This is a genomic window from Gordonia sp. NPDC003422, from assembly GCF_053588675.1.
Window position 1 is genome coordinate 1 of the sequence record NZ_JBSFQL010000033.1, and the last position, 56,967, is coordinate 56,967.

General features: G+C 66.0%; 56 protein-coding genes (1 of these 56 only partly in view). 20 read left to right on the plus strand and 36 right to left on the minus strand.

Going from position 1 to position 56,967, the window contains the following annotated elements; genetic code table 11:
* Positions 1 to 429: HNH endonuclease (locus ACWDTF_RS21905; RefSeq protein ID WP_449755073.1), on the plus strand; the 429-nt coding region annotated here is incomplete at its 5' end.
* Positions 430 to 706: 277 nt separating this feature from the next.
* Positions 707 to 2,212 carry an IS1634 family transposase gene (locus ACWDTF_RS21910; protein WP_355274791.1) on the plus strand — a complete coding sequence of 502 codons (1,506 nt, stop codon included), beginning with the start codon at positions 707 to 709 and terminating at the stop codon, positions 2,210 to 2,212.
* Positions 2,213 to 2,376: 164 nt separating this feature from the next.
* On the opposite strand, the gene ACWDTF_RS21915 is transcribed toward ACWDTF_RS21910, so the two are convergent.
* On the minus strand, positions 2,377 to 3,408 hold the full coding sequence (locus ACWDTF_RS21915; protein ID WP_449755074.1) for a GlxA family transcriptional regulator: 1,032 nt from the start codon (positions 3,406 to 3,408) through the stop codon (positions 2,377 to 2,379).
* 113 nt (positions 3,409 to 3,521) lie between these two features.
* Here ACWDTF_RS21915 and ACWDTF_RS21920 point away from each other — a divergent pair, with 113 nt between their 5' ends.
* Positions 3,522 to 4,838, plus strand: a complete 1,317-nt coding sequence (locus tag ACWDTF_RS21920; protein ID WP_240857606.1) for an MFS transporter — start codon at positions 3,522 to 3,524, stop codon at positions 4,836 to 4,838.
* Here the strand turns inward: ACWDTF_RS21920 and ACWDTF_RS21925 are convergent.
* The 4 genes from ACWDTF_RS21925 to ACWDTF_RS21940 are packed head-to-tail and all read right to left on the minus strand — an operon-like array spanning position 4,758 to position 8,110.
* A complete protein-coding gene (locus tag ACWDTF_RS21925; protein ID WP_355274786.1) occupies positions 4,758 to 5,957 on the minus strand; it encodes a class I SAM-dependent methyltransferase in 1,200 nt (399 codons plus the stop codon). The two genes, ACWDTF_RS21920 and ACWDTF_RS21925, sit on opposite strands and share 81 nt — an antisense overlap.
* A 5-nt stretch (positions 5,958 to 5,962) precedes the next feature.
* Positions 5,963 to 6,274: a hypothetical protein gene (locus ACWDTF_RS21930; RefSeq protein ID WP_240857496.1), complete on the minus strand. Its 312-nt coding sequence runs from the start codon at positions 6,272 to 6,274 to the stop codon at positions 5,963 to 5,965.
* A gap of 52 nt (positions 6,275 to 6,326) precedes the next feature.
* The gene (locus ACWDTF_RS21935) at positions 6,327 to 7,298 is read right to left on the minus strand and encodes a methyltransferase domain-containing protein (protein ID WP_355274782.1); all 972 of its coding nucleotides are present in this window, start codon (positions 7,296 to 7,298) and stop codon (positions 6,327 to 6,329) included.
* Positions 7,299 to 7,321: 23 nt separating this feature from the next.
* Complete coding sequence (locus ACWDTF_RS21940; protein WP_240857494.1) at positions 7,322 to 8,110, minus strand: enoyl-CoA hydratase/isomerase family protein; 789 nt, start codon at positions 8,108 to 8,110, stop codon at positions 7,322 to 7,324.
* 87 nt (positions 8,111 to 8,197) lie between these two features.
* Between ACWDTF_RS21940 and ligD the strand changes: the two genes are divergently transcribed.
* Positions 8,198 to 9,151: a non-homologous end-joining DNA ligase gene (ligD, locus tag ACWDTF_RS21945; protein WP_240857493.1), complete on the plus strand. Its 954-nt coding sequence runs from the start codon at positions 8,198 to 8,200 to the stop codon at positions 9,149 to 9,151.
* A 19-nt stretch (positions 9,152 to 9,170) separates the two neighbouring features.
* Here ligD and ACWDTF_RS21950 read toward each other — a convergent pair whose 3' ends face one another.
* Both ACWDTF_RS21950 and ACWDTF_RS21955 read right to left on the minus strand, forming a co-directional pair.
* Positions 9,171 to 9,992 (minus strand): NUDIX hydrolase, encoded by an 822-nt coding sequence (locus ACWDTF_RS21950; RefSeq protein WP_355274778.1) that lies wholly within the window; start codon positions 9,990 to 9,992, stop codon positions 9,171 to 9,173.
* A gap of 96 nt (positions 9,993 to 10,088) precedes the next feature.
* Positions 10,089 to 10,925, minus strand: coding sequence for an ABC transporter ATP-binding protein (locus ACWDTF_RS21955; protein WP_240857491.1), 837 nt, complete (start codon positions 10,923 to 10,925; stop codon positions 10,089 to 10,091).
* A 79-nt stretch (positions 10,926 to 11,004) separates the two neighbouring features.
* Between ACWDTF_RS21955 and ACWDTF_RS21960 the strand changes: the two genes are divergently transcribed.
* A complete protein-coding gene (locus ACWDTF_RS21960) occupies positions 11,005 to 12,012 on the plus strand; it encodes an LLM class flavin-dependent oxidoreductase (protein WP_355274774.1) in 1,008 nt (335 codons plus the stop codon).
* 245 nt (positions 12,013 to 12,257) lie between these two features.
* Here ACWDTF_RS21960 and ACWDTF_RS21965 read toward each other — a convergent pair whose 3' ends face one another.
* From ACWDTF_RS21965 to ctaD, 4 genes are read right to left on the minus strand one after another with little or no spacing between them, the layout of a single operon-like run.
* A complete protein-coding gene (locus ACWDTF_RS21965) occupies positions 12,258 to 12,701 on the minus strand; it encodes a cupin domain-containing protein (protein ID WP_355274771.1) in 444 nt (147 codons plus the stop codon).
* A complete protein-coding gene (locus ACWDTF_RS21970) occupies positions 12,698 to 13,441 on the minus strand; it encodes a peptidyl-tRNA hydrolase (RefSeq protein ID WP_355274768.1) in 744 nt (247 codons plus the stop codon). Before ACWDTF_RS21970 ends, ACWDTF_RS21965 begins: the two co-directional genes overlap by 4 nt.
* Positions 13,438 to 14,691 carry a phosphoserine phosphatase SerB gene (gene serB, locus ACWDTF_RS21975; protein ID WP_355274765.1) on the minus strand — a complete coding sequence of 418 codons (1,254 nt, stop codon included), beginning with the start codon at positions 14,689 to 14,691 and terminating at the stop codon, positions 13,438 to 13,440. The genes ACWDTF_RS21970 and serB overlap by 4 nt, the downstream gene beginning before the upstream one ends.
* A 4-nt stretch (positions 14,692 to 14,695) precedes the next feature.
* Positions 14,696 to 16,477 carry an aa3-type cytochrome oxidase subunit I gene (gene ctaD, locus ACWDTF_RS21980; RefSeq protein ID WP_240857486.1) on the minus strand — a complete coding sequence of 594 codons (1,782 nt, stop codon included), beginning with the start codon at positions 16,475 to 16,477 and terminating at the stop codon, positions 14,696 to 14,698.
* A 329-nt stretch (positions 16,478 to 16,806) separates the two neighbouring features.
* Here ctaD and ACWDTF_RS21985 point away from each other — a divergent pair, with 329 nt between their 5' ends.
* A complete protein-coding gene (locus tag ACWDTF_RS21985; RefSeq protein ID WP_355274761.1) occupies positions 16,807 to 17,817 on the plus strand; it encodes an ABC transporter substrate-binding protein in 1,011 nt (336 codons plus the stop codon).
* 65 nt (positions 17,818 to 17,882) lie between these two features.
* The gene (locus ACWDTF_RS21990; protein WP_240857484.1) at positions 17,883 to 18,374 is read left to right on the plus strand and encodes a beta-class carbonic anhydrase; all 492 of its coding nucleotides are present in this window, start codon (positions 17,883 to 17,885) and stop codon (positions 18,372 to 18,374) included.
* Between the two features lie 14 nt (positions 18,375 to 18,388).
* On the opposite strand, the gene ACWDTF_RS21995 is transcribed toward ACWDTF_RS21990, so the two are convergent.
* Positions 18,389 to 19,741 (minus strand): DUF2252 domain-containing protein, encoded by a 1,353-nt coding sequence (locus tag ACWDTF_RS21995; protein WP_355274758.1) that lies wholly within the window; start codon positions 19,739 to 19,741, stop codon positions 18,389 to 18,391.
* 102 nt (positions 19,742 to 19,843) lie between these two features.
* Here ACWDTF_RS21995 and ACWDTF_RS22000 point away from each other — a divergent pair, with 102 nt between their 5' ends.
* The 3 genes from ACWDTF_RS22000 to ACWDTF_RS22010 all read left to right on the plus strand — a co-directional run bounded on the left by ACWDTF_RS22000 (position 19,844) and on the right by ACWDTF_RS22010 (position 23,974).
* The gene (locus tag ACWDTF_RS22000; protein WP_240857483.1) at positions 19,844 to 20,236 is read left to right on the plus strand and encodes a PPOX class F420-dependent oxidoreductase; all 393 of its coding nucleotides are present in this window, start codon (positions 19,844 to 19,846) and stop codon (positions 20,234 to 20,236) included.
* A gap of 67 nt (positions 20,237 to 20,303) precedes the next feature.
* On the plus strand, positions 20,304 to 23,198 hold the full coding sequence (locus ACWDTF_RS22005) for a DEAD/DEAH box helicase (protein WP_355274755.1): 2,895 nt from the start codon (positions 20,304 to 20,306) through the stop codon (positions 23,196 to 23,198).
* Entirely contained in the window at positions 23,195 to 23,974 is a 780-nt protein-coding gene (locus ACWDTF_RS22010) for an SWIM zinc finger family protein (protein WP_355274752.1), read from the plus strand. Before ACWDTF_RS22005 ends, ACWDTF_RS22010 begins: the two co-directional genes overlap by 4 nt.
* A 13-nt stretch (positions 23,975 to 23,987) precedes the next feature.
* Here ACWDTF_RS22010 and ACWDTF_RS22015 read toward each other — a convergent pair whose 3' ends face one another.
* The 7 genes from ACWDTF_RS22015 to ACWDTF_RS22045 form a co-directional block, all read right to left on the minus strand.
* Positions 23,988 to 24,683: a TrmH family RNA methyltransferase gene (locus tag ACWDTF_RS22015; protein ID WP_433255503.1), complete on the minus strand. Its 696-nt coding sequence runs from the start codon at positions 24,681 to 24,683 to the stop codon at positions 23,988 to 23,990.
* Positions 24,634 to 25,635, minus strand: a complete 1,002-nt coding sequence (gene nrdF / locus ACWDTF_RS22020) for a class 1b ribonucleoside-diphosphate reductase subunit beta (RefSeq protein ID WP_240859210.1) — start codon at positions 25,633 to 25,635, stop codon at positions 24,634 to 24,636. The genes ACWDTF_RS22015 and nrdF overlap by 50 nt, the downstream gene beginning before the upstream one ends.
* A 48-nt stretch (positions 25,636 to 25,683) precedes the next feature.
* Entirely contained in the window at positions 25,684 to 26,427 is a 744-nt protein-coding gene (locus tag ACWDTF_RS22025; RefSeq protein WP_240859206.1) for a maleylpyruvate isomerase family mycothiol-dependent enzyme, read from the minus strand.
* Positions 26,428 to 26,440: 13 nt separating this feature from the next.
* Complete coding sequence (nrdE, locus tag ACWDTF_RS22030; protein WP_276614993.1) at positions 26,441 to 28,591, minus strand: class 1b ribonucleoside-diphosphate reductase subunit alpha; 2,151 nt, start codon at positions 28,589 to 28,591, stop codon at positions 26,441 to 26,443.
* Between the two features lie 101 nt (positions 28,592 to 28,692).
* Positions 28,693 to 29,166, minus strand: a complete 474-nt coding sequence (nrdI, locus tag ACWDTF_RS22035; protein WP_240859241.1) for a class Ib ribonucleoside-diphosphate reductase assembly flavoprotein NrdI — start codon at positions 29,164 to 29,166, stop codon at positions 28,693 to 28,695.
* A 157-nt stretch (positions 29,167 to 29,323) separates the two neighbouring features.
* The gene (locus ACWDTF_RS22040) at positions 29,324 to 29,557 is read right to left on the minus strand and encodes a redoxin NrdH (protein WP_240859200.1); all 234 of its coding nucleotides are present in this window, start codon (positions 29,555 to 29,557) and stop codon (positions 29,324 to 29,326) included.
* 420 nt (positions 29,558 to 29,977) lie between these two features.
* On the minus strand, positions 29,978 to 30,547 hold the full coding sequence (locus ACWDTF_RS22045; RefSeq protein WP_240859198.1) for an NAD(P)H-dependent oxidoreductase: 570 nt from the start codon (positions 30,545 to 30,547) through the stop codon (positions 29,978 to 29,980).
* Between the two features lie 106 nt (positions 30,548 to 30,653).
* Here ACWDTF_RS22045 and ACWDTF_RS22050 point away from each other — a divergent pair, with 106 nt between their 5' ends.
* Together ACWDTF_RS22050 and hpxO are read left to right on the plus strand one after the other, a co-directional pair.
* Complete coding sequence (locus tag ACWDTF_RS22050) at positions 30,654 to 31,259, plus strand: TetR/AcrR family transcriptional regulator (RefSeq protein WP_276614992.1); 606 nt, start codon at positions 30,654 to 30,656, stop codon at positions 31,257 to 31,259.
* Between the two features lie 87 nt (positions 31,260 to 31,346).
* A complete protein-coding gene (gene hpxO / locus ACWDTF_RS22055) occupies positions 31,347 to 32,507 on the plus strand; it encodes an FAD-dependent urate hydroxylase HpxO (protein WP_240859194.1) in 1,161 nt (386 codons plus the stop codon).
* 45 nt (positions 32,508 to 32,552) lie between these two features.
* Here hpxO and eccB read toward each other — a convergent pair whose 3' ends face one another.
* The gene (gene eccB, locus ACWDTF_RS22060; RefSeq protein ID WP_240859233.1) at positions 32,553 to 34,043 is read right to left on the minus strand and encodes a type VII secretion protein EccB; all 1,491 of its coding nucleotides are present in this window, start codon (positions 34,041 to 34,043) and stop codon (positions 32,553 to 32,555) included.
* 171 nt (positions 34,044 to 34,214) lie between these two features.
* Here eccB and eccE point away from each other — a divergent pair, with 171 nt between their 5' ends.
* Positions 34,215 to 35,972: a type VII secretion protein EccE gene (gene eccE, locus ACWDTF_RS22065; RefSeq protein ID WP_355274739.1), complete on the plus strand. Its 1,758-nt coding sequence runs from the start codon at positions 34,215 to 34,217 to the stop codon at positions 35,970 to 35,972.
* Positions 35,973 to 35,988: 16 nt separating this feature from the next.
* Here eccE and manA read toward each other — a convergent pair whose 3' ends face one another.
* From manA to ACWDTF_RS22080, 3 genes are all read right to left on the minus strand, one after another.
* Positions 35,989 to 37,269: a mannose-6-phosphate isomerase, class I gene (gene manA / locus ACWDTF_RS22070; protein WP_240859182.1), complete on the minus strand. Its 1,281-nt coding sequence runs from the start codon at positions 37,267 to 37,269 to the stop codon at positions 35,989 to 35,991.
* Positions 37,266 to 38,423: a hypothetical protein gene (locus ACWDTF_RS22075; protein WP_355274736.1), complete on the minus strand. Its 1,158-nt coding sequence runs from the start codon at positions 38,421 to 38,423 to the stop codon at positions 37,266 to 37,268. Before ACWDTF_RS22075 ends, manA begins: the two co-directional genes overlap by 4 nt.
* Before the next feature lie 93 nt (positions 38,424 to 38,516).
* Entirely contained in the window at positions 38,517 to 39,029 is a 513-nt protein-coding gene (locus tag ACWDTF_RS22080) for a DUF3499 domain-containing protein (RefSeq protein ID WP_355274733.1), read from the minus strand.
* Between the two features lie 71 nt (positions 39,030 to 39,100).
* On the opposite strand from ACWDTF_RS22080, the gene ACWDTF_RS22085 reads away from it, so the two are divergent.
* Complete coding sequence (locus tag ACWDTF_RS22085; RefSeq protein WP_355274730.1) at positions 39,101 to 39,610, plus strand: metallopeptidase family protein; 510 nt, start codon at positions 39,101 to 39,103, stop codon at positions 39,608 to 39,610.
* A 300-nt stretch (positions 39,611 to 39,910) separates the two neighbouring features.
* Here the strand turns inward: ACWDTF_RS22085 and ACWDTF_RS22090 are convergent, their stop codons facing one another.
* A complete protein-coding gene (locus ACWDTF_RS22090) occupies positions 39,911 to 40,168 on the minus strand; it encodes a WhiB family transcriptional regulator (RefSeq protein ID WP_240859231.1) in 258 nt (85 codons plus the stop codon).
* A 598-nt stretch (positions 40,169 to 40,766) separates the two neighbouring features.
* Here ACWDTF_RS22090 and cofD point away from each other — a divergent pair.
* The 3 genes from cofD to ACWDTF_RS22105 are packed head-to-tail and all read left to right on the plus strand — an operon-like array spanning position 40,767 to position 43,734.
* Positions 40,767 to 41,798: a 2-phospho-L-lactate transferase gene (gene cofD / locus ACWDTF_RS22095; RefSeq protein WP_240859175.1), complete on the plus strand. Its 1,032-nt coding sequence runs from the start codon at positions 40,767 to 40,769 to the stop codon at positions 41,796 to 41,798.
* Positions 41,795 to 43,165, plus strand: a complete 1,371-nt coding sequence (locus ACWDTF_RS22100; RefSeq protein ID WP_355274726.1) for a coenzyme F420-0:L-glutamate ligase — start codon at positions 41,795 to 41,797, stop codon at positions 43,163 to 43,165. Before cofD ends, ACWDTF_RS22100 begins: the two co-directional genes overlap by 4 nt.
* A complete protein-coding gene (locus tag ACWDTF_RS22105; RefSeq protein ID WP_355274723.1) occupies positions 43,162 to 43,734 on the plus strand; it encodes an NUDIX hydrolase in 573 nt (190 codons plus the stop codon). The genes ACWDTF_RS22100 and ACWDTF_RS22105 overlap by 4 nt, the downstream gene beginning before the upstream one ends.
* Positions 43,735 to 43,819: 85 nt before the next feature.
* Here the strand turns inward: ACWDTF_RS22105 and glgC are convergent, their stop codons facing one another.
* The gene (glgC, locus tag ACWDTF_RS22110; RefSeq protein WP_240859169.1) at positions 43,820 to 45,034 is read right to left on the minus strand and encodes a glucose-1-phosphate adenylyltransferase; all 1,215 of its coding nucleotides are present in this window, start codon (positions 45,032 to 45,034) and stop codon (positions 43,820 to 43,822) included.
* 120 nt (positions 45,035 to 45,154) lie between these two features.
* On the opposite strand from glgC, the gene glgA reads away from it, so the two are divergent.
* Entirely contained in the window at positions 45,155 to 46,321 is a 1,167-nt protein-coding gene (glgA, locus tag ACWDTF_RS22115) for a glycogen synthase (RefSeq protein ID WP_240859167.1), read from the plus strand.
* Positions 46,322 to 46,348: 27 nt separating this feature from the next.
* Here the strand turns inward: glgA and ACWDTF_RS22120 are convergent, their stop codons facing one another.
* From ACWDTF_RS22120 to ACWDTF_RS22165, 10 genes are all read right to left on the minus strand, one after another.
* Complete coding sequence (locus ACWDTF_RS22120; RefSeq protein ID WP_240859165.1) at positions 46,349 to 47,260, minus strand: putative RNA methyltransferase; 912 nt, start codon at positions 47,258 to 47,260, stop codon at positions 46,349 to 46,351.
* A 40-nt stretch (positions 47,261 to 47,300) separates the two neighbouring features.
* Positions 47,301 to 47,468, minus strand: a complete 168-nt coding sequence (locus ACWDTF_RS22125; protein WP_004019232.1) for a DUF3117 domain-containing protein — start codon at positions 47,466 to 47,468, stop codon at positions 47,301 to 47,303.
* Positions 47,469 to 47,554: 86 nt separating this feature from the next.
* On the minus strand, positions 47,555 to 48,022 hold the full coding sequence (locus ACWDTF_RS22130; protein ID WP_240859163.1) for a DivIVA domain-containing protein: 468 nt from the start codon (positions 48,020 to 48,022) through the stop codon (positions 47,555 to 47,557).
* A 106-nt stretch (positions 48,023 to 48,128) separates the two neighbouring features.
* Complete coding sequence (locus tag ACWDTF_RS22135; RefSeq protein ID WP_240859161.1) at positions 48,129 to 49,160, minus strand: glucosyl-3-phosphoglycerate synthase; 1,032 nt, start codon at positions 49,158 to 49,160, stop codon at positions 48,129 to 48,131.
* A complete protein-coding gene (folP, locus tag ACWDTF_RS22140; RefSeq protein WP_355274715.1) occupies positions 49,157 to 50,038 on the minus strand; it encodes a dihydropteroate synthase in 882 nt (293 codons plus the stop codon). Before folP ends, ACWDTF_RS22135 begins: the two co-directional genes overlap by 4 nt.
* 194 nt (positions 50,039 to 50,232) lie before the next feature.
* Positions 50,233 to 52,011 carry a long-chain-acyl-CoA synthetase gene (locus ACWDTF_RS22145; protein WP_240859157.1) on the minus strand — a complete coding sequence of 593 codons (1,779 nt, stop codon included), beginning with the start codon at positions 52,009 to 52,011 and terminating at the stop codon, positions 50,233 to 50,235.
* A 74-nt stretch (positions 52,012 to 52,085) separates the two neighbouring features.
* Entirely contained in the window at positions 52,086 to 52,658 is a 573-nt protein-coding gene (locus ACWDTF_RS22150; protein WP_240859155.1) for an LOG family protein, read from the minus strand.
* Positions 52,655 to 53,479 carry an LOG family protein gene (locus ACWDTF_RS22155; protein ID WP_240859153.1) on the minus strand — a complete coding sequence of 275 codons (825 nt, stop codon included), beginning with the start codon at positions 53,477 to 53,479 and terminating at the stop codon, positions 52,655 to 52,657. The genes ACWDTF_RS22150 and ACWDTF_RS22155 overlap by 4 nt, the downstream gene beginning before the upstream one ends.
* Positions 53,480 to 53,514: 35 nt before the next feature.
* The gene (gene dapE / locus ACWDTF_RS22160; protein ID WP_240859152.1) at positions 53,515 to 54,615 is read right to left on the minus strand and encodes a succinyl-diaminopimelate desuccinylase; all 1,101 of its coding nucleotides are present in this window, start codon (positions 54,613 to 54,615) and stop codon (positions 53,515 to 53,517) included.
* 93 nt (positions 54,616 to 54,708) lie between these two features.
* Positions 54,709 to 55,278: a DM13 domain-containing protein gene (locus ACWDTF_RS22165; protein WP_355274709.1), complete on the minus strand. Its 570-nt coding sequence runs from the start codon at positions 55,276 to 55,278 to the stop codon at positions 54,709 to 54,711.
* A 137-nt stretch (positions 55,279 to 55,415) separates the two neighbouring features.
* Between ACWDTF_RS22165 and ACWDTF_RS22170 the strand changes: the two genes are divergently transcribed.
* Positions 55,416 to 55,823 carry a VOC family protein gene (locus ACWDTF_RS22170; protein ID WP_240859148.1) on the plus strand — a complete coding sequence of 136 codons (408 nt, stop codon included), beginning with the start codon at positions 55,416 to 55,418 and terminating at the stop codon, positions 55,821 to 55,823.
* 158 nt (positions 55,824 to 55,981) lie between these two features.
* On the opposite strand, the gene ACWDTF_RS22175 is transcribed toward ACWDTF_RS22170, so the two are convergent.
* Positions 55,982 to 56,704, minus strand: coding sequence for a helix-turn-helix domain-containing protein (locus ACWDTF_RS22175; RefSeq protein ID WP_355274707.1), 723 nt, complete (start codon positions 56,702 to 56,704; stop codon positions 55,982 to 55,984).
* Between the two features lie 36 nt (positions 56,705 to 56,740).
* Between ACWDTF_RS22175 and dapD the strand changes: the two genes are divergently transcribed.
* On the plus strand, positions 56,741 to 56,967 hold the beginning of the coding sequence (gene dapD / locus ACWDTF_RS22180; protein ID WP_240859144.1) for a 2,3,4,5-tetrahydropyridine-2,6-dicarboxylate N-succinyltransferase. The gene runs 742 nt beyond the window's last position; the window shows 227 of its 969 coding nt (coding positions 1-227); its start codon is at positions 56,741 to 56,743; its stop codon lies beyond the right edge, outside the window.

The following is a 56,967-nucleotide window of genomic DNA, read 5'->3' on the forward strand; positions in this document are numbered from 1 at the left end:
CAATGTCTGGGCCCCATCAGCCCCACCACCGCATCACTGCTCACGTGCGACTCCACCGTCACCGACGTCGTCATCGACGGAGAAACCGTCCCCCTGCAGATGGGCACCAGCAAACGACTGTTCCCCGCACACCTACGGCGAGCCATCATCATCCGCGACCACTGCTGCATCAAATGCGGCGCCCCCGCTGGGCGCACCCACGTCCACCACATCACGTTCTGGAGCCACGGCGGCCCCACCGACCTCGACAACGGATGCCTACTCTGCCCGTCCTGCCACGCCTACATCCATGCCAGCGACTGGGACATCATCATGGGCGCCGACCGCCACCCCTGGCTCGTACCACCCGCCACTATCGACCCCCGACGAACCCCACTGCCCGCCTACAACCGACGCACCATGACCCTCGACGACCGCATCGCCGCCTGAGCCGAGATCCGTCGTAGGTTCCCTACGCCCGCTGCCTGAGGTGCGAGCCTGCGAGCCTCGAAGGCCACCGCCTAGCAATTTGACCGCCTGACACTTTGACCGCGCAGCACCTTCCGCGCACCCGACCCGTCGGGACCGCGCACGCCCTTTGAGAACTCCATAGACCTGACTTTTATCACCGAATCGGACATTGGTGGTCGGGATTGCGCTGACCTGCGGCGACGGCTTGGCGTGGGCTGGGATTTGCGCACTAATTCGGCGTTCGTAGGCTACGGGTGTGGCGTATGTGCGGACAGTGAAGACGGCGTCGGGAGCGACGGCGGTCCAGATCGTGCATTCCTCGCGACGCGGGTCACGCTCGATTGAGCATCTGGGGTCGGCGCACGACAAGGCTGCGATCGAGGCGTTGAAAGCTGTTGCGGCTCAGCGCATCCTCGGTGATCAGGGCGAGCTGGATCTGGGATTCGGGGCGGCCGGGGTGTCGGGTGGGCCGCTGCCGATCACGTCGTCGAACATGGCGCACCTGTGCGAGGCGCTGTCGGGGGTGTATCGCGAACTCGGTTTCGCCCGCGCTACCGGCGCTGACCAGGTGTTTGAGGAGTTGGTGATCGCCCGCATCCTGGAGCCGACCAGCAAACTCGACTCGCTAAGTGTGCTTGCCGAGGCCGGACTGACGCCGATGTCGTATCCCACGCTCAACCGGCGCCTGCCGATGTTTGCTGAGCCGGTGTGGCGGCAGAAACTGGCTGCGGCGTGCGCGGCGTATGCCGGCCTCGACTCGGCCACCCTGGTGCTCTACGACGTGACCACGCTCTACTTCGAAACCGACAAAGCCGACGGCTTCCGCGAGCCCGGATTCTCCAAAGAACGCCGCCTTGAACCACAGATCACTGTCGGGTTGTTGACCGATGCGTCCGGGTTTCCGCTGATGGTGGAGGCTTTCGAGGGCAACAAAGCAGAAACGCTGACGCTGATGCCGACGTTGCGGGCGTTCATGACCGCCCACCAGCTCACCAACGTGACTGTCGTCGCGGATGCCGGCATGATCTCCGCGGACAACAAGGCAGCGATCGAAGAAGCAGGCTTGTCGTTCATTCTTGGTGAGAAGATCCCGACCGTGCCCTACGTAATCAGTAAGTGGCACAACGACAATCCCGGTCGTGAGATACCCGACGGGCTGATCTTGACCCAGCCGTGGCCGGCAACCTCCAAGACCCGCCACCGCCGTAACCAGGTGGTCTACTACCAGTACAAGGCCGATCGGGCGCGGCGGTCACTGCGCGGTATCGACGAGCAGATCGCCAAGGCGCAGAAGGCAGTCGAGGGCAAGATTCCGGTCAAACGCAACCGATTCGTCACGCTCAAAGGGGCGGCCAAGAGCGTGAACCGCGAGTTGGAAACCAAAGCCCGCACTCTGGCCGGGTGGACGGCGTATGCCACCAATATCGACTCGCCCACAAGCGATTTCGTGATCGGCACCTACCATGAGCTGTGGCGGATCGAAAAGAGCTTCCGGATGTCGAAATCCGACCTTGCAGCACGCCCGATCTTCCACCGCAAAGAAGACTCCATCCGCGCACACCTCGCAGTCGTGTTCGCCGCCCTCGCCATCACCCGCATCATCGAAGCCCGCACCGGCTGGTCGATCAAGAAGTTCGTCACCACAGCCCGCCGCTACCGCACCATCACCGTCCAAGCCGGCAAGCACACCATCACCGCCGCCGACCCCATCCCCGACGACCTCAACGAAGCACTCCAGGCCATCCGCGAACCTACGCACTAATTGATAGAAGTCAGGAGCCTGCGAGCCTCGAAGGCCACCGCCTAGCAATTTGACCGCCTGACACTTTGACCGCGCAGCACCTTCCGCGCACCCGACCCGTCGGGACCGCGCACGCCCTTTGAGAACTCCATAGAGAACCCAGCCACGCCGCGGGTGAAAAGCGTTCAGCCCCACCGCCCGAGGTGGGAGGTGGGGCTGAACGCGACATCCGGCCCGCCGCCACCGGCGAAGGTCCGCCGGTACGCCGACGGTGACATGCCCAATTCACGTCGCAGGTGATGTCGGAGAGTGTCAGCCGTGCCCAGCCCCGACAATTCCGCCACCGCATCGACCGACAGGTCGCCGGATTCGAGGAGTTCACGGGCGTGGTCGACGCGCCGCTCCAATACCCATGCGCCAGGCGATTTTCCGGTCTCTGCACGGAATCGCCTGCTAAACGTCCGAGGACTCATCTGGGCGACCGCCGCAAGCGCCGGCACCGACAGGTTCGCGGTGAGATTCGACATGGCCCAACCGCGGACCGCGGCGGTACTGTCGTCGGTCTCGGGGACATGGCGATCGATGAACTGCGCCTGGCCGCCCTCCCGCCAGGGCGGCACTACGCAGTGCCGGGCAACCCGGTTGGCCACTGCGACACCGTGGTCACGCCGGATCATGTGTAGACAAAGGTCGATTCCCGCCGCGAGTCCGGCCGAGGACAACACGTCGCCGTCATCGATGAACAGCACAGACTCGTCGAGGTCGACGCGCGGGAACAACCGACGGAAGTCGTCCGCGTAGCGCCAGTGGGTGGTTGCGCGCCGACCGTCGAACAGTCCGGCGGCCGCGAGGACAAAAGCTCCGGTACAGATCGACACGATGCGTGCGCCCGGCCGTACGCTACGAAGAGCGTCCGCGAGGTCGTCGGGCAACCGCCCGTTGTGACGAGCGGTCGACAGACGAGTACCGGGGACGATCAGGGTGTCAGCCGACGAGACCGCCCCGACGCCCGCGTCTGCCACGAGCCCGTATCCCGATGTCGTCGGGAGCGGCTCGCTGCCCAGCGAAGCCAGGGTCACGTCGTAGAGGCGCCGACCCGCATCGTCCGTGGCCTGCCCGAAGATGAGTGGCGGAATCGTTGCGTCGAAGCCGACCACTGGTGGAACAAGCAATACAACCACCGAGTGCCGACGAGAGTTGGCATGATCTTCCGACATATTGGCGATTATGCCACTGGTATTGCGCCTCGGTCATGGCCGATTCTGATCAGGTGAAACCAACCGTGCCCTCGCCTTCATCCGGTCGGTCTGCCTCCGCGCCCGAATCGGCGATACGAGCCGGCGGCCGGCAGTGGGCGTGGATTGTTGCTGCGGTCAGTTTTGTCGCCATCCTCGGAGCAGCCGGATTTCGCGCGGTCCCCAGCGTGATGATGGATCCGCTACACAGCGAATTCGGCTGGTCACACGCCACCATCGGCGCAGCGATGTCGGTCAACATGGTGTTGTTCGGCGTCACGGCGCCGTTTGCGGCTGCGCTGATGGATCGTTTTGGCGTACGCCCAGTGCTGGTATCGGCCCTCCTGCTGATCGCGGCCGGAACCGGCCTCGGCGTATTCATGACCGCGAGTTGGCAACTGCTACTGCTGTGGGGAGTCTTGGTCGGCCTGGGCACAGGTTCGATCTCGATGGGCTTTGTTGCAACCGTCTCGACGAGATGGTTTGTGCGGCACCGTGGACTTGTCACCGGACTGCTGACCGCGGCGGGTGCGACCGGTCAGCTGATCTTTCTGCCAGTGGTCGCGCACATCACTGACGCATTGGGTTGGCGCTGGGCGTCGATCGTCGTGGCGCTCACCGCGCTTGCCGTGGTGCCCCTGGTGGCACTGCTCATCCGCGATCACCCGCGCGATGTCGGCACCACCGCCTATGGCGCGCCACCGGACGCGCCCGACGATCAGGTACCCAACGGAAGCTTCGGTGCGGCGGTGCAGGGTCTGCGCCAGGGCATGCGCGTACCGGCATTCTGGCTGCTGGCAGCAAGCTTCGCGATTTGCGGGATGACGACCAATGGGTTGATCGGCACGCACTTCATCCCCGCAGCTCACGATCACGGCATGCCGCCCACGGTTGCCGCGTCGCTACTCGCGACCATCGGCATCTTCGACGTCGCCGGCACGGTCCTTTCCGGATGGCTCACCGACCGTGTGGACCCGCGCATCCTGCTCGTGGTGTATTACGTCGGACGCGGGATGGCGCTGTTCACGCTGCCCTCACTCCTGTCCCCGCACGCCGAGCCGAGTACCTGGGTGTTCATCATCTTCTACGGATTGGACTGGGTCGCAACGGTTCCGCCGACGATCGCGATCTGCCGGCAGTACTTCGGCGCCAACACCCCGGTCGTATTCGGTTGGGTGTTCGCCTCTCACCAGATCGGCGCCGCGATCGCTGCGGTGGGTGCCGGCTACATTCGGGACACCAACGGCAACTACAACGCAGCCTTTCAGATCGCAGCGGGCCTATGCCTCTTGGCGGCAGTGCTCTGCGGAACGATCGCACGCGGACCAGCGTCAGAATCGGACACCGGCTTCGCACAGGAATCCGACGCCCTTGCGCCCGATCCGGGTCACCACCAGCGACAGCGGTCGTGAGCCCTTGAGCTTCAGCCGTTTCCGTAGTCGATCAGGGTCGACGTCGAGGCCGCGGACGAGGATCTCGAGCGTCCCGCAATCGTGGGCGGCGAGCGCCTTACGTAGTGCCTTCTCAGCGATGCCGACCTGCTCGACGATCCGAAACCCCCGCTCCCCCGCCGGTACGGAATCACCGGTGAGATAGGCGATCTGCGGGTCGAGTAGCCCAAGTCCGTGGCGGTATGCGTAGTGGCGGACCAGTCCCGCGCGGACGATCGCGCCATCCGGATCGACGATCCACTCGCCGATGTCGCCGACCGGAACATCGTCGGGCTCGCGATCGGTGACCTCGTCGGAGGTGACCAGGCCCTCGGCTTCGGTGCGCAAGACGGTTGCACGTCTGATGGGTTCCATTCCCGGACCCGACCACAACACCGCCTCGCGCACCCCGCCGTCGAGCGAGGTGACCTGCACCTCGCCGTCGAAGCCGAATCGATTGCGCAGCATCGAATAGTCCAGGCCGGGAGCACATTTCACGATGAGCGTGCGCCCTGAGTAGTTGGTCAGCAGGTCGAGTAGCGGCGGAGCCAATTGGTCGAGACGGAACACACGACCACTGCCGGAGCGACGCGCGGGGTCGGCGAGCACCACGTCGGCCGTCGACGTCGGGGTGAGTGCGTCGGCGACGAGGAGGGTCGCACCGGGAGCGTTGTGCTGCGCCATGGCAAGACGGATCCGATCAAGATCGCTGCCGATCACCCCGCGGATGCCGGCGCAGCGTTCCAACTCGATGAGTTCGGCTCCGATCGAACACGTGATGTCGTGTACCACCGCATCCGGGAAGCGGGCCGCGATCTCGGCCGCGCGATGCTCGGCAACCACGCTGTTGGTGGCCTGTTGCAACGCCTCGTCCGATAGCAGGAGGTCATCCGCGCCACGTAGTTTCCCGCGCGCCCGCCGGCGACACGTCACCGTCTCGATCAGGGCAGCATCATGGCCGGCGTAACGAGCCCGAAGTTCGGCGATGTCGGCGAGCATCGACGCCGCCGACAAATCCAGCGACGACGCCACCTCGAGCGCCTTCTCCCCGTGCCTCGACCGCAGAAACTTCACGTCGTCGAGGCTGAACGAATATGCCATCTCGCTCAGTCCTCTCCGGCTTCGGTCCGGCCCAGGTCCCAACTGCCGACCGGCTCTGCACCGACCGGCCACAGCCTCAGTTCGATGAAATGACCGGGCAGTTCGTCGGCCAAGCGGGACAACAGTTCCCGACCTCGGCGCTCGTACTCGTGTGCCCACGCCGGGTCGTCCCACCTCTCGCGATAGTGGAAGTGCTGTTCGAACAGTTCCTGCCAAGCAAGCAGGTCACGCGTCAACCCCGCCGACAACTCGAAGTGGTCGGGCGCCGCAGGCCCGTCGGTGATCCACAGCGGCCAATCGACGAAGTACTCGCTCATCAACCGCACCGACCGATCCGGCGGACTTGGGTCGGCGGTCGCGTTCACCGCGTCATTCCGGCTTGTAGCCGCTGACCACCACGTTGTAGAAGAACTTGGGCGGCACGATCTTCCGCAGCACGTTCTCGTCGAGCCAGGTCATGCGCTTCCAGCCGCCGAACGCGAATCCGGCCCAGCCCCAACCGAGTTTGTCGGCGGGTACCGCGGCCTCGAAGGTACGGACCGGCCAACCGAGCATCGCCGCGGCGAGTTCCTCGGTGGCGGTCTCGACCTTGTGCGCACCGGCGCTCGTGGCGATCCCGGCGAGTTCGTCGGGATCGAAGGTGTGGATGTCGACCACGGCTTCCAGCGCGGCCGCGCGCGACGACTCGTCGAGCTCCTCCTGCGGACGACGCCAGCCCTGCAGCGGACCGAACTTGGTGATGCTGGTTGTCGCCCACCAGGTTGCGCGGCTCATCCACCGTGCGTAGAAGTCACCGATGGTCGACGGCTCACCCGCGAAGATGAAGCGACCACCCGGCTTGAGTACTCGGAGCACCTCACGCAGCGCCTGCTCCACGTCCGGAATGTGGTGCAGCACAGCATGTCCGACGACGAGGTCAAACGTGTTGTCGTCGTAGGGGATCTTCTCCGCGTCGGCGACCCGGCCGTCGACATCGAGTCCGAGATTCTCGGCGTTGCGCAGGGCAACCTTCACCATGCCCGGCGAGAGATCGGTGACCGACCCCTTCTCCGCGACACCGGATTGCATGAGGTTGAGCAGGAAGAATCCGGTGCCACAACCAAGTTCCATCGCGCGGCCATACGGCAGATCCTCGGAAGTGGCGACCGCGTCGAATCGACCACGCGCATAGTCGATGCAGCGCTCGTCGAAGCTGATCGACCACTTCTCGTCGTAGGTCTCGGCCTCCCAGTCGTGGTAGAGCACCTGGGCGAGTTTCGTGTCCTCGAGAGCGGCCTTCACCTGCTCCTCGGTGGCGTGCGGATTCGGTTCCGGATCGACGTCCGGCGTCACGTTGGTCATCTCTGTCTCCCCTTGTCCCAGCCCTACTTGCCGAGGAATTCTGCCTTGCCGGGACCGTTCTCGACGAACGACTTCATGCCGATCGAGCGGTCCTCGGTGGAGAACAGCGCGGCAAACACCTGCTCCTCGATCTTGAGTCCGGTTGTGAGGTCGACGCCGAGGCCCTGGTCAACGGCCCTCTTACCTGCCGCGATGGCCAGCGAAGCCGCCTTGGAGAACTGCCCGGCCCACTTGAGCGCCGCGTTGTACACCTCGTCCGGTGCGACGACCTCGTCGACCAATCCGATCTCCAGCGCCTCGGCCGCACCGACGAAACGACCGGTGAAGATCATGTCCTTGGCCTTCGACGGTCCCACGAGGCGCGCGAGCCGCTGCGTGCCGCCGCCACCGGGAATGACGCCGAGCAGCACCTCGGGAACGCCGAGCTTGGCATTGTCACCGGCGATGCGGCGATCGGCCCCGAGTGCGACCTCCAGTCCGCCGCCCAGTGCGTAGCCGGTGATGGCGGCGACCGTCGGCTTGGGGATCTCGGAGATCGCACCGAGCGAGTCCTGCAGCCGACCGGCGATCTTGCTCATCTCGGCGTAGGTCATGTCGTTCATCTCTTTGATGTCGGCACCCGCCGCGAGGACCTTGGGTCCGCCATAGACCACGACCGCCTTGATGTCGTCGCGGAGGGTGGCCTCATCCGCCGCTGCCGCCAGCTCGGTCTGCACCTGCCGGTTCAGCGCGTTCATGGGCGGCCGGTTGAGCAAGATGGTGCCCACGCCGGGATGGTCTTCGGATGTCTCGAGGGTGACGAACTCAGCCATGGTCGAAGGCTACCGGGTGGGTTGTGCCCGCCGCCTCGCCGCCCCGATGACCGAGACCACAAGCAGACCTCGACCTATGGTTGAACCATGAGTCCCGACGCGTCCGCCGGGGAACCGGTCGTCCTCACCGTGGGTGAGCGTTCCGTGCGGATCTCGAGCCCGGACCGCGTGTACTTCCCCGAACGCGGCGAGACCAAGCTCGACCTCGTCGAGTACTACCTGTCGGTGGGTGACGGCATCGTGCGTGCACTGCGTGAACGGCCGTGCATGCTGCACCGTTTCCCCAAAGGCGTCGCCGAGAAAAAGGTTCATCAGAAGCGTGTTCCCGCCGGTGCGCCCGACTGGCTGGAGACCACCGAGATCTACTTTCCCCGCTACGGTCGCACCGCCGACGAGCTGTGCGTCACCGAATTGGCATCGGTCATCTGGGCCGTGCAGATGTCGACGGTCGAGTTCCACCCGTGGAACTCGCGCCGCGCCGACCCCGAGTCGCCAGATGAGTGGCGCATCGACCTCGACCCGATGCCGGACTGCGATTTCGCCCGCATCCGTCGCGTCGCGCACGTCGTCGAAGAGCTCCTCGATGAACTCGACATCCGTGGTTTCCCGAAGACCTCCGGCGGCCGCGGCCTGCACATTTACGTCCGTATAGAGCCGGAGTGGGGATTTCAGGAGGTCCGGCGCGCCGCTCTGGCGTTCGCGCGGGAGGTCGAACGCCGCGCGCCCGACGATGTCACCACCACGTGGTGGCGCAAGGACCGCAACCCCACGGCCGTCTTCGTCGACTACAACCAGAACACGCGTGACCACACGATGGCGTCGGCCTACTCGGTGCGGGGCAACCCGCGCGCGACGGTGTCGGCGCCGATCGCATGGTCGGAGATCGACGACGTGGTGCCCGACGACTTCACCATCGCCACCATGCCCGCGCGATTTGCCGAACTCGGTGATCTTCATTCCGAGATCGACGACGTCGCACACCGCATCGACACGCTCCTCGAATGGGCCGACCGCGACGACATCGACTCTCCCGACGACTGACAATCCGGAGCCCGTCGAGTCAGAGCTTGATATCGGGTACCTTCTGGTCGCCGAGTGCGGCGAAGTAGCGGTCGGAGCCGGGAAAGCTCAGGCCGGCAAGTCCCGCGCCCGGCTTGACGTCCGGCTGGATCGGTTCGATGGCGGGTTCGGCGGCCAGCAATTCTTCGACGGTGGTGAACTCGGCGATGTGGGTCAGCTGCGCCCAGGTCGGCGGAAGAAGGAAGTGCTTGCCCGACCGCCACGCGTCCAGCGCCGCACGTGCGCTCGCCCAGCGAGCGATCTCGGCCTCTGACGTCTTGTCGTCGGCGTCCTGGCCTTCCGGGAGTGCCGCGAGGAAGAACCGGGTGTCGTAGCGGCGCTTCTCGTTGACCGGTGTGATCCAGTGCGCGATGGGCCGCAGCAGGTCTGCACGCAGCGTGAGACCCCGTGCACGCAGGAACTCGGCGAACGAGAGGGATTTGTCGACGAGTTTCGTTCGGTCGTCGTCGAGCGCTCCCGGGTCTGCGAACACACCGTCATCGTCGGTCGCGAGCAGAACACCGCATTCTTCGAAGGTCTCCCGCACCGCGGCACACACGAGCGCCTGAGCGGTCTCCTCGGTGGTGTTGAAAGCGTCCGCCCACCACGCGGCGTCGGGTCCGTTCCAGGAGAGGTCGGCATCCGCGTCGCGTGCGTCGACCCCACCGCCCGGAAACACGGTCATCCCGCCGGCGAAGGCCATCTGCTGCACGCGCCGCTGCAGGAACACCTCGATTCCGTCGGCACCGTCGCGCGCGAGAACGACCGTGGCCGCATCACGGAGTGGAGCGGGTTGGGATTCCGACGACTCGACGGATGACATGTGCACCTCCACCTCACGCCGTGGAGTCAGATCACCGCGGCATTCTCGACACTATCGGCGGCGGTAGGCGCCATCCGCACCTGGGTTCCGGGATACCTACTGCGCGGCCCGTCGCCGATGTCCGCCCGCGCGACGCTTTCGCCGCGCGAAGTAACGACCGCCGCTGACTTTGCTCAGCGCGATCTGCTGGTGGAATGCCAGCGACAAGTTCTTCTCGTTGAGCACCTCGCTGAGCAGACCCTGCGCGACGACGCCGCCCTCGGAGAGCAACATCGCATGCGTGAACCCCTCGGGGATCTCCTCGACGTGGTGGGTGATGAGCACGATCGCCGGCGAGTCCGGGTCGGCTGCGAGTTTCGAGAGACGTTCGACGAGTTCCTCGCGACCACCGAGATCGAGACCGGCGGCCGGCTCGTCGAGGAGCAGCAACTCCGGATCGGTCATCAGCGCCCGCGCGATCAGCACCCGCTTGCGCTCGCCCTCCGACAGAGTCCCGAAGGTGCGGTCGGCGAGGTGCTCGGCACCCATCGACTCCAGCGATTCGAGCGCCTGCGCGCGGTCGGCGTCGTCGTACTCCTCGCGCCAGCGACCCAACACCGAGTAACCCGCCGAGATCACGACGTCGCTCACGACCTCGTCGGACGGGATCCGCTCGGCCAGTCCAGGACTGGTCACACCGATCCGGGTGGACAGTTCACGGACCTCCACCTTGCCGAGCAACTCGTTGAGGACGTACGCCGTCCCGGCAGTCGGATGGATCTCGGCACCGGCAAGACGCATCAGCGACGTCTTGCCCGCCCCGTTGGGTCCGATGATCACCCACCGTTCGTCGAGTTCCACCTGCCAGGAGATCGGGCCGACGAGCGTGTTGCCCCCTCGGACGAGCGTCACGTCGCGGAAGTCGATGAGCAGGTCGGGATCCGATTCGGTCACCTGCCCATCGTGCCCTAGATCATGGTCGGATCGCGCGCTGGTTCGGAATACGAGAGCGTGTGTCGGCCTTGGCATTGATATGTCCGTTGATCTTTCGATTCTCGATCTCGCACAAGTCGGCCCAGGCGAGACCGTCGCCGACAGTTTCGCCGCCAGCCGCGACATGGCCCAACGCGCCGAGCAGTGGGGTTACCGTCGCATCTGGTACGCCGAACACCACAACATGTCGTCGATCGCGTCGGCCGCCCCGGCGGTGCTGATCTCCCATATCGCCGCGCACACGTCGACGATCCGTCTCGGCGCGGGCGGCGTGATGTTGCCCAACCACTCCCCGCTGTCGATCGCCGAACAGTTCGGCACGCTGGCCGAACTGTATCCAGGCCGAATCGACCTCGGACTCGGCCGCGCCCCCGGCGGCGACCAGAAGACCTTCGCGGCGCTGCGCCGGACCATCGCCTCGGCCGAGCACTTCCCGACCGACGTCCTCGAACTGCAGGGCTACCTGCGCGGACAGTCACGTGTGGAGGGTGTTTCGGCCACTCCGGGCGCCGGCACCGATGTCCCGCTCTACATCCTCGGTTCGTCGCTCTTCGGTGCACAGCTGGCCGCCGCACTCGGCTTGCCCTACGCATTCGCCTCACACTTCGCACCACAGGCTCTCGAACAGGCCGTAGCTCTGTACCGCAGTGAATTCCAGCCTTCCGACGTACTCGCGGAGCCGTATGTGATCGCCGGTGTGTGCGTCATCGCCGACGACGACGAAGCCGTCGCCGCCGAGCAATTGCTGCGCGCCAAACGACAGCGGGTCACGGCGCTCTTCGGTCGCGGTCGACGGTTCACCGACGAGGAGGCCGACGCCATCCTCTCGGTGCCGCAGGGCCGTCAGATCGATTCGATGCTCACCTACGTCGGTGTCGGTACGCCCGTGCAGGTCCGCGAGTATCTCGACTGGTTCACCGACCACGCCGACGCCGACGAACTGATCCTCGCGTCGCTCGCGCCGGATCGGACAGTGTGGCGAAACACGTTGGCACACTTGGCTCCGGCGGCAATCCCGTCACCGACGGCCGCCCCCAGCGCCGGCTGAAGCTCCTTGAGGGAGTGGGTCCAACAACGCAGCCGGCCCACCTCCGCTCCCTGAGCTGAGTTGCTCGAGACGCTAGCCGAGAGTCTCGAAGGGCCGGTGAGACAAGGCAATTGGGGGCAAAGCAGAGACTGTCACCAGGGCGACGGGCCTGTCCGTCCATCCGCCGGATGGTTGGGTGCCGGCCGAGCATTTCCCCAGGTCACAGCGTTGGTCACTAAGGCTCTTCGGATCAGGCGGCAGCAAACTCAGGCAAGGCAGAAGTCGTCGAAGTCGAAGCCGGGCACGACGATGCAACTGACCAGCGACGCGTCATCGCCGACGCATCGTGCGCGCTGCCAGTGTCCAGGTGGCACGAGCGCCTGGGGTTGTTGTCCGGCAAGCACATCCGCGCCCACGAGCACTGTCGCGTCACGCCCCGGCTCGGCACCGTCGCCACCGAGATCCAGTTCGACGGGTGAACCTCGGTGATACAGCCAGAGTTCGGCGCCACGCACGGTGTGCCAGGCCGATTCCTCACCCGGCAGGAGCAAGAACAGGATTGCGGTACCGGCGGACCGGTCGGCGTCGTACGCGGGCAGAGCATCGGCCGGTAGCACCAGGTCACTGCGCCAGGTCTCCCTAAACCATCCGCCCTCGGGATGTCGCGAAAGACCAAGACCCCGAGCCCATTCCGGCAGCAGCTCGCTCACCGGGTCACCTCCGCGATCACGGTGACCGAGCCGGGCGCGATCTCGGTGAAACCCGCATCGCGCACCGCGACCGCCGCACCGCTCGCATCGGCAGCCAACAACGAACGCCAGCGCACAGAATCCGCGACACACACCGACAATGGACATCCGGACTCGCGCCAGGCCAGCGTCGACGCCTCGTCGAGGAGCCGTACCGCCAGCATCGACGCGTGCCCCACCTGGGCCGCAAGCTTTCCCACGGTCATCTCGAGATCCGGGTTGACCCAAAGGCACACACCGGTCGTCGGCGGATCTGCCGGGAGCCCGCCGTCGACCTCCGTGCCGCCGATCTGCAAGCGCGAGATCCGACGATCGACGTCACCGACACGGCCGGGCACAAGAGCTCGCGCCTGCGCAGCGCCTTCGCCGGCAGTGACACCCCATACCTCCTGCGCCGCAAGCCACTGCGCACCACGAGCACGACGCGCTATCTTGCGGATTCGCGCGTCGCACCACGCGTCGAGCGAGGGCGCCCACGGGCCGTCGCGACCTGCTCGGTCGTCGAGGCACAGCAGCGCCACTGCGCGTGCCGCGGCAACGAGGAGTTCGGCTCGGTCGGGCGGATCGGACTTCTCGATACGCAACACCATCTGCATGGCCAACACATCGGCCGGATCGAGCGGATCGTCGTGCCCGCCAACATGACCGGTCAGCCGACGGTAGTCGTCGGACAGCGGCGACCCATTCGGTTCGATCGTCATTCCAGTGGCACGCGCCGCAGCACCCCGTCGGCGGCGTCGGCGGCTTCGATCTCGTCGCGGGTGACGCCGAGGATGAACAGGACGGCATCGAGGAACGGATGGTTCAGGGCCGCATCGGCGACCTCGCGCAACGCGGGTTTGGCGTTGAACGCAATGCCGAGGCCTGCGACCGAGAGCATGTCGATGTCGTTGGCGCCGTCGCCGACCGCGACCGTCTGCTCCACCGGCACACCCACCTGATCGGCGAAGGAACGCAACGCGCGCGCTTTGCCCGGCCGGTCGACCACCTCGCCGATCACGCGGCCGGTGAGTCGCCCGTCGACGATCTCGAGCGTGTTGGCGCGCACGAAGTCGAGTTCGAGTTCATGCGCCAGTCCGTCGATGACCTGGCGGAAACCGCCCGACACCAGACCGCAGTGATAGCCGAGCCGATGCAGCGTGCGAATGGTGGTCCGTGCACCGGGTGTGAGCTCCAGGGACGCCGCCACCTCGTCGACCACCGACGCGTCGAGACCGGCCAGCGCCGCAACCCGCTGATGCAGGGATTCGGAGAAGTCGAGTTCGCCGCGCATGGCGCGTTCGGTGACCGCCGCGACCTCCGCTTCGCGACCGGCATGGGCGGCGAGCATTTCGATGACCTCGCCCTGGATCAGGGTGGAGTCGACGTCGAAGACGATGAGCCGCTTGGCACGTCGCGCGAGACCGCCTCGTTCGACGGCGATGTCGACCGCGTGCCTCGATGCGACCGTCGCCAGGCCCTTGCGCAGTGCGGCGTCGGCCGCCACGTCCGCGCGACCCTGAACACTGACCATCAGCTCCAGGCCCGTCAGTGGGTAGTCGGCGATCCCCCGGATCGAGTCGATGTTGCCGCCCTGGTCGGCAAGCTCGGTGGCGACCGCGCTGAAGGCCTGCGGAGTCACCGGACTACCGAGCAGGACGACCGCGTGACTGGACGGCGGCTGCCCGACCGTCTCGGCACCGACCTCCACTGCGACATCGATCCCGACCGACGCCATGGCCTGCTCGACGACGTCTTGCACGGCCTCGGCGTCACCGCTGGTGGCGACGAGCACACCCAGAGTGAGTCGACCGCGGATGACCACCTGCTCGACGTCGAGCAGGTTGACGTCCTGCGTCGACAGTGCGGCCATCAAGGCCTTGGTCACGCCCGGCTTGTCGAGACCGGTGACGGTGATGAGAACGGTGGTGAGTGACTTTCCCGAGTCCTTGGGCCCAGAATTCGATTCCACCGTGTCAGCGCGGGTCGCTGTCCCCGGACGCCTCGTGGCTGCCGGTGGTCAGCGGGTCGCGACGCGCATCCTCGACAACCTTGCTTTCGTGGCCGTGTCCGGGACCAACGTGCGCTTCGGCACGCATCCGCTCGATCATGTGCGGATAGTGCAGCTCGAATGCGGGACGCTCCGACCGGATGCGCGGCAGTTCGGTGAAGTTGTGCCGCGGCGGCGGGCAGCTGGTGGCCCACTCGAGCGAGTTGCCGAAGCCCCACGGATCGTCGACGGTGACGACCTCGCCGTAGCGGTACGAGCGGAAGACGTTCCACAGGAACGGCAGCGTCGACAGTCCGAGGATGAACGCACCGAGGGTGGAGATCATGTTCAGCGTGGTGAAGCCGTCCGACGGCAGGTAGTCGGCGTAGCGACGCGGCATGCCCTCGTTACCCAGCCAGTGCTGGACCAGGAAGGTGGTGTGGAAGCCGATGAAGGTCAGCCAGAAGTGCCACTTGCCGAGTCGTTCGTCGAGCATGCGTCCGGTCATCTTGGGGAACCAGAAGTAGATGCCGGCGTAGGTGGCGAACACGATCGTGCCGAAGAGCACGTAATGGAAGTGAGCGACCACGAAGTAGCTGTCGGAGAGGTGGAAGTCCAGCGGCGGGCTCGCGAGCAGAACACCGGTCAGACCACCGAAGAGGAAGGTCACGATGAAGCCGACGGAGAACAGCATCGGTGACTCGAAAGTCATGTTGCCTCTCCACATCGTGCCTATCCAGTTGAAGAACTTCACGCCGGTGGGCACGGCTATCAGGAAGGTCATGAACGAGAAGAACGGCAACAGCACGGCGCCGGTGACATACATGTGGTGGGCCCACACGGCCACCGACAGTGCGGCGATCGCGAGGGTCGCGTAGACGAGACCGGAGTAACCGAAGATCGGCTTGCGGCTGAACACCGGGAAGACCTCGGACACGATGCCGAAGAACGGCAGCGCGATGACGTACACCTCGGGGTGACCGAAGAACCAGAACAGGTGCTGCCAGAGGATCACACCGCCGTTGGCCGGGTCATAGAGGTGGGCGCCGAACTGGCGGTCGACCTCCAGGCCGAGCAGAGCAGCCGTCAGCAGCGGGAAGATCAGCAGGATCAGGACGCTGGTCACCAGGATGTTCCAGGTGAAGATCGGCATGCGGAACATGGTCATGCCGGGGCAGCGGAGACAGACGACGGTGGTGACCATGTTGACAGCACCGAGGATGGTGCCGAGGCCACTGACACCCAGACCCATGATCCACAGGTCGGCACCGACGCCGGGAGAGTGCACCGCGTCGGTGAGCGGGGTGTAGGCGGTCCATCCGAAGTCGGCGGCACCGCCGGGCGTGATGAATCCGCCGATCGCGACCGTCGAGCCGAAGACGAACAGCCAGAAGCCCATCGCATTGAGTCGCGGAAACGCGACGTCGGGCGATCCGATCTGCAGTGGCAGCACGAAGTTCGCGAAGCCGATGACGATCGGCGTCGCATACATCAGCAGCATCACCGTGCCGTGCATGGTGAACAGCTGGTTGAACTGCTCGGTCGACAGGAACTGCATACCCGGATGGGCGAGTTCGCCACGCATCAGCAGAGCCATCAGGCCACCGATGAGGAAGAACGCGAAGCAGGCGGTGATGTACATCATGCCGATCAACTTGTGATCGGTGGTGGTGATCAGCTTGTAGAAGAACGAACCCTTGGGCTGGTAGCGCTCCGGGAACGGACGCACTGGAGCCACTTGCGTGGTGGGCTGGTCTACCGCGGTCACAGATCCTCCTCTTGCCCGACCATCTCCAGCGAATCGGACGACGACTCCACAGACGGCCGGCACATGAACAAACCGAGCGCTGGTAACTGATCCTAAACCCTTGCGGGCGCCCCGGCCGACCGGGTCCTACGATCTGTCGTAATTGATTTCCGAGGGGGTGGGTCTGCGCAGCTCAACGCCTATTTGCGGATGCGACGCGCGCAGTCGAAAGGGGCCCGCCGGAGCGGCCCGCGTCGGACCCGCGGCGCCACGACGGTGCGGGCGCACCCCGATGCTAGGTTTGGCGGGTGCAACGCAGCGTTCGTGACAGCGATGATGATGGGCGTGGCGTGAGCCGCAGCCCCCGATCGGGCCGACGTTTTCGCCGCGCCGCCCTCGCCGCGATCGCCCTTCTGTCGCTGACCGTCGCAGCCTGTTCGTCCGACGACGACACACTCCGAACCCCCGACGGAGCGCCGATCTCCACCTCGACCACGCGCATCGCAGAGGTCAACGTGGTGGCTCCCGAGCGCGACTTCTCGGAGACATGTCTGCAGCCGACCACGCCTGACCCAGGCCAACCGGACGTGACGCGCATTGTCGTCACCGATCCGTCGCTCCTCGATCCGATCTGCGCCCTTGGGATCGGTCCGAAGGTGGTGGCGGTGACCTCGGCACCAGGCAGTGTCATGGCCTATCTCGGCCCGCAGCTGAACTCGGTGCCGACGATCGGCTCCACCCCCGACGCCGCCGCGGTGACGGCCGCGAAACCGGACGTCGTGCTCACGACGCCGACGACCACGTCATCGGCCGCGGCTTTCGGCGGTGTGCGCAGCGTCGAGGTCGGTCCGGGCACGTGGCAGGAGCAGTTCCAGGCCGTCGCCGACGGTCTGGGCCGCAGCGAGTCGGGCGTCCGACTGCTCAAGCAGTTCACCAACCGTGCCGCGTCGGTGGGAAAGTGGACCGACGCCGCCCACACCTGGGTGTCGCTGGTCCGGTTCACCGCCGACGCCGAGGTCATCGCGGGGACAAACACATTCGCCGGCCAGATTCTGTCGATGATCGGTGCGCAGCGGCCGCCGGCCCAGCGGGGTGCCGAGTCGTTCACCGTCACCGACGAGAACTTCCACGCCGCCGACGGCGACCTGATCTACGTCGGCTTCGACGGCGCGAAGGGCCTCGAGCACGGGAAGCAGGTCCTGCTCAGCGACGCCTGGCTCGATCTCGGGGCACCGACCTGGAAACGCGTCCTCGCCATCGACGATCAGGTCTGGTACCAGACGTCCGGCCTGGCCGCGGCCTGGCTGGTCCTCTACGACGTGCGCGACTCACTGGCCGACGGATCCTCGGCAACCTACTGACGCGACTTTCGCGCCGGGTGAGGCAAACCCTCGTCTTCGACGCGGCGACGGATGAGTGTTGACGCATGTCTGTCACCGATGAATACCTCGCCAACAACGTCGAATACGCCAAGTCCTTCTCCGGGCCGCTCCCCTTGCCGCCGAGTCGGCACGTTGCCGTCCTCGCCTGCATGGACGCCCGGCTCGACGTCTACCGGATTCTGGGAGTATCCGACGGCGAGGCCCACGTCATCCGCAACGCCGGTGGCGTCGTCACCGACGACGAGATCCGTTCCCTTGCCATCAGCCAACGCCTGCTGGGCACCACCGAGATCATCCTGATCCACCACACCGACTGCGGCATGCTCACGTTCACCGACGACGAGTTCAAGCGCGAGATCCAGACCGAGATCGGTCAGAAGCCGAATTGGGCGGCCGAGTCGTTCACCGACCTCGACGAGGATATTCGCCAATCACTCACCCGCATCCGCAACAGCCCGTTCATCACCAAGACCAGCTCACTGCGCGGATTCGTCTTCGACGTCGCGACCGGACTGCTCCGCGAAGTGGAGAACTGACACTCCTCGCTCGGTCATGGCCAACCGGGTTCGGCCGCGATCGAACCCGACGCGACCGCTTCCGCCAGCTGGGAGTGGTCGCGTTCGGTTTGGTCGGCGTAGGCATGGGCGAAGGACAGCACCGATTCCTCGACCTTGCCGCCATCCCCCAGGTAGGAGTGGATCATGCGCGCATCGCCACTGCGAGCGTGCGCCCGAGCCAGCACATGCCCGCACGCGGCGGCGAACTCGGCGAGTCGGCCGGCGATGGTCTGCCCCTTCGGAATCACCTTGCCGTCGCGGAACTGGCGCACGTAGAAGTCCATCTTCCCGATCCGCGTCCAACCGACGAACATGTCGGTCGCGCTCTGGATCAACCGCTGCCCATTGACGACCCGCGCACCGTGGTTGTCGTACCGACTGCGACGCACAAAGGGTTCATACACCGAGGAACCGGCCTGTTTCACCTGGAAGAACAGCGGGTCGCCGGTGGCGCGTTCCTCCATCAACAGCAGGAAGACCCGCATGCCGACGCTACCGACGCCCACCACCTGCTGGACCGCGTCGACCAGGTCGAAGTGGGACAGCAAAGCCGAGATGTGGTCGGGGATGCTTGCGTTGTAGGCATCGACCACCCCGGCCAGGACGTCGGCATGCTCGGCGAGTGCATGCACCCGGTAGGGCGGGTCCTCGATGATCTGGCGCCGACCGTCGACGAGTTGGGTCAACTTCTTGGCGGCGCCGCGGCTGCTACGTTTGCGGGCCTGTTTCTCCAGGATCTTGTCGGACTGGTGCTCGGAGTCCTCGGGGGCGAGGTAGGTGACGAGGTGCGCCAGGTCGATGATCTCGGCCCAGACATCGAGCTCAGGCCACCCGGAGTACGTCTTCATCCAGGTGCGGTAGCCGTGCAAACCGGCCCGAACCGAGGCGTCGGCGACCTCGGCGGGCACTCCGTTCTCGCGGGCGAGCACCACCAGGCTGGTGAGGAACCGGAGCAGATCCCATTCGAACGGGCCCGGCAGCGTCTCGTCGAAGTCACGCAGATCGAACGCCAAGGAACGTTCCGGCGTGTTCCACAAGCCGAAGTTGAGCACATGAGCATCGCCGCACATCTGCACGGTGATGCCGGTGTTCGGCCGCGAGGCGAGGTCCGCGGCCATCACCGCGGCGGCCCCGCGGTAGTAGGTCCACGGCGACGCCGACATCCGACCGTGCCGGATCGCGATCAGTCGCTGATCGCGCATCGTGTTCTGCGCCAGAATCGTGGCCAGAGCGTCGTGTCCTCGGCGGCTCGGATCCCAGTCGCCGAGGTGGCTGCGCGGCACGGTCTTTCGCGCCGCCCGGCCCCGAGCGACGGGATCGAGACGCTTTCCTTTGTCACCGGCCATAGATCAAGAGTCTGGCGGATAACACCAGAGGCGCGAACTCGAATCGCCGAAAGCGCCGTCTCGCGGATGATGGCTGTCGGTCAGGACCACTAAGGTGGACGTATGGCCACCACAGTTCCCGAAGGCTATGCCGATTTGCTCGACCGACCGGTCGTCGGCGTGCTCAGCACCGTCGGCCCCGACGGCATCCCGAACGCGACGCCGATGTGGTTCGCGTGGGACGGAGAGCATCTGCGCTTCACACACACCAAGGCGCGCAAGAAGATCCGCAATCTCGAGGGCAACCCGAACTACTCGTTTGTCATCACCGATCCTGACAACCCGTACCGCTACCTCGAACTTCGCGGGCAACTCGAATCGGTCACCGACGACCCGACCGGCGCCTTCTACGTCACGCTGGGCAAGCGCTACGGCAACGCCGACCAGCAACCTCCGCCCGACGCCGCCGACCGGGTGATCTTGACGCTGACTGCGTCCTACTTCGGCAAGAAATAGCGTCATCACCGCGTCGGCACCTCCTGACACCGCAACCCTGCACCTGCTGTGGCGGACGGGTGTGGGTATGGCCGCGTGGGTCGACGATCAGCACGCCACAAGCGGGCAGTTGCCCGGGCCGCTGGCCGAACTGCTCGCCGGGAAGCGGTTTCGACGCGATATCGCCGTGACCGACGACGCCGGCAAACGACGATTCGTCGCGACAGCGACTCTCGGCGTCGCTTCGACTGTCGCACTTCTCGACGCGTCACGTTCGATCCCGACCGCCGGCGACGTGCGCTGGTATCGGTATCTGCTCGACGGTGTGCGCCGATTCGTGGCATCGGCGGCGGTCGCACCGACGGTCGTGGAGGTGGCAGGTGAATGGGTGATGCGCTGGCAGGTGATCCCTACCCCAGCGTGGCGCAGTTGGGCGGCCGTGGCCACCGGCGGGGCACCCTCCGCCCTCCTGGACAACGGCGGACCCGAAGCGCTCACCGACCTGCTGGCCGAGCTGATCGATCACGAAACCCGCTCGCGCATAGCCACTTCGGTCCCACGTCTGGGACCCCCGGCACCCCGAAGTCCCGTCGTGCGGACACTCCTCCCCGACACGGACGCAAGCGCCCCGTGCGCGCCGGCGCGGCTCGCCGCCTCGGCGTCGGCCTTCCAACGATGGAATACCAGCCCGCGCAAGGACGACCACACCCTGCTGTTCCGTCTGCACGAACCGGAGCACGACGAGCCCGATGGCACATGGTGGACGGACGACTCCTGGTCTGTTGAATCACCGCCGGATACCGAGAAGAGTGTGGCGACAACCGAATCTGCACGCTGGCGGCTCCAGGTGTGCCGGCGCAGCATCGATGGGCACGTCGCCCCGGTCCAACCGCATCGGCTCGACACCGAAGACCTCGACGAGCTCACCACCGCCCTGGCCACCGCGGTACGCGCGTTCCCCGGACTGGCCCAAGCGGATCCGGACCGCGGATCGCTCGACTTCCTGCTGCCGACATCGCTGGCCGAGGAGTTGTTCGCCACCGGTGCCGTCGCGCTCGGCGAAGCGGGCTTCGCAGTGCTGTTGCCCCGCACCATCGCCGAGGTACGGCCGACCCTCGGCATCCGCGCGGTGCCGGTGATGGGCGGCGGAGCCCCGGCCGCCATGGTCGGGTTGCGCGAGATCCGCGAGTTCGAGTGGCGCCTCGCCCTCGGCGACGCGCCCGGCGCCATCACCCTGACCGACGCGGATCTTGCCGAATTGGCGGACCAGAAGGGCGATCTCGTCCGCGTCCGCGGCGTGTGGATGCGTGCGGAGTCCGGCGCCCTGTCCCGCGCGGCGGCGTTCGTCACCGCCCAGCGTGCCCTCAAGGCCGACGACCGGCCCGCCGACATGGGCGAGCTTTTCGGACTGCTCACCGGGAGTGCCGATCGCCTCCCGGTGCCGGTGAGCTCGGTGCAGGGCCTGTCCTGGCTCGACGACATCGCCGAACGTGGCGCCCTGCAACCCAGCCCACTCCCCCCACCAGCCGGACTGACCGCGACCCTGCGGCCCTACCAGCAGCGCGGAGTCGAATGGTTGGCTCATCTCGCCTCGTTGGGCATCGGCGGGGTGTTGGCCGACGACATGGGGCTCGGCAAGACGATCCAGATCATCGCCCTCGAGTCCCACGAAAGATCCTCCGGATCAACGCCTCCCACGCTCGTCGTATGTCCGATGTCGGTGGTCGGCAACTGGGCACGCGAATTCCGGCGGTTCGCCCCGCATCTGCGAGTGATGATCCATCACGGTCCGGATCGACTGTCGAGCAAGCATTTCGAACACGCGCGCGCCGCACACGACGTGGTCCTCACCACCTTTGCCATTGCAAGCAGGGACCGGAGCCTGCTCGGCGGGCAACGCTGGCACCGGATCGTCGTCGACGAGGCGCAGCACCTCAAGAATGTCAACACGATTGCCGCCAAGTCTGTCCGGGCGCTGACCAGCGGCCACCGGATCGCGCTCACCGGTACGCCCGTGGAGAACCGGCTCGAAGATCTGCGCGCTGTCATCGACCTGGTGAACCCGGGCCTGCTCGGTTCGGCGTCGGTGTTTCGCGCACGCTATGCCGAACCGATCGAACGTGATCGGGACCCGGCAGCGTTGCGTCGTCTCACCGCGATCACACACCCGTTTGTGTTGCGGCGTGAGAAGACCGATCCCACCATCGCCGCCGAGTTGCCGGAGAAGGTCGACATCACGGTGCGTGCCAACCTCACCGTCGAGCAGGCCGGTCTGTATCGGGCGGTCATCGACGAGCTGATGGAAGCGTTGCGCGACAGGCAACAACGCACGCTGCGCCGCCGCAACGTGCTGGCCGCCCTCACCCGCCTCAAACAGATTTGCAACCACCCCGCGCACTACCTCGCCGACGGTACCGATCTCGCGCCCGGTGGTGTTCATCGGTCCGGCAAAGTGGAGCTCCTGGCAGACACACTCACGACGCTGATCGACGAGGGCGACCGTGCCCTGGTGTTCACCCAGTTCGCGGCGTTCGGCGAACTGCTCTCGGGGTGGCTCGGCGAGCTGCTCGGTACGCCGATTCCACTTCTGCACGGCGGGCTCGGCCGGCGCGATCGCGACCGGATGGTCGCGGAGTTCACCGAATCCGACGGCCCGCCGATCATGCTCGCCACCCTCAAGGCCGGCGGCACCGGCCTCAACCTGACCACCGCCAATCACGTTGTGCACGTGGATCGGTGGTGGAATCCCGCGGTCGAGGACCAGGCCACCGATCGGGCCTACCGCATCGGCCAGGATCAGCGGGTGTCGGTTCACCGGTTGATCTGCGTGGGAACGATCGAGGAGCGCATCGATGACATGATCGCCCGCAAACGGGAACTGTCGCGGCTCACCGTCGCATCCGGGGAGAACTGGGTCTCCGATCTCGCCGACGACGAGTTGTTCGAACTCGTCCGCCTCCGCGACGAGGCGGTGAGCGAGTGAGCAGAGGGCAGAGTCGCGGCCCCATCGCGGTTCGCGGATACGCGCTCACCCCGTGGGCGCGGTCCTTTGTCGACGTGGTCGAAGGCCGCACCACCGGCAGCAGTACCGACGCGGTCGCCGACAGCCGGCATATCACCAAGGCCCGCAGATACTTTCGCGCCCGCCACGTGCACGGACTCCGGATCCGACCCGGCCGCGTGACTGCGTCGGTCGAGGGCAGTCAGCTCGACCCGTTCGACGTCATCCTCACCACCCGCACCGTCGACTCCGGCACCGTCGCCGAGCTGTTGCGTGCGCGTGGCGCCGTCATGGAGCTCATGCCCCTGACTCGCGGCGAACAGCCTGTCGTGGTGGGTGAGCTGATCGGCCCCACCGAATCGGCCGACGTGATGACCGACTGCACCTGCCCCGACGAGGCGGTCCGGTGCGTGCACGCACTCGCCGTCGCCTACGAGGTGGCCGCCGAGATCGACCGCTCCGCGTTGACGCTGCTGACTGTGATGGGGACCGACCTCAAGTCGCTGCTCGACAAGGTCGGCGACGCACCGACGCCGACGCGGGAGTCCGACGTCGGTTCACTGCCCGGGCCGGACTTCTACGGCACCACTTCCCCGCTGCCGCCGCTGCCGTCACCGCTGCGCATGAACCCGCTGACCGATCTCGACACCACCGACCTGCGTCAGGCGCTCCGCGCGGTCGGCGTTGTGCCGGCGGACATGGCCGAGACCTTGGACGAACTCGGCGATCTCTACGACCGGTTGACTGGCGAGCCATAGGCGTCACTCGACCTCACAACATGCCCGAGAGTTTGTACGCGACAAGCGATCCGGCGACCGCGACGTTCAGACTCGCTCCCCGTCCGATCATCGGGATCTCGACGACGGCGTCCAGTTCGTCGATGATGTCCTCGGGTATGCCGCCTCGTTCGTGACCGAGGACCACCACCGTTCGTCGCCGCGCGGGCGGTAGATCCGCCAAACGTAGTGCACCTTCGGCAAGTTCGACGCCGAGGAGATGCGATCCGGTCTCGCGCTCGCGCGCCAGCCACCGGCGCGGGTTTCCGGTCCGATGGATGCAGGATCGGCCCGGGACGGTGTTACCTCGGCGCAACGCTTCGGGCACCCAATCGTGGGGCGGTACGGCGAGACATGCACCAACCGCATCGCAGGTGCGCAGAAGGGTGCCGAGATTTGCTCCGTGTTGCGCCCACAGGGGCGCGAGAATCAGGTGACCCCAACAAGAATGGGACCGGGATCGTCGTGACTTGCGGATCTCGTCCGGCCTGCGGACGCGGGTGCCGGCCATCAGTGCTGGTGAGGCGCAGCGCCCCTTTCGGTGTTCGACATTCTGCGATGGTAGCCGATCCTCCTCCGACCACCTATCTGGTTGCCATCGCTCTCGGAAAGCGAGCGCGATGGCAACCAGTTCCGCAAGGCTAGAAGTCCCAGTCCTCGTCCTCGGTGTTGACGGCCTTGCCGATGACATAACTCGAGCCCGAGCCGGAGAAGAAGTCGTGATTCTCGTCGGCGTTCGGCGACAGCGCCGACAGGATCGCCGGGTTCACGTCGGTCTCGTCCTTCGGGAACATCGCCTCGTAGCCAAGGTTCATCAGAGCCTTGTTCGCGTTGTAGCGCAGGAACTTCTTGACGTCCTCGGACAGACCGACCTCGTCGTAGAGCGCCTCGGTGTAGTCGGATTCGTTGTCGTAGAGCTCGAAGAGCAACTCGAAGGTGTAGTCCTTGAGCTCCTGCCGACGGTCCGGGCTCTGCACCTCCAGCGCCCGCTGGTACTTGTAGCCGATGTAGTAGCCGTGCACAGCCTCGTCGCGGATGATCAGGCGGATCAGGTCGGCGGTGTTGGTGAGCTTCGCGCGCGACGACCAGTACATCGGCAGATAGAAGCCGGAGTAGAAGAGGAACGACTCGAGCAGCGTCGAGGCGACCTTGCGCTTGAGCGGATCGTCGCCGCGGTAGTAGTCCATGACGATCTGCGCCTTGCGCTGCAGCTGATCGTTCTCCTCCGACCAGCGGAACGCCTCGTCGATCTCCTTGGTGGAGCACAGCGTCGAGAAGATCGAGCTGTAGGACTTGGCGTGCACCGACTCCATGAACGCGATGTTGGTGAGCACCGCCTCCTCGTGCGGGGTGGTCGCATCCGGGATCAGCGATACCGCGCCGACAGTCCCCTGGATCGTGTCGAGCAGCGTCAGGCCGGTGAACACCCGCATGGTCAGCTGCTTCTCGTACTCGGTCAGCGTGTGCCACGACGGGATGTCGTTGGACACCGGCACCTTCTCCGGCAGCCAGAAGTTGCCGGTGAGGCGATCCCACACCTCGGCATCCTTCTCGTCGGGCACACGGTTCCAGTTGATCGCCGAAACCCGGCTCACCAGTTTGATCGGTGCGCCATCGGCGGGGCTATGGGTACCTGCGGTCATGGTGGTCGCCTCCTGCGGCATGGTGTCGGTCTTGGAAGTTGGTGGGTGTCAGGTGACGTGGACGAGTCCGAGCGTCGGCTCGACGACGGACTCGTCGCCGACGATGTCGAGATCCTTGTACGAGCGCCGATGCCACAGGGCGAGAAGCAGATCCGACGTCGGCCCGCGGAGCGCGGCGTCGGCCTTCGCGTGTTCGCGGCGGTGCACGATTCCCTCGGGCGTCAGTTCGAGGTACCACTCCGCGTCCGGGTCGTCGGTGCTGTGCAGGTGTAGCGACCGCCCGACGAGTTCGTCCGGCACGCCCGTGCTCTTTCCGATGAAGCGCGGCGCGAACACCTCCAGCCACTCGTCGACACCGTCGGCCGCAAGGTTGGCCTTTATGGGACTTTGCTTGCCCGGCCGCAGTGCCGACTCCAGGTCGTAGCGGTGCACTTCCAGTTCGTGTGCCTGACGGCGATACCAGAAGCGCACGGTGCGCTCACCGACGAACGTCGAGACTGGCTCATCGGGTTCACGAGAGGTCAACGCCGCAACCAACTGATCGCGCGTGTCCGCATACCACCCGACGACCTCTGCACCGTCAGGAAAGGCGATGCCGTCGTAGCCGCGGTACTGCCGGGTGCCGTTGAGTCGATCGGCTACCCAGAGGTGGACGGCACCAACGTGACCCAGCAGGTCGTGGACCGTCCAGCCCGGGCAGGCCGGCACGGCAAGATCCATGTCGTCCGCGGGCGTACTCGCGAGGATCTCGCTCTCCTCGTTGATGGCGGCGAGCCACAATTCGGGAGTCATATCCGAACACTCCTCACAGCATGCAGCTGACGCAACCCTCGACCTCGGTCCCCTCGAGCGCCAGCTGACGCAGCCGGATGTAGTAGAGCGTCTTGATGCCCTTGCGCCACGCGTAGATCTGCGCCTTGTTCACATCGCGGGTGGTGGCGGTGTCCTTGAAGAACAGGGTCAGGCTCAGACCCTGGTCGACGTGCTGGGTGGCCGCCGCGTAGGTGTCGATGACCTTCTCGTACCCGATCTCGTAGGCGTCCTGGTAGTACTCCAGGTTGTCGTTGGTCATGAACGGCGCCGGGTAGTAGACGCGCCCGATCTTGCCTTCCTTGCGGATCTCCACCTTCGCCGCCACCGGGTGGATGGAACTCGTCGAATGGTTGATGTAAGAGATCGAGCCGGTGGGCGGCACTGCCTGCAGGTTCTGGTTGTAGATGCCGTCGCGTTGCACGTCGGCCTTCAGCTCGCGCCAGTCGTCCTGGTTCGGGATGTGAATTCCAGCCTGCCCGAACAGATCCCGCACCTTGTCGGTCGCCGGCTCCCACACCTTCTCGGTGTAGCGGTCGAAGAACTCGCCCGACGCGTACTTCGAGTTCTCGAAGCCGACAAACGCACGACCACGCTCGCGCGCGATCCGGTTCGACGCGCGCAGCGCGTGATACAGCACCGTGTAGAAGTAGATGTTGGTGAAGTCCACACCCTCCTCGCTGCCGTAGAAGATGCGCTCGCGTGCGAGGTACCCGTGCAGGTTCATCTGCCCGAGGCCGATCGCGTGAGAGTCGTTGTTGCCCTTCTCGATCGACGGCACAGACGTGATCGCGGTCTGATCGCTCACCGCGGTCAGGCCCCGGATCGCGGTGTCGATGGTGTGGCCGATGTCGGGTGAATCCATCGTCTTGGCGATGTTGAGGGACCCGAGGTTGCACGAGATGTCCTTGCCCACATGGGAATAGGACAGGTCGTCGTTGAAGGTCGACGGCGTCGAGACCTGCAGGATCTCCGAGCACAGGTTGGAGTGGGTGATCTTGCCGGCCACCGGGTTGGCTCGATTCACCGTGTCCTCGTACATGATGTACGGGTATCCCGACTCGAACTGCAGCTCGGCGAGCGTCTGGAAGAACTCGCGGGCCTTGATCTTGGTCTTGCGAATCCGCTTGTCCTCCACCATCTCGTGATACTTGTCGGTCACGTTGATGTCGGCAAACGGCACCCCGTAGACGCGCTCGACGTCGTACGGGCTGAACAGGTACATGTCGTCGTTGGCCTTGGCCAGCGCGAACGTGATGTCGGGGATCACGACGCCCAGGCTCAGCGTCTTGATGCGGATCTTCTCGTCGGCGTTCTCCCGCTTGGTGTCGAGGAAGCGGTAGATGTCGGGGTGATGCGCATGCAGGTACACCGCGCCCGCACCCTGCCGGGCACCGAGCTGGTTGGCGTAGGAGAAGGAATCCTCGAGCAGCTTCATGATCGGGATGACGCCGGAGCTCTGGTTCTCGATCTTCTTGATCGGTGCGCCGTGCTCGCGAACATTGCTCAGCAACAGCGCGACACCGCCGCCGCGCTTGGACAGCTGGAGAGCCGAATTGATCGATCTCCCAATGGATTCCATATTGTCTTCGATGCGCAGGAGAAAACAGCTAACTGGCTCACCGCGCTGCTTCTTACCCGAATTCAGAAACGTCGGAGTCGCCGGCTGGAAGCGCCCCTCGATGATCTCGTCGACCAGGTTGCGCGCGAGCGCGGTGTCGCCGTCGGCCAGCGTCAGCGCGACCATGCACACCCGATCCTCGAACCGCTCGAGGTAGCGCTTGCCGTCGAAGGTCTTGAGCGTGTAGCTCGTGTAGTACTTGAAAGCACCGAGGAAGGTCGGGAACCGGAACTTCTTGGCGTAGGCATGGCCGAACAGCAGCTTCACGAACTCGCGGTCGTAGCGTGCGAGCACCTCGGGCTCGTAGTAGTTCTCCTCGACGAGGTAGTCGAGCTTCTCGTCGAGATCGTGGAAGAACACCGTGTTCTGGTTGACGTGCTGCAGGAAGTATTGGTGTGCGGCTTCCTTGTCCTTCTCGAACTGGATCTTGCCGTCGGCATCGTACAGATTCAGCATCGCGTTGAGCGCGTGGTAGTCGAGCTCACCGGGTTCGTGTCCGGCGGGACCGGCGTGCACTCCCGACATGCTGGCTGACGTGGTGTCCGATACGGCGGCGGTTGGCGACACGAAGAGACTCCTGGGCTTGGTCGTTATGTGTGAAGAAGAATAGGTATGGGGTCTGACACTCAGGCCGGCATGCCGGTCAGCTGCGCGCTCGTCGGATCGGCGAAGGCCGCGGAAGCGGCGAACTCAGCCAGTCCGGCCCGGACACGATCGACGTCGTCGGCCGTGCCCATCAATTCGAATCGGTACAGGTAGGGCACCATGCATTTACGCGAGATGATGTCGCCGGCATGACAGAACTCGGCACCGAAGTTGGTGTTACCCGCGGCGATCACGCCACGGATCAACGACCTGTTGTGTGGGTCGTTCAGAAAGCGGATGACCTGCTTGGGCACAAAACCACTCGGCTTGCCCGTGGCCTTGTGTCCGCCGTAGGTCGGGCAGATCAGAACGAAGGGTTCGTCGACGGTGAACCCACCGGCCCGATCGGTCAACGGGATGCGCTCGGCGCGCAGGCCGAGTTTGACGACAAAGCGGTGGGTGTTTTCCGAGACCGAGGAGAAGTAGACGACCAACGGCGCCTGCGCTGCCGACATCATCACCCTCCCATCCCCATCTCTGGCCAACTATCCGTTTCGAGCTGGGCCGCCGCGGCCCAAACCGTGACGACAAGAGGTTCAACGCGCTTGGATGACTCCGACTTCCCCAATCGGACCGTCCCGTCGTCGCGAACCTCGGTTCGAGCAAACGACCTCAGGCGGCGTTGGTGGCGAGTGCCTTGATGCGGTCCGGGCGGAATCCCGACCAGTGCTCGTCACCGACGACGACGACCGGCGCCTGCAGGTAGCCCAGCGCCATCACATAGTCACGCGCCTCGGGATCCTGGCTGATGTCGACCACCTCGTAGGACAGCCCCTGCTTGTCGAGGGCCTTGTAGGTCGCGTTGCACTGGACACAGGCGGGCTTGGTGTAGACGGTGATGGCCATTCGGAGCTTCTCCCTCATATCGGTATTCGCTGTCGGTGGAATCTCGTGGTCGGAAAACTGCCAGTGACGTGCACTTTCCCAGCGTGAAGATAGTGATCTGGATCACCATCTTTGAGGTGGTCTCCGAGCCATTTTCGAGCGTCTCGTCGTCTGCCTCTCTGGTGTTCCAAACACTACACCTAGTGGCTGACATTTCCGCCAACCACAATAACTTGTGAATAACATTCATGAAAGTCGCAGGTCGCAGGGCATGCACGATCGTGAAGTCCGGCGTGTCCGGCGTGTCGTCCACAACGCTGTCCCATGCCAGTCCACAACATGGCACCGACAGTCCACAGATCCGACCCGATCCATCCACAGCCCGCAACGGAAACCGCCCCCGAGCGCACTCGCGTTCGGGGGCGGTGAGACCAAATCAAGTCACGCTCTGACAGCGACCTCGTCCACGAGGCGGTTGACGGCGACGACAACCTGCTCGACGAGCGCCGGATCCTCGACACCCGCGTCGGGCAGCGCCGACGTCTGGACTCCGAGCTCCACATCCTCGATCACCCGGCCGCCGGCGATGCCGACGGACTTGCGGGTGTCCTCGCGCGACCAGGTCCCGGCGTACCGACCCAGCGCTGCGCCGATCACGCCGACCGGCTTCCCCTGGAGTGCGCCACTGCCGTAGGGCCTCGACAACCAGTCGATGGCGTTCTTCAGCGCGGCGGGGATCGTCCCGTTGTACTCCGGTGTGACGATCAACACGCCGTCGGCCCCACCGACCACGCCGCGCAGACGGGCGACACCCGCATCAAGCTCGGTATCGTCGGCCGACGCGGGGTCGACGTCTTCGCTGTAGAACGGCAGCGTTCCCAGATCGTCGACCACCGTGACATGGACCCCACCCGGAGCGTTCTCCGCGGCCAGCTGCGCCAGCCGCCGATTGATCGACGCTTCGCGGAGACTTCCCACCAGCGCCACCAATTCGACCACTCGATCCGACATCACAATCCTCTCGTTCGACACGCGTACATCAACCGGACCAGGGTCCGATTAATTTCCTCTCAGCGTCAAGAGTTAGGCTCGACACGTGTCGAACAGCCCTGAGGGCATGCCCATCCCCATTCGTCTCACCGGCCGTGAGACCGAGCGTGCCGATGCCGCCCGGAACCGCCGGCTATTGCTTGCTGCCGCGAAGAACCTCATCGACAACCACGGCGCTGCCGCGGTGACGATGGACGCGGTCGCGCGCGAGGCGGGCGTGGGCAAGGGCACCGTGTTCCGCAGATTCGGCAGCCGGACAGGGCTGATGCTCGCGCTCCTCGACCATTCCGAATCGGAGATCCAGCAGGCATTTCTGTCCGGACCCGAACCCCTCGGCCCCGGCGCGCCCCCACTCGAGCGCCTTCTCGCCTACGGTCGCGCCCGACTCAAGATGACCGCCGACCACCTCGACATCCTCCTCGAAGCAGGTGCGGCAAGCGATGACTTCATGAGCCACCCGGTGTGGCGCGCGTCGACCCAGCACGTACAGATCCTGCTCCGGCAGCTGGGCTTCACCGATCAGGTCGACGTCTTGTCGGTGGCAGTACAGGCGCCCCTCGCGGCGAGTGCCGTCAAACATCTCATGCACGACCTCGGAATCGACGTGAACACCATTGCCGCACAATGGCAACGCATGGTCGTGACGCTCGTCTCCGGCGTCGGGCCCGCTTGAGCCACCATCGCTCGACGCGCGCCGACGCCCGATCGGTCCTAGCCTGAACAACAGGTCGGCGAAAGTACGTGCAGAGAGGATCGACCCGTGAAGGCTGTGATCATCGGTGCCGGTATGGGCGGTCTGAGTGCCGCCATCGGACTCAAACAACTCGGGATCGATGTCGTCGTCTACGAACAGGTCACCGAGAACAAGCCGGTCGGCGCCGCGATCTCGGTGTGGTCCAACGGCGTCAAATGCCTCAATCACCTCGGCCTCGAAGCCGAGACCGCGGCACTTGGGGGCATCGTCGACACCATGAGCTACGTCGACGCCTTCACCGGTGACACGATGTGCCGCTTCAGCATGCAGCCCCTCATCGACGAGGTCGGGCAGCGCCCGTACCCCGTGGCACGCGCCGAACTGCAGCTGATGCTGATGGAGGCCTACGGTCTCGATGACATCCGATTCGGTAAGAAGATGGTGTCGGTCAGTGACGGACAGGACGCCGCGACCGTCGAATTCGCCGATGGCACCACCGATTCCGGCGACATCGTCATCGGCGCCGACGGCGCCAAGTCGCTGACCCGCGAGTATGTGCTCGGCGGTCCCGTCGATCGCCGGTATGCCGGCTACGTCAACTTCAACGGTCTGGTCACCGTCGACGACGAGATCGGCCCGGCCACCGAGTGGACCACCTATGTCGGCGACCACAAACGCGTGTCCGTCATGCCGATCGCCGACAACCGTTTCTACTTCTTCTTCGACGTACCGATGCCCGAAGGCACCCCGTTCGAAAGGGGCACCGCTCGGGAGGTTCTCGCCGAGGAGTTCGGCGACTGGGCCCCGGGCGTACAGAAGCTGATCGCCACCCTCGACCCGGCCACCACCAATCGCGTCGAGATCTTGGATCTCGACCCGTTCCACACCTGGGTCAAGGGACGGGTGGCGGTCCTCGGCGACGCCGCGCACAACACCACACCGGACATCGGCCAAGGTGGCTGCTCGGCAATGGAAGATGCCGTGGCCCTGCAGTTCTCGTTCCGCGACAATCCCGACGACGTCTATGCGGCACTCGCCGCGTACGAAGCCGGACGGACCGAGCGTGCAGGGGAACTCGTGCTGCGCGCCCGCAAGCGATGCGACGTCACGCACGGCAAGGACCCGGAAAAGACTGCGGCCTGGTACGACGAACTCCGCACCGAAGACGGCACCAACATCATCCGCGGCATCGTCGGCAACATCGTGGGCGGACCGCTCACCTCCTGATCGTGACCTCCCTGAGGCCAGGGCGGCGCATGAGTCGCGGCTTCGTCAATTCTCGGGCGGGTTCACCACGGCGGCGTCGGGGTCGGGAGCGATGCCGTCGTGCGAGACCAAGGCAGCCTGACGCGACAGCGTCGGCCCTGGCGTCAGTAACGACACCACTGCCCACGGCGCCGGACGCGGCTTGTCGCCAAGCCCCAGAACCGCGCCGGTCGCCGCGTCTGCCACGCCGAAGCGCACCCCGGCGTCGCTGACGTAGAAGGCCGATTCGGCTCGTACGCTGTCGATTTCGTTGCCGGTGACACGAATGTAGGCGCCACTACCGGGACGCAGATACACCTGATCGACGCCCGGGCCCGGCCCGTCGGCGGTGGTCAGCCGCACCGGCGTCGCGTTCGATGCGAGCGGCAATCCGTGGCCGGCGAGCAGCGCCGTTGTCGCGTGTGGCTCATCGGTGTCTCGTGACCACGACCGGCACAGCGTCGGATTGGTGGCGACACCAAGAAGATTCGGCGCTCGACGCGGAAAGTCTTGTACCGCGAGTGTATTCGAGGTCGGCATGCTGGCGAGTCGGCCCGGTGCCACCGCGATCACCGGCGTCGTCCCATCTCGGTCGGCAAGCCGAACGATCTCGGCCGTCGCCTCGCTGATCTTCTGTATGCCATCGGAGAGAACGACGTGATAGGTCGTATCATCATCGAGCCCAACCGATTTGACGACCGAACCCACCATCGCACCGGGAATGTCCACGGCGCCGGGGCGGCCCGAATTCGGGATGACCGGCACGGTGATCGGTTCCGCCAGCGGGAAGGTGTTCAGGAGCCCGGCACTCATCTGACGTGGGGTCGCACCCTCGAGTCCGAGCGCACGCATGACGGGAACACTCGCGGTGTCGACGGATGCACGCACCGGCATCCATTGGCCGTCCCGCTCGATCTGGTACACCAGGTACGTCGCACCGCCAGACGACACCAGGACAGCGTCGTCGGCGGTGACCTGCCGGCTCGCGTCGCCCAGCTCGGGCCGCGTGCCGATGACGGTGAGATCGACGGATTCGCCGACCGAGTATCGCGAGGACGTCGAGGAGTCACACACCGTCCACGTCGAGTCGGCCCCGGCGGGACCGGGAAGTGCGTCCGGTGCCCCTGGAATGCCCAGCAGTGGGCCACGCGGATAGTCGGCGAGTTTCTTGTCGCTCACCGACGTCGGCGATGCGTTTGTGCCGGCGATGAGGCGCGCCGAGGCCAGATTGAGCACGGGATGCAGAGTGTCATCGACGATGACGTACATGGCGCCGGCGCTCTTGCTCATCACGATCTTGGCATCACCGACCGAACCCTGCGGACGAATCAATCCCCAGATTCCGCAGCCTCCGAGCAACAGCAGGCCCAGGACCGTCCCGACCACCAATGCCTGCAACTGGGAGCGCATCGGATCGTGCAGCATCCGGACGTCGCGTCGGACGAGCGCGTGCTCGAGCCGCCTCAGCAGAAAGCGGTACCCGTTGACTTGGGCCTTTGTCGTCAGCTGACGCGCCATCGATCCCCCGATTCCCACGAACTCGATCCCCGCTGTGATCACAGAAGATCCGGACCGCTCCAGCGGTAGTAGCGTAACCGAAAGATTCACGCGCACTCGGCGAGTCTCCACCGGCCGGCAATCGCGTCACCGGATCGGGCGGCATCTATCGCGACATCAAAGGGGGCTGTGATGCTCACACGGCAGACCGACATCGGGACGCGACGCTCCCCGACCGTGGACACGGTCCGGCGCCGTGAGTCCGGCACGGGTCCGCGTATGGGTCTGGCGTCCGTCGTGCTGATCGAAGCCGTTCTCGCCGGCGGCCTCATCGTGTGGGCGGTCATCGGCAATCCCTGGGGAATCGCGGCGATGGCGCTCGCTCTCGTCGCATCGCTGGGCGTGGTTCCCGTGGGAACCGACGGCTCGATCGCGCAGCGGCTGCACCGCAGGCTGTCATTTCGCTGGTCTCGGTGGCGTCGGACAATTGCCGACCTGGCCCCGGCACCGTTCGACATCCCGGCCTCCTCCGGCCGGGCGAAGCCGACGGCACCGACAGCCGACGTCATCGGTGCCCGCTGGGTCGCAAGGACATTGGTGACGATGATCAGGGTCGAGCCGGGGGGCCACGAGCCCACCTTCCTCACCCCGAACGGGGCCGACCCGCGCACCGAGACCGGTCAACTGATCCCCTTCGACGTCCTGGCGGCATGCGTACAGACCTACGACATCCGACTGCGGTCGATCGATGTGATCAGCCACAGCATGCGTGCCCATGGCACCGGCCCGGTCACCGCCACCTACCTACGCACCCTGGGCCCCCTGCCGGCGATCGCACGACGATCGACCTTCGTCGTCCTGCGGCTCGATCCGCTGGACTGTCCCGATGCCGTTGCCCGTCGAGGCGGGGGCGCGATCGGCGCACTTCGCACTGCGACGACCGCCACCCGACGCGTCGCCGCTCGTCTCACCGAACACGGCCTGCACGCAACGGTGCTCTCGGCCGCCGAGATCACCGCGGCCGGCAGCCAACTACTGGATGGCGCGCCGCTGGAATCGGCCGCCGAGGACTGGCGTTCGGTGTCCCTCGGCGCGCTGCGAATGCGGACCGGCGCCATCGACCCCGCCATGCTCGCCGGACTGCGTGACTTCTGGGTCGCATCCGCGGTATCGACGACGGTGACGGTACGGATGCGCCGCAGCGGCGACGAGGTCGAGGTCGCGGGCTTCGCGCGGGTCGGCGAGACCGGCGCCAACAGCGCACAGTGGCCTCATACACCGTGGCCCCACGCACTGCGCCCGCTCGACGGCAGGCAATTCGATGCGCTGGAACTCAGCCTCCCCATCGCCAAACCCGCTCATCTGGACCGAAACATCGCGACCCTGCACGGTGACGCAGCCCTCGCCGCGCTGCGGTCACTGAAGCTGCCCGTGACCGGCTGCGGACAGCTCATCGGCGCCGACCGATCTGGGCGAGCCGTCGCGATGCGCGTTGCCGGACCGGATATTCCGTCGGTGATCATCGCCGCCGATCTCACGTTCCTCGTCCAGGTTCTGCTGCGAGCGGTCGCAATCGGGGTCTCGGTGGTCGTGTACACCGATCGTGCGCACCGATGGGCACCCGCGATGGCGGCAGTCGGAGATCGGAGTGCCTTCGGCCTGGCGTCCGACCAGTCTCGGCCACGGGGGCCGGCGATCATGGTCGTCGTCGACGGGGTGCCACGGCCACAGACGCCTCCAGGTGTCACCGTCGTCACCGCGCTACCGCCCGGTGTCGGTGTTCCTCCCGTCGGCGACGCAACACTCACCCTGCAGCAGAATCCCCGTGCACCCCATTGCATAACGTTGACGACACCCACGTCTGAGTTGGACATCACGATGGTCGCGACACCGGACGAGTGGAGGTTGATCGGCGCCCACCCCGGGCCGATCGCACCGGTGGCGCACTGACCGGGCCACCGGACCTTTAAGTCGTCACCACCGCTTGGGCGTTGACCGCGACGGGTACCAACGCGCGGAAGAAGACTGCCCGCGACGAGGCCGCCCGGACCACGACGTCCGGGTCGGCGTCGGAAATCCATGCCGCCTGCCCCGCGGGAATGGTCAGGGCCGGGCCCTCGGGTGGCCGCACCTCGACCGTCCCGCTCAGGACCGCCAGGATCTGCGGTCCCGGCATGTCGAAGGAGATCGACGACGCACGATGCAGACCGGTTCCGTCCAACTCCACACGAGACAACCGAAACTCGTCGGCCGGTGTGAGATAGACGCGTTCGGCGCCGACGGTTCGGATACTCGGCGACAGGTCACCGATGTCCACCGGCGTGAAGTCGAGCACCCGCAGCAATTCCGGTACGTCGATGTGTTTGGGCGTCAGGCCTCCGCGCAGCACGTTGTCGGAGTTCGCCATGATCTCCACACCGGTGCCGCTCAGATAGGCGTGCAGGTTGCCGGCGGGCAGGTACACGCCCTCACCCGGCTCCAGGTGAACCCGATTGAGCAACAACGACGCCAGCACGCCAGGATCGAGCGGATAGGACTCACCGAGTTCCAGCACCGTGCGCAACTCGGCGGAGAAATCCGTCGACTTGTTACCCAGCTGGGCGATCGCACCGGCCAGCACCGCCGGGATGAGGAGCTTGATCGCGGATTCCGGCAGGGTCAGCCACGTGGTGAAGAGCGCGCGCAGACCTTCCGAATCCGGTTGACCGACAAGCATACCCAGGTAGGGATCGAGTTCGCTGACCTGTAGCTCACGCAGCAACCGAATGGTGTGGTGCGGATCCCGAAAGCCGGCGAGCGCGTCAAAGGGTGTGACCGCGACGATCAGTTCCGGCTTGTGCCAGGGGTCACGATAATTGCGATCGCGCGCGTCGAGGCCCAGTCCACGTGCGTTCTCGTGCTCGAATCCTTCCCGAGCCTGCTCTGCGGATGGGTGCGCCTGCAGTGACAACGGCTCGTCGGCCGCGAGTACCTTCAGCAGGAATGGCAGCCGGTCTCCGAACGCGGCCACACTTGACTCACCCAGCGCCGCAACGGGATTGGCGCTGATTGCCGTCAGTAGGTCGGTCGGCGGATCGGACTCGACCGAATCGTCGGGCCCCAGACACCGCGCGGAACCCGCGGGGTGCGAACCGAACCAGAGTTCGGCCTCGGGATGAGCCGAGGGCACCGAGCGGCCCTGCATCGCCGCAATCGCCGTCCGAGACCCCCAGGCATACGGACGTACGACACCTTCGAGCCGCTTCATCTCACCGCGTTCCCCACCAGGCGGAGGTACACCGCCGCCATCTCGACCCGCAACACCAACACCAAGTACGACAACAGGTCACCCGGACTGTCGGAGGCAACATCCTCGGCCATCGGCACCGAATACGGCTGCCGGGGCGGCGCGTCGGCCCCCGGATTCACCGCCTGGCCAAGCGTTTCGGTGTCGTCGCCGACCACCAGGACGACATCGCCGATACCGCCGATGCGCTGGCGTGTGTACCACTCGCGGGCTGCCGTCGTGGCAACCAGGATGCGTGGTGATACCTCCATCGGACCGTCGATCTCGGGATCGTAGAAAATGGAATCCGCTGATGCGTCACCCGTGCGGCGGTCGGCGACCACTGCGGACAGCCGCGCCGCGTCGCCGAGATCGGTTGCGGCACTGACGATACCGGCGATCCCGGCGAAACTGGTGGCCGCATGGGCCGCGACCACCACCCCGGCCGGACTGTCACCGGTCCACACGGTCGGTCTCGCCGCAACGGTGATGGCCAGCGATTTCGCGCGATTGTGAAAACTCTCACGAGCCGGGTGGGCCGACGACGCCTCCGCATCGAGGGCGTCGGCCACCTCGTCGAGCACCGGCACCCCGCCGCCGAACCGGATCTGCGTCAAAGCCGTGAGCACGGCGAGCAACGCCGCCACAAAACCCACAAACCGCAGGCTCGGCTCGACGTCCACGCGTGGAGACAGGTCGATGCCATTGCCGCCCAGGGCATCCCGCAGGGGCCCGGCGATCGGCGCGGCCACCACGACCTCGGCGCGGCGCCGGAGCGCACGCGCAGCGGCGTCGGCGAGAGTCATGTCTCCCGCGTCGTCGCCGGCAACCACCACCACGTCGAGTGGTCCGATCCACCCGGGCAACGCAGGCCCCGTCACCACCGGGACGTCGATTCTCGCTGCCACGGTGGCCACGACGAGACCAGCGGCACGGGCAGCTGCGCCACCACCGCCGTACACGATCACCACACTGCGCGGCCGTACGTCGGAGAGCGGCGCCAGCACACCCTCACGGGCCGCCTCGGCAATGGCACGCACCTGCGCGCCGGCGAGCGCGGCGCTCGGGAGCAGCCGGTCGATGTCCGCGGAGAGCAACTCCTCGGGATCGTCGAGATCGGGTGTACCGGTGCGCATGAGACCAGCGTAGCCAGGCATCCGGGTCGGCGCGCACAGACCGGGCACAGATCGTTTGCACGTCCGCCCACGGACTGATTCGGCCTCGACGGATCAGTCGACGGGATCGGGCAGGACCCGCAGGTGTCCGCGGCGCCCCGGGCGTGGCTTGTGCACCGAACTCGGCGGCATCAGGGCTGAACCGTCCACCGGACCGGACGCTCGATGCCGCCCGGGACGCACGTCTTCCATGCCGTCCACCGGCTGCGACGTGCCGCGTGGATAGCCGAACTGGTCGACATAGGTCTGCGATGAATGGTCGCGATCGAGGAAACCCCCGCTCCGACCACCACCGGCGACACCGACCTCGCGGACAGCCTCGGCAAGGGCCGTCAGTTCGTGATCCTCGGCCAGCGGCGCCGAGAAACCCCGCTCGCTACGCAGCATCTCCCAGCCGCGCGGCACGGTGATTCGCCGGGCATGCTCGTCACACAGATCCCACGAATGAGGTTCATCGGTGGTCGACAGTGGCCCGATGACGGCGGTCGACTCTGCGTACACGAAGGTCAACGTCGCCACCGCGGACCGGGCGCAGCCAGGCCTGCAGCACTGTCGGGGAAGCTTCACGTGACGAGATTATCCCGGCATACCGCGCACGGCCGCCACGACACGCGGCCGCACACCACTAGACTCACGCCATGCGATTCGAGCCGTCACCCGCACGCGACCGAGCTTCCCGCCGCTCACCCCGCCGGCGCCGGCCCAGCCACCGGGACCGGCGCGGGCGCGGCCTGCGAGCCCCCCTTCTGCCACAGTCCGTCCCGGCCTGGAACAGCAGATCCGACGAGTTCGACGCCGTGGCACTCGAGGCCTTCGCCGAGATCGACGCCCGCTGGCACGACCAGATCTCCGGGCTCGACGTCGCCGTCGACGACATCCCCCGACTCCTCCCCCGCGACCCCGAAACCGTGCAATGGCCCGACGAGGTCACCGCCGACGGGGCCGTGCCGCTGGCCCGACTCATCCCGGCCGGTATCGACGTACACGGCGCCCCCACCCGCGCGCAGATCATCTTGTTCCGTCGACCCCTCGAGAGCCGCGCCAAACGCGGCGCAGATCTCCTCGAACTCGTCCACGAAGTGTTGGTTCAGCAAGTCGCCACCCACCTCGGCGTCGACGAGGACACGGTTGATCGCGGGCCGGAGTGATCAATACGTTCCCGAGCGCGGCCAGCGTTTCGTTGGATCGCGGGCCGGAGTGATCAATACGTTCCCGAGCGCGGCCAGCGTTTCGTTGGATCGCGGACCGGAGTGATCAATACGTTCCCGAGCGCGGCCAGCGTTTCGTCGGATCGCGGACCCTTCCGCTGGTCGAGCCGCTACCGAGCCGCCAGGCGAGGAAGCGTGTCGAGACCACGTGACGGATCACCAGTGATCTCGACACGGTGCCTCGCTCCGCTCGGTACCGGCTCGATCAGCGGTCGAGGGTCGCCGGAGATCTGGAGAGACTCAGATGATGCCGCGCTTCAGGCGGCGACGCTCGCGCTCGGACAATCCGCCCCAGATGCCGAAGCGTTCGTCGTTGTGCAGTGCGTACTCAAGGCACTCGGCCTTGACCTCGCAGCCCTGGCAGATGCGCTTGGCCTCGCGGGTGGAGCCACCCTTCTCCGGAAAGAACGCCTCCGGATCGGTCTGGGCACACAGCGCGCGGTCTTGCCATTGATCTTCGACAGCGTCGAAGAGATCGTCGAAATCGTTGGGCACCAGCGAGAGATGCCGACGCTGGGAAGCCTCACAAGGCTCGCCGACCGTCGGCGCGGTGCGCACAGCGGTGCCACCGATCATCGAATCATCAACCGGGCCAAGGCTGTTGAACAAGCCATCGTTACCGGCGTAGCCGTCCGTGGTTTCGGAAGACGACGAAGGATCTTGGGATTCAAAAGGATTGCCGATCGCGTTGTCGAAAGCCATCGTCGGCGCCTCCTAGCTCTGGGAAGTCGTAGTCTGTCTTGTTGCTCGTCGTTCCGGCGCCCTTGCCCCGCACAATCAGCGCCGCACTCACCACCCCTGCCACACCAATTCTCGATCTTCACCATGTGCCGAGGGCCTTCGCCGCCGAGACCTCGCCGGGCGCCAACCCATCATCCGGATTCGAACACCCGAGCGAAACCGTTGCCCTTCAGCGGTTCTCGATATCAAACCAGGAATGACACTGATGTGATTACACACGCCCGGGGCGGTCGCGGTCAAGCCGAACGAGAAAATTCCTTAATACCATCGCGATCCGTCATTGGAGGGATCGACACGACGGTCGGCGTTTCTGACCGCGTACCTCACCCATTTTGCCCCTCAGTAGAGTGGCCGTGTGAAGGTGACCGTTCTTGTCGGAGGCGTCGGTGGCGCACGATTCCTGATCGGCGTGCGCGAGATGCTGGGTTCGACACCCTTTCCGCCGCCACCGGATGATTCGGGATCCGACGCCGTGGCCGAACACGAGATCACCGCGATCGTCAACGTCGGTGACGACGCCTGGATGCACGGCGTTCGGATCTGTCCCGACCTCGATACCTGCATGTACACCCTCGGCGGCGGTATCGATCCCGAACGCGGTTGGGGCCGCATCGACGAAAGCTGGCACGCCAAAGAGGAACTGGCCGCCTACGGCGCCGATCCGGACTGGTTCGGACTCGGTGACCGCGACCTGGCCACCCATCTCATCCGCACTCAGATGCTCGACGCCGGCTACCGCCTGTCGGACGTCACGGCGGCGCTGTGCCGCCGCTGGCAGCCCGGCGTCCGACTGCTTCCGGCCACCGACGACCGGCACGAGACACATGTGGTCGTCGCGAAACCCAGTGGCGCGGAAGGTGAGCGAGTCGCAATCCACTTCCAGGAGTGGTGGGTTCGGCATCGTGCCCAGATCGACACGTTCGGATTCGCCCAGGTGGGGTCGGACGACACCACCGCTGCTCCGGGGGTGACCGAGGCGATCGCCGAGGCCGATGTGGTGCTCCTCGCGCCGAGCAATCCGGTCGTCAGCATCGGCGCCATCGTGAGCGTTCCGGGACTGCGTGCAGCCCTGCGTAACACGTCTGCGCCGGTGGTCGGCATCTCCCCGGTCATCGACAATCGCCCGCTCCGCGGTATGGCCGACGAATGCCTGTCGGTGCTCGGCGTGGAGTCATCCGCCCAGGGCATCGCCGAGCACTACGGCCCGCGCAAGGGCAACGGGATTCTCGACGGATGGCTGATCGCCGATGGCGACCACGCCCAGGTCGACGGTATGACCGTCGGTTCGGCCCCGCTGTTGATGACCGACCCGCCGACGACCGCACAGATGGTGCGGGCCGCATGCGCACTGGTCGGTGTGCCCACCCCGGAGGCGAACCTCCGGTGAGTGACGTACCCCGTCAAGTCGACCTCCGACCCGACCATCGCGCACCGGGCAGCATCGAGATCCTGCCTGTCGCCGACCTGCCCGAGTTCTCCGGCGACTCCGACCTCGCAGCTGAAATCGTTCGCGCCGCACCGTGGCTCCGCTCAGGCGACGTGCTGGTGGTGACGAGCAAGATCATCTCCAAGGTCGAGGGCCGGATGGTGCCCGCCCCCACCGACCCCGACGAGCGGGACACGTTGCGCCGCAAGCTGGTCGACGACGAGTCGGTCCGCGTGTTGGCCCGCAAGAACCGGACGCTGATCACCGAGAACCGAATCGGGCTGGTCCAGGCTGCCGCGGGCGTCGACGGTTCCAACGTCCCCGCCGACCAACTCGCGCTGCTGCCGGTCGACCCCGACCTCAGTGCGGCGCAACTGCGCGAGGCACTGGCGCGATGCCACGGCGTGGACGTCGCCGTGCTCATCACCGACACCATGGGCCGGGCCTGGCGCAATGGACAGACCGACGTCGCCATCGGGGCGGCCGGGATGTCGGTCTCCCACCCGTACGCCGGCGGCGAAGACGCACACGGCAACGAACTGATCGTCACCGACATCGCGGTCGCCGACGAGGTCGCTGCCGCAGCAGATCTCGTGAAGGGGAAGCTGGCCGGCGTGCCGGTCGCGGTGGTACGGGGACTCGCTCCCGTCGACAACGGCACCACCGCAGCGGATCTGATCCGGCCGGCCGATGAGGATCTGTTCCGGCTCGGCACTGCCGAGGCGATCGAGCAGGGCCGTCGTGAAGCGGTGCGCGCACGACGTTCGGTGCGCAACTTCGCACCCGAGCCCGTACCCGCGGACGACCTCCGTGCCGCACTCGCCGAGGCACTGACGGCTCCGGCACCGCATCACACCCATCCGGTCCGCTTCGTGTGGCTGCGGTCGCGCACCCGAAGACAGCAACTCCTCGACGCCATGACGGCGGCATGGCGCGGCGACCTCGAATCCGATGGCAAGAGCGAGGATTCGATCACCCGCCGACTCCGGCGCGGCCAGATCCTCTACGACGCTCCGGAATTGGTGATTCCGTTCCTGGTTCCCGACGGAGCACACCAGTATCCCGACATCCGCCGCAACGCCGCCGAACACACCATGTTCACCGTCGCGGCCGGCGGCGCGGTCGCAACTCTGTTGATCGCCCTTGCCGTGCGCGATCTCGGAAGCTGCTGGGTCGGTTCCACGATCTTCGCTGCCCCGACGGTGCGAGCGGCACTCGAAGTTTCCGACGATTGGGAACCATTGGGCGCCATCGCCATCGGCTACCCTGCCGCACCCGCGGGGCTACGCCCGTCGGCGCCGACCACCGACTGGGTGATCGAGTTGTGAGCAGAGAGTCACTGCACACCTCCGCCGTCGAGGCGCTGACCGCGTGGAACGCACCCGACGTCGAGCAGGACGCCCTGCGGCACGCGTATCTCGCCTTCCTCGCGTCCGCGCCGGATGCGTGCCTGCGCCGCTGCGTCGCCGGTCACCTCACGGCGTCGGCGGTGGTCTTCGACGCCACCCTCGACCACGTGCTGTTGACGCTACATCCCCGCGTCGGCAAGTGGATTCAATTGGGCGGGCACTGCGAGGAGACCGACGACCGCCTCGCCGACGCCGCGTTGCGCGAGGCGCGCGAAGAATCCGGGATCGCCGACCTGGCACTGTCGGGTGGCATCGTCACCCTGCACACCCATCCGATCAGCTGCTCGCTCGGTGTTCCGACACGGCACCTCGACGTGCGCTACCGAGCAGTGGCTCCACCGACCCACGACGGCAGCCTGCCGGACATCGAGTGCAGCGACGAATCGGTGGATCTGCGCTGGTGGCCGGTGGCTGCGCTTCCGGAGACCGCACGCACCGGTGACATGTGGACGCTGATCACTCGGGGCCGCGCACGCCGAGTGGCATAGTCTCAACTGTCACCAGGCCCTTCGAGGCTCGCACCGCTCGCACCTCAGGGGGCGGATGGGACTCTTCGGACCTGGCTGCGGTGGATCAGACGCGAATTCCCTTGCCGACGGTGACCACACCGCCGGCGCTCACCGAGAACCGGTCGCGATCGTGGTCGGCGTCGACGCCGAGGTGCTCGCCCTCGCCCACGATGACGTTCTTGTCGAGGATCGCGTGGCGGACCACCGCGCCCTTGCAGACACGCGCGCCAGGCATCAGCACGCTGCCCTCGACAATGGCTCCGTCCTCGATGATCACATTCGAGGAGAGCACCGAATCCCGCACTGTGGCAGCGGAAACGATGCAACCCGCCCCTACGACCGAGTCCTGCGCGATGCCACCCTGGACGAACTTGGCCGGCGGCAGGTTGTGCGTCTCGCCGCGGATCGGCCAGCGACGGTTGTACAGGTTGAAGATCGGGTGCACCGACACCAGATCCATGTGCGCGTCGTAGAACGCGTCCAGGGTGCCGACGTCGCGCCAGTACCCCTTGTCGCGCTCGGTGGCTCCGGGCACCTCGTTGTTCTTGAAGTCGTAGACGTAGGCCGCATTGCGGTTCACGAAGGCCGGGATGATGTCCCCACCCATGTCGTGGTCGGAGTCGGGGTTGGCGGCATCGGCACGAATCGCCTCCACCAACGCCTCGGTCGTGAACACATAGTTGCCCATCGACGCGAACGTCGCATCCGGGTCGTCGGGCGTCCCCGGCGGATCTTTGGGCTTCTCGAGGAACCGGGTGATCAGTCCCGATTCGTCGGAGTCGATGCACCCGAAGGCAAATGCCTCCGAGCGTGGCACCCGGATCCCGGCGACCGTCACGTCTGCGCCTGCCTGGATGTGCGCCTCGACCATCTGCGACGGATCCATGCGATAGACGTGATCGGCTCCGAACACCACGATGTACTCGGGTTGCTCGTCGGTGATCAGGTTCATCGACTGGAAGATCGCATCCGCACTGCCGGTGTACCACCGCGGGCCCAAGCGCTGCTGCGCCGGCACCGGCGTGATGTACTCACCGTGAAATCCCGATGTCCACCAGGTCTGCGAGATATGACGGTCGAGTGAATGCGACTTGTATTGCGTCAGCACGCAAATCCGCTCATAGCCGGCGTTCACCAGATTGGACAGGACGAAGTCGATCAGGCGGTACGCACCCCCGAAGGGCACCGCAGGCTTCGCACGGTCCATCGTCAATGGGTACAGGCGTTTACCCTCACCGCCTGCGAGAACGATTCCGAGCACGTGCGGCTGTGATCTCACACGTCAAACTTAACCGCGATCGATGCTCGAGGCCATACGAATCGACCGGCAGGTCGCAGCCTCTTACGTGTTTCGCGACACCGTTGGCGAACTCGGCTCGTTGGCACTAGCGTCGTCACCATGAGGGTGGCCATGATGACGCGTGAGTACCCACCCGAGGTGTACGGCGGCGCCGGCGTACACGTGACCGAGCTGGTGCGCCACCTCCGAAGCCTCGCCACCGTCGACGTGCACTGCATGGGAGCGCCCCGAGAGACCGCGCATGTCTACGAACCGGATCCGGGGCTCGCCGGAGCCAACGCGGCCATCACCACACTGTCGACCGACCTGCGGATGGTCGTCGGCGCTGCCGGTGCCGACGTGGTGCATTCGCACACCTGGTACGCCGGGCTGGCGGGGCACCTGGCCGGCGAGCTCTACGGCGTTCCGCACGTGCTCACCGCTCACTCGCTCGAGCCGATGCGCCCCTGGAAGGCAGAACAACTCGGTGGCGGCTATCGCGTATCGAGTTGGGTGGAGCGCAACGCCGTCGAATACGCCGACGCCGTCATCGCGGTGAGTTCGGGTATGCGCAACGACGTCTGCCACACCTATCCCCGACTCGACCCCGATCGAGTCCACGTGGTGCGCAACGGGATCGACACGACATCCTGGTACCCGGTCGACGACCCGTTCGGCCCGGAGTCGACGCTCGTGTCCCTCGGCGTCGACCCCACTCGACCGATCGTCGCCTTCGTCGGGCGGATCACCCGCCAGAAAGGCGTCGCCCATCTCGTCGCCGCGGCGCACCATTTCGATCCGTCCATCCAATTGGTGCTGTGCGCGGGCGCACCGGACACTCCGGAGATCGGCGCCGAGGTGGAGTCGGCGGTGGCCGCGCTTTCCGAATCCCGACCGGGTGTCTTTTGGGTGCGGGAAATGCTGCCCCATCCACGCATCCGCGAAATCCTCACCGCAGCAACGGTCTTTGTGTGCCCATCGGTGTACGAGCCGCTCGGCATCGTGAATTTGGAAGCGATGGCTTGCAGCACAGCCGTGGTCGCATCCGAGGTCGGCGGCATACCTGAGGTCGTGCGCGACAACGTCACCGGTCGCCTCGTCCGGTATGACCCGGTGGACCCGCGCGGGTTCGAAGCAGGTCTCGCCGACGCCGTCAACGCGGTCGTGACCGACCCGCAGACTGCGGAGGCCATGGGCATCGCGGGCCGAGAGCGTGCCGAATCCGAATTCTCCTGGGACACGATCGCGGCACAGACACTCGAGGTCTACCAGTCCGTCATGCACTGAAGATGCACTGACGATCAGCAGATCGGTTCACGCCGATCTGCCGCACACGGTGATGGCCACCGACACCGTGACCTCGACGACGCCGTCGCCGGCGAGAGCATGTGCGAGCGCATCGATCTGGCCGGCATCGAGATGGAATGCCGACGGACCCATCCCGGCCAGGTCGGCCACCACGGGCGCCGGAATCCGGACCGAGTACGTCAGCTCATTTTCGACGAGAACCTCGACGTGATCGTCCAGAGCGGCGTGCACGCGTGCGGTCTTGGCGTCGTCCACCGACAACATGTGCATCGGCGCGATGATCTCACCGAGGTGCCCGGGTAGCGGGCGAACCACGATCAGCCGGCCGTCGGGGCTCAGCACGCGGGCGAACTCGGCTGCGTTGCGGGGCGAGAAGATCGACAGCAGTACTGCGACACAGTCGTCGGCGACCGGCAGGCCACGCCAGATGTCGGCGGTCACCGCGGTCACCGCGGGTTCACCACGCACCAGTGCTCGCGCGCATTGCCGCGACAGGTCTATCCCCAGACCACGTGCGTCGGCACCTCGATCGGCCGCCTCCCGTAACACGGCCCGCAGGTAATGCCCGCCACCTGCACCGGCGTCGAGAACCAACGGGCGCCGCCCTGGATGCGCGCCGACGATGGCCACCGCACCCACTTGCGCGGCTGCGTCCACCACGGGATCGAACACGCCGGCGCTGTGGACACGGTCACGTGCGGCAACCATGTCGGCGGTGTCGGCGCGAAGAGCACCAGATCGTCCGTCGAGCAGCGAGACGTACCCCTGGCGGGCGACGTCGAAAGAATGTGCCGCACCGCATCGCAACGAGCCGCCGACGACATCGAAGGGTTCACCACACACCGGGCAGCGCAGGACATCGAGCGCCTGCGCGATCCCGTCGAGACGACCCGGTCGCGCGTCGCGTGAGTGCGGCACCGGATCGGTGGGCGACGTATGGGCGGTCAGTGTTGCGGGGTCAGCCGGTGACCCCGCGCAATTCCTCCCCGAGCGCGGCAGCCTCGTCGGCCGTCAGCTCGACGACCAGGCGTCCGCCGCCTTCAATCGGAATCCGGACAACGATCCCACGTCCTTCCTTGGCCGCTTCGAGGGGCCCGTCCCCAGTACGTGGCTTCATTGCCGCCATTCTCAAGCTCCCTTCAACGACGACCTGCTAGAGACATGATACGTGCCGAGGTCCTCCGATCCTGCCAGGCATGCTGCGTGCGCCGATCAGGTCTGCGCAGGATCGGCGACGTCGACCGGTCCGGACGTGGCCGAATCCACGTTTCCGACGGCCGCGTCGGACGAGTCCTGAGATACGTCCGCGTCATCGTCATCGGGTTCCCACGTCTGGAACGCCGGCTCGGCGGCACCGACATCCGCGGTGGCATCGGACGGGCAGACACGCTCGTTGCGTGCGTGCAGATCGGCGAGTGAGCCACGGAGTTCGTCGATCTCTGCGGCCAGGCGGGCCAGCGCCCAATCGACCTCGGACTGCTTGTAGCCACGCAGGGTCTGTGCGAAGCGCAGTGCACGGACGTCGTCGCTCGTGATCCCCGAAGGCGGCAACGTGGTCAGCGTCGTGCCCCGTTCGATCGGCGGCAGATCCTCGCCCCGACCGAACGCAAACCACACCACAGCGAAGACAGCCGCGACGACGATCGCCATGATCAGCAAATACAGCAGTATCGTCTGCATGCGTTCAATCTTGGCAGACGGCCGTGGCGGCACCGTTGGGCGCCGGGGAACTTGGCATCATCGACACTGTCGTCGGCCCCGGCACACCGGTAGGGTCAGGCCGTCGTCAGGAAGCCATCTCCTCGTCGTCGATCTCCGCGGGGCGGATGGTGTTCATCGGCGGTCGGTCTTCGAGATAGACCTCGGTGGTGTGCGGCGTGAACGAACCGTCGGGTTCGGCGGTGAACTGGGTGAGGCCCACCCCGGAGTCGTCGAGCTTGCAGCGGCGCATCAGCGTCCCCACAATCTGTCGGCTCATGACGCCGAGCTCGATGAGCGGACGATTGCGATGTGTCCGCACACCGAGGTTGACCTGGCCGATACCGGTGAGGCCGTACTTGTCGTAGGTGTCGATCAGCAGGCCGATCTCCACGCCGTAGCCGGGCGCGAAAGGCACCGACGACAGCAGTTCGCGAGTGCCGGCGTATTCGCCACCCAGCGGCTGCAGCACCGCCGTGAGGTCCGGCTTCTGCGACGCCAGTAGCGGGCGGGCAACGAGTTCGGTGACCCGGCCACCGCCGTTGGCATCCTGGGTGCCGCCGGTCCGCAACGGGCGCCGGTAGTAGCCCTTGACCAGATGGATGTCGGGGTTCACGAGCAGCGGGCCCAGCATCTTGGGTACGAACATGGGGTCTGGGTCGATGAGGTCGGAATCGACAAAGGCGATGAGGTCGCCGGTCGTCACCGCGATCGACCGCCACAGCACCTCGCCCTTCCCCTTGATGGGGTCGAGTTCGGGCACGGCCTCCTCACGCGAGATCACCTCGGCACCCGCGGCGCGGGCCCGTTCGGCGGTCGCATCCGTCGAGCCGGAGTCGAGGACGATGAGTTCGTCGACGAGCGTGCCCAGCAGCGGACGGATCGTGGCGATCACGTCGGCGACGGTCTCCTCCTCGTCGAGCGCGGGCAGGACCACCGACACGGTGCGTCCGTCCTTGGCTGCGACGAGTTCGTCGATCGTCCAATCGGGCTGTTCCCACGTGTGAGTCGACGACCAGCGCTGCTTGCTGGTCGCGGTCTCGGCGGGAGTGGGCCAGATCGCTGTCCGGTCCCGGTTGTTGACGGCGCTCGGATGGGTTCGTCTTACCTGTTTGGTCATGCGAGTCCCCTGACTGTTCGGGCGGGAGGTCTTGTTCCCGCTATGGCAGCGACCATGTCGACCACGCGACGAGTGGCAGCCACCTCATGCACACGAAAGATCCGGGCGCCGTGTTCGGCACTCAGAGCGGTCGCAGCGAGGGTGCCCTCCAACCGTTGTTCGAGATCCACACCCAGAGTCTCCCCCACAAAGTCTTTGTTGCTGAGCGCCATCAACACAGGCCAGCCCGTATTAACAAGATCTTTTACGTGGCGTAACAAGGCCAAACCGTGGTGGGTGTTCTTGCCAAAATCGTGCGTCGGATCGATAACGATCGAGTCTCGGGCAACTCCGGCGTCGGCTGCACGGGCAGCGGCCGTGGTGAGTTCGGCGACCACTTCGCCGACGATGTTCTGGTAGCCGACGCGGTGTGGACGGGTGCGGACCGTGGCGCCACCGGTATGAGAGCAGACGATGCCCGCACCGCGGGTCGCGGCCACGTGCACGAGGTCTGGGTCGGAGCCGGCCCAGGTGTCGTTGATGAGATCCGCACCGGCCGCGCATGCGGCATCGGCCACGTCCGAACGCCAGGTGTCGACGCTGATGAGCAGGTCGGGGTGCGTCTCACGAATCCACGCGATCATCGGTACGACGCGTGCGGCTTCGGTGGCGGCGTCCACATGCTCGCCCGGTCCCGCCTTCACACCGCCCACGTCGACGATGTCGGCGCCTTCGTCGACCACACGGGCAATGCGGGCCTGCGCGGCGTCGTCGGCGAAGCTCGCACCCTTGTCGTAGAAGGAGTCCGGGGTGCGGTTGACGATCGCCATCACGAGAGCGCGGTCGGTTGGGACCGGGCGTCCACACAGCGTCGGCGACAGAGCCGGCGTCGAGATCATGTCGCCCACAGTAGTGATGCGGCCGGGCAACCCGTCGCGCCAGTCCCGCCGGCTGAGGCGCGAGCCTGCGAGCCTCGAAGCCCCTGGTGAGCTGACATTGTCGCCTCACCACGCCCTTCGAGGCTCGTCGCCAGGGCTCCTCGCACCTCAGGGAGCGGTTGGCGGTTTGTGCACCTGAGACCCGACTCTGCAGATCAGTTCTTGGGCGCCTTCGCGGCTGCCACATCGTCGGGATAGGAGTCGTAATACTTCACGTACCCATCGGACCGGCCGGCCAGTGCGAACAACGTGTCGTCGCCGGTCTTCTCGTAGGCCTCCTCGCGCAGTTCGACCTTGCGACTCTTGAAGGTCGAGGTCTGCTCGAGCTGGTCGACGACGCGGATGAACAACGGCACGGCATAACCCGGCAGTACGTCGTAGAGGTGGTCGGCGATCTTCTTGCCGTCCAGATCGGCGCCGTCACGCACGGTCACCGCGGCCATACCGGCCTTGCCGTCGGTGCCGGGGATCTCCACCCCGAACACCACGGACTGCGAAATGGCGTCGATGCCGTCGAGTCCGGCCTCGACCTCGGTGGTCGCCACGTTCTCGCCCTTCCAGCGGAACGTATCGCCCAGTCGGTCGACGAACGCGATGTGCGAGAAACCCTGATCGCGGACCAGGTCACCCGAGTTGAACCAGGAGTCGCCGTCCTTGAACGCGTCGCGGATGATCTTCTTCTCGGTCTCCTCCGGATCGGTGTAGCCGTCGACCGGCACGCGATCGTTGATCCCGGAGATGAGCAGACCGGTGCCACCACGACCGACCTTGGTCAGCCGGCCGTCGGAGTCACGCTTGGGCGCGCCGTCCTCGTCGTACTCGACAATCGCGTACGGCAGCGGACAGAAGCCCGCGGTGCGGCTGGCGCTGAACGCATTCACGAACACCAGATTGAGTTCGCTGGCGCCATAGAACTCGACGATGCGGTCGATGCCGAACCGCTCCCGAAACTCGTCCCAGATGTCAGGTCGCATACCGTTGCCGACGCAGAGTCGCACCGAATGCTGCCGGTCGGTGGGCTTCTCGGGCTGGGCCAGCAGGTAGCGGCACAACTCGCCGATATAGCAGAACGCAGTCGCCCGGTTGAGGATGACGTCGTCCCAGAACTTCGACGCCGAGAACTGCTTGCCGATGGCGATGCAGGCACCGGCCGCGAGGACCGACGACAGCGACACCGATAGTGCGTTGTTGTGGTACAGCGGCAGCGGCACGTACATGGTGTCGCTGTGCCGCAGCCGTACGGCCAGCCCGCCGATACCCGACATGCTCGCCAGCCAGCGGTTGTGGCTCATCACGCTGGCCTTGGGGAGTCCGGTGGTTCCCGAGGTGAAGATGTAGAAGGCTTCCGTCGCCGCCGGCAGTGTCTCGGTGACCGAGGGGTCGGTCTCCGGCTTCCCGTCGGCCTCGGCGTCGAACTCGGTGAAGTCGAAGACATGCTCGGGCAGTGCCTCCGACGGAATCGACTCGAAGGCCTCGGCGCACTGCGGGTCGTGCACCAGCACGCGAGCGCCGAGCAACGTCATGCTGTGCTCGATGACGCTGCCACGCTGGTTGTAGTTCAGCATGCCGGCGATCGCGCCCAGCTTGACCGTCGCGAGCATGAGGAACAGGTCGGTCGGACAGTTCTTGGACAGGATCGCGACCACATCACCCTTGGCCACCCCGTTCTCGGCCAGCACCGCGGCGTAGCGATTCACCCGGCGATTGGCCTCACCGTAGGTGGTGGTCTTGCCCTCGAACCGCACGAACGGCCGATCCGGATGCGCTTGCGCATGCCTCTGGAAGATCGACCCGATGGTGCGTTTGGCATCGGCGGGACGACGGATCAGTCCCGGCGCGTGCTTGATCATGTGATGGGCCTGTGGCGCCATCTTCACGACACCTCTGACCAGGTCCTTTATTCCAACGACAGACTTGGTGTCGTGAGAGGGCATTTGCAGGTCTCGCTCTCCGGTAATGGATGACGACAGTGGACGACGACAACGCGCGTTGACGATGTCAACACACCTTACCGGTCAGTAGCAAGAGGCTCCGCGACAACATCCCCTCGACCCGCCACAAGTGCGAGCGCCCCCGCCACCGAGTCGGTGACCAGGAGCCGATCGAGCGATCGACGCGCGACAAACCCCTGCCCGGCCAAGTCTTCCAGCCAGGTGCGCAACGGCGCATAGAAATCGAAGGGATCGAGCAGGATCACCGGTTTGTCGTGCATTCCGAGGTATCCGGCCGTCCACGTCTCGAACAGTTCCTCGAGTGTCCCGATGCCGCCGGGCAGCGTGATGAACGCATCCGACCGCTCATCCATCATGCGTTTGCGTTCGCGCATGGTCTCGGTGATGACGAGTTCGTCGGCGCCCAGATCGGCGACCTCGCGTTCCATGAGTGCCCGCGGGATGATGCCGATCGTCGTGCCGCCCGCAGCGCGAGCCGCCTCGGCCAGCGCACCCATCATCGAGATGTTGCCGCCGCCGGAGACGGTCACGTGGCCGGCGCGGGCCAGCGCACCGCCCACCTCGGCAGCCAGGTCGAGATAGCGCTGCTCGACGCGCCCCGACGCGCAGTAGACACAGACCGCACTCATGGCTTGACCGACCCGCTCGTCGATCGTCCGGCTCGCGCTGCGTCGATGATCTCGACCGCCTCGGCCGGCTCGTCGACCAGATACAGGAGGTCGAGGTCGTCGGCGGAGATCATCTGCTTGGCGAGCAGCACGTCGCGCATCCAGTCCACCAGACCGGACCAGTGGTCGCGTCCGACCAGCACGATCGGGAACCGCACGACCTTCTTGGTCTGCACGAGCGTGAGTGCCTCGAACATCTCGTCGAGGGTGCCGAATCCACCCGGCAGGCACACGAAGGCCTGTGCGTACTTGACGAACATCGTCTTGCGCACAAAGAAGTAGCGAAAGTTCATGCCCAGGTCGACCCACGGATTGAGGTGCTGTTCGAAGGGCAGCTCGATGTTGAGTCCGATGGACTGGGCGCCGGTATGGAACGCGCCTTGATTGGCGGCCTGCATCGCTCCCGGTCCGCCACCGGTGATCACCGCATAGCCCGCCTCCCCCAGCGCGCGGCCGACCGCCACCGACAGGTCGTAGTCGGCAGTTCCCGGAGCGACCCGCGCCGAACCGAACACGGTGACGGCCTCGGCGACCTCGCTCATCGCGTCGAACCCTGCGACGAACTCCGACTGGATTCTCAGCACGCGCCACGAGTCACGCATGGTCCGTTCGGCGCGCAACGTGCTGTCGCGGGGATCGATCCATTCGAGGAGACGGCGGTCGGTGGTCTGACTGCGGCGGCCGTCGTCGCGTCGCACCCGCATCGGCCCGATGTAGCAGGTCTCAGGGGTCGGGTCGTCCTCGGGCGAGGAGGTCGGCTGGTTTCCGGTGCTGGGCGCCATGCCGTCACGGTAAGGCATGCGGGGCCGGGGCACGATCAGGACAGGTAGGTGCGCAGGATCTCGGCGACCTCGGTGATCTGACCGACCGGGACACGTTCGTCGACGCGGTGCGCGAGATTGGGGTCGCCGGGTCCGAGATTCACCGCCGGGATGCCGCGCGCCGAGAACCGGGCGACGTCTGTCCAGCCGTATTTGGCGCGAAAACGTCCGTCTGCGGCAGCGACCAGTTCGGCGGCGGCCGGATTACTCAAGCCGGGCAGGGCGCCCGGAGCCGAGTCGGTCACCGCCAATTGCACTGTCCCGGCGGCGAGGTCGGCGGTGAAGACCTCACGGATGTGCTCGACGGCCTGTTCCTCGGACCGGTCCGGCGCGAATCGGAAGTTGACGTCGACGTAGGCCTCGTCGGGGATCACGTTGCCCGCCACACCGCCGCCGACCCCGACCGCCGACAGCCCCTCGCGATACTCGCAGCCGTCGATGTCGACCCGCCGCGGCGAGTACGACGCCAGGGTGGTGAGCACTCCACCGAGTTTGTGAATCGCGTTGTCCCCCATCCACGATCGCGCGGAATGAGCGCGGGTCCCGGCGGTCGACAAGCGAACTCGGACGGTGCCCTGACAGCCGGCCTCGATCTGTCCGGCGGTCGGCTCCCCCAGGATCGCGACATCACCGGCCAACCACTCCGGCAGTTCACGCTCGAGGAAACCCAGCCCGTTGTAACGTGCGGCGATCTCCTCGCAGTCGTAGAAGATGAGGGTCAGGTCGGGTTCGGGATCGCGCAAGGTCGCGGCCAGATGCAGGAACACCGCATCGCCCGATTTCATGTCGACCGTGCCGCATCCGTGCAGGACATCCCCCTCGGCCCCGTCGCGCTCCCGGCGATGCGGCAGGTTTCCCGCAACCGGGACGGTGTCGAGGTGGCCGGCCAGGATCACCCGTCGGTCGCGTCCACGATTCGTCCGCGCGAGCACGCGGTTCCCATGCCGCAGCACCTCGAATCCCGGCGCCTGTGCGCGCAGAGCAGCCTCGACCGCGTCGGCGATGCTCGCCTCGTTGCGCGACTCGCTCTCGATATCGACCAGCGCGGCGGTCAGATCGATGGGGTCGGCGGTGAGATCGAGTTCGACGCTCGGCATGGGTTCACCGTAGCCGCCGGGACCTGCGTGTGGTCGGCTCCCCTCAAGGCGCGGTGAGCTTGGCTGCGCCAAACGCAACTGTGCAGGCGCTCCTCAGGGTGCCGCGAGTGTGGCCGCGCCAAACGAGACGCTGAAGCGAACGCACCAGAGGAAGACGGCCGGATAATCTGCCAGGTCGACGTTGGCGGGGATGGCGTACACCTGATTTCCCCTGTTCCCCTTGATCGGTCCGAGGTCGACGTTGTTCGCGTCGGCCGCGGTCCGCCAGCCGCCGACGCCTTCTTTCACCTCTCCGTCGGACAACCATACGTGCACGTCGGGACCGGTTGTGGTGTCGAGATTCTCGATCGCGAGAACCCTTGTGCCGTCGGGCTTCTTGATGACCGACACCTTGCCCGAGGTGTCGTGCTCGTGGCTGATGAGGGTGCCGGTGGACAAGATCACGGAGGCGCCGGGTTGCGGTGTTCCCGACGCGTTGGGCGGCGCGGTCACCGCCACCGGGATCTCGTCGTCGACCTCGTTGTCGACGAAGATCAGCCAGGGCTGAAACAGGAAGGCGCCCACGGCAAGCGCGATGACGAGAAATACGCCGAGGAAGCCGAGAATCCACGGCCAGCGCCGCTTGCGACGTGGCGGAGCCTGAGGAGAAGCCAAATCGGACATATGCCGAGATTAGGGCGCGAGGTTCCGCTCCACCAGATGGTTCGCCCGAATGCATGACAGCAGCCGTCTTTCGGGCGCCGCTCCTGTGTCCGAAACGTTCATGACCGCACGCCGTGGACGACGCTAGCGTCGATGCCATGAGTGCAATCGATCGCAAGCCCACCGCGAACGCGCTGTCAGTGGTGGTCGAGGACATGGCCGCCGCCCTCGACTTCTATCGCATGTGCGGACTCGACATCGCCGAGGGCGCCGAGGCCGCACCACACGCAGAGGCGGCGATCGGCGGCTTTCGCATCATGTTCGACACCCACGACGTCGTGAGGACCCTGCTACCTGGATGGGAACCCGGTCACGGCGGACACAAGATGGCGCTGGCATTCGAATGTGACGAACCGGACGGGGTCGACCGCATGCACGCGGCGCTGATCGGTGCGGGCCACCGATCGTCTCTCGCACCGTTCGACGCCGTTTGGGGCCAGCGCTATGCGGCAGTCCACGATCCGGACGGTAATGTCGTCGACTTCTACTGCGCGCTCGGCACCTGAGTGGTGCTGTTCATAAATCCGTCCGGGGTATTCGGTGGAGCGATGGACGACTGGCAAGGCGGAGGAGGGAGCGATAGCGGCGCTATCGTGACCGACGACAACGCAGCCAGTCGTTCATCGAACGCCGAAGACCCCCGACGAATTTCTGGACAGGACCACTAAGTCCGAGTCGAGAGTATGAACTGCGTTGGCGCACAACCCGTGAAGCCGACGAAGTCGCGATACATGTGTGCATAGTCGGAGTACCCGCAGGCGGCCGCGATATCGCTGAGTTCGACGTCACCGAATCGCGCAGACCTCACGGACATCATGGTCGTCGCGCGCCGCATCCGCAGGATGCGTGCCAACGTCTTGGGACCATAACCGAAGTACCGCAACGCCTGTCGGTGAAGCGAGCGCTCCGACAGCGCGGCATCGTCCGCACATTCGGAGACCGTCCGACCGCTCGCGAGCGCGTCGACGACCCGCGGTACCCAGTTCGGCGGTGGCCGACGTCGCTGCGCGCACCACAGTTCGAGATCACGATCGGGTGCGACGGATGCACGCAGCCGGTCCTCGAGTCGCTCCACGTCACTTCGCGACCAAATGTCGGAGCCCGCCACCTGCGAACCAACCAGTTCGGCAGCGGATACGCCGAGAAGGCCGGGGGCGTGACCGGGGTCGAACCGTATGCCGGTCATCGTGGTGGCGGAGCGGACGACCGAAACGGTCGACGAGCGGTCCGGTCCGGCAACCAGCACCGAATCCCCCGTCCAGATCACGTCCATGCACCCGTCGGGGTCGATACGCACCGGTCCCGCAGAACGCTTCGCCTGCCACACGACTGCCGGAAGCGTGGCACAACGCCACTCGCCATATGAGCCAGGTGATTCGGCCGTCACGGATTCCAGTATGACGCACCGGTAGACTGACCTCCCGTGACTACAACTGGCGCAATCGCAACAGGTATCGCGACCGTGACCAACGGCGGATCGGCCGATCCGGGCGTTGTTCTCGACGCATGGTTCCCCGAACCCGAACTCGACACCGTGCAGGCATCGGAAACCGTCATCCTCGACGCCGACAGCACGCCGGCGCACCTGGCCGAATTGGTCGGGGTCGACGAGGCGCGTGGGGTCAAGGTTGTGGCGATCCGCACCACCAT

Bases quoted from the DNA above. Each gene is read 5' to 3' on its own strand.
- ACWDTF_RS21915 (WP_449755074.1), bottom strand. From the start codon at position 3,408: ATGTCGGAAGATCATGCCAACTCTCGTCGGCACTCGGTGGTTGTATTG.
- ACWDTF_RS21925 (WP_355274786.1), bottom strand. From the start codon at position 5,957: ATGGCATATTCGTTCAGCCTCGACGACGTGAAGTTTCTGCGGTCGAGG.
- ACWDTF_RS21930 (WP_240857496.1), bottom strand. From the start codon at position 6,274: ATGAGCGAGTACTTCGTCGATTGGCCGCTGTGGATCACCGACGGGCCT.
- ACWDTF_RS21935 (WP_355274782.1), bottom strand. From the start codon at position 7,298: ATGACCAACGTGACGCCGGACGTCGATCCGGAACCGAATCCGCACGCC.
- ACWDTF_RS21940 (WP_240857494.1), bottom strand. From the start codon at position 8,110: ATGGCTGAGTTCGTCACCCTCGAGACATCCGAAGACCATCCCGGCGTG.
- ligD (WP_240857493.1), top strand. From the start codon at position 8,198: ATGAGTCCCGACGCGTCCGCCGGGGAACCGGTCGTCCTCACCGTGGGT.
- ACWDTF_RS21950 (WP_355274778.1), bottom strand. From the start codon at position 9,992: ATGTCATCCGTCGAGTCGTCGGAATCCCAACCCGCTCCACTCCGTGAT.
- ACWDTF_RS21960 (WP_355274774.1), top strand. From the start codon at position 11,005: ATGTCCGTTGATCTTTCGATTCTCGATCTCGCACAAGTCGGCCCAGGC.
- ACWDTF_RS21970 (WP_355274768.1), bottom strand. From the start codon at position 13,441: ATGACGATCGAACCGAATGGGTCGCCGCTGTCCGACGACTACCGTCGG.
- ACWDTF_RS21990 (WP_240857484.1), top strand. From the start codon at position 17,883: ATGTCTGTCACCGATGAATACCTCGCCAACAACGTCGAATACGCCAAG.
- ACWDTF_RS21995 (WP_355274758.1), bottom strand. From the start codon at position 19,741: ATGGCCGGTGACAAAGGAAAGCGTCTCGATCCCGTCGCTCGGGGCCGG.
- ACWDTF_RS22000 (WP_240857483.1), top strand. From the start codon at position 19,844: ATGGCCACCACAGTTCCCGAAGGCTATGCCGATTTGCTCGACCGACCG.
- ACWDTF_RS22005 (WP_355274755.1), top strand. From the start codon at position 20,304: ATGGCCGCGTGGGTCGACGATCAGCACGCCACAAGCGGGCAGTTGCCC.
- ACWDTF_RS22015 (WP_433255503.1), bottom strand. From the start codon at position 24,683: ATGTCATCGGCAAGGCCGTCAACACCGAGGACGAGGACTGGGACTTCT.
- nrdF (WP_240859210.1), bottom strand. From the start codon at position 25,635: ATGACCGCAGGTACCCATAGCCCCGCCGATGGCGCACCGATCAAACTG.
- ACWDTF_RS22025 (WP_240859206.1), bottom strand. From the start codon at position 26,427: ATGACTCCCGAATTGTGGCTCGCCGCCATCAACGAGGAGAGCGAGATC.
- nrdE (WP_276614993.1), bottom strand. From the start codon at position 28,591: ATGTCGGGAGTGCACGCCGGTCCCGCCGGACACGAACCCGGTGAGCTC.
- nrdI (WP_240859241.1), bottom strand. From the start codon at position 29,166: ATGTCGGCAGCGCAGGCGCCGTTGGTCGTCTACTTCTCCTCGGTCTCG.
- ACWDTF_RS22040 (WP_240859200.1), bottom strand. From the start codon at position 29,557: ATGGCCATCACCGTCTACACCAAGCCCGCCTGTGTCCAGTGCAACGCG.
- ACWDTF_RS22045 (WP_240859198.1), bottom strand. From the start codon at position 30,547: ATGTCGGATCGAGTGGTCGAATTGGTGGCGCTGGTGGGAAGTCTCCGC.
- ACWDTF_RS22050 (WP_276614992.1), top strand. From the start codon at position 30,654: ATGCCCATCCCCATTCGTCTCACCGGCCGTGAGACCGAGCGTGCCGAT.
- eccB (WP_240859233.1), bottom strand. From the start codon at position 34,043: ATGGCGCGTCAGCTGACGACAAAGGCCCAAGTCAACGGGTACCGCTTT.
- eccE (WP_355274739.1), top strand. From the start codon at position 34,215: ATGCTCACACGGCAGACCGACATCGGGACGCGACGCTCCCCGACCGTG.
- manA (WP_240859182.1), bottom strand. From the start codon at position 37,269: ATGAAGCGGCTCGAAGGTGTCGTACGTCCGTATGCCTGGGGGTCTCGG.
- ACWDTF_RS22075 (WP_355274736.1), bottom strand. From the start codon at position 38,423: ATGCGCACCGGTACACCCGATCTCGACGATCCCGAGGAGTTGCTCTCC.
- ACWDTF_RS22085 (WP_355274730.1), top strand. From the start codon at position 39,101: ATGCGATTCGAGCCGTCACCCGCACGCGACCGAGCTTCCCGCCGCTCA.
- glgA (WP_240859167.1), top strand. From the start codon at position 45,155: ATGAGGGTGGCCATGATGACGCGTGAGTACCCACCCGAGGTGTACGGC.
- ACWDTF_RS22125 (WP_004019232.1), bottom strand. From the start codon at position 47,468: ATGGCGGCAATGAAGCCACGTACTGGGGACGGGCCCCTCGAAGCGGCC.
- ACWDTF_RS22130 (WP_240859163.1), bottom strand. From the start codon at position 48,022: ATGCAGACGATACTGCTGTATTTGCTGATCATGGCGATCGTCGTCGCG.
- ACWDTF_RS22135 (WP_240859161.1), bottom strand. From the start codon at position 49,160: ATGACCAAACAGGTAAGACGAACCCATCCGAGCGCCGTCAACAACCGG.
- folP (WP_355274715.1), bottom strand. From the start codon at position 50,038: ATGATCTCGACGCCGGCTCTGTCGCCGACGCTGTGTGGACGCCCGGTC.
- ACWDTF_RS22145 (WP_240859157.1), bottom strand. From the start codon at position 52,011: ATGCCCTCTCACGACACCAAGTCTGTCGTTGGAATAAAGGACCTGGTC.
- ACWDTF_RS22150 (WP_240859155.1), bottom strand. From the start codon at position 52,658: ATGAGTGCGGTCTGTGTCTACTGCGCGTCGGGGCGCGTCGAGCAGCGC.
- ACWDTF_RS22155 (WP_240859153.1), bottom strand. From the start codon at position 53,479: ATGGCGCCCAGCACCGGAAACCAGCCGACCTCCTCGCCCGAGGACGAC.
- dapE (WP_240859152.1), bottom strand. From the start codon at position 54,615: ATGCCGAGCGTCGAACTCGATCTCACCGCCGACCCCATCGATCTGACC.
- ACWDTF_RS22165 (WP_355274709.1), bottom strand. From the start codon at position 55,278: ATGTCCGATTTGGCTTCTCCTCAGGCTCCGCCACGTCGCAAGCGGCGC.
- ACWDTF_RS22170 (WP_240859148.1), top strand. From the start codon at position 55,416: ATGAGTGCAATCGATCGCAAGCCCACCGCGAACGCGCTGTCAGTGGTG.